The sequence below is a fragment of the Nonomuraea sp. PA05 genome, assembly GCF_008086045.1.
Classification (GTDB): domain Bacteria; phylum Actinomycetota; class Actinomycetes; order Streptosporangiales; family Streptosporangiaceae; genus Nonomuraea; species Nonomuraea monospora.
On record NZ_VSEY01000033.1, the window covers coordinates 114,392 to 162,978 of the forward strand.

The 48,587-nt window shown below is 70.2% G+C and carries 46 protein-coding genes, 1 tRNA gene and 1 pseudogene (1 of these 48 cut by a window edge); 18 read left to right on the forward strand and 30 right to left on the reverse strand.

The genetic code is table 11. The annotated features are described in order from the left end of the window. A protein-coding gene (locus FXF51_RS41150; RefSeq protein ID WP_187414851.1) for a serine hydrolase domain-containing protein crosses the window boundary here: on the reverse strand, positions 1–202 show its beginning. The gene continues 875 nt to the left of window position 1, outside the view; 202 of the gene's 1,077 nt are visible here — the first part of the coding sequence; the start codon lies at positions 200–202; its stop codon lies beyond the left edge, outside the window. A 156-nt stretch (positions 203–358) separates the two neighbouring features. Here FXF51_RS41150 and FXF51_RS41155 point away from each other — a divergent pair, with 156 nt between their 5' ends. Next, entirely contained in the window at positions 359–883 is a 525-nt protein-coding gene (locus FXF51_RS41155; protein ID WP_148440187.1) for a hypothetical protein, read from the forward strand. A 249-nt stretch (positions 884–1,132) separates the two neighbouring features. Continuing rightward, the gene (locus FXF51_RS41160) at positions 1,133–1,441 is read left to right on the forward strand and encodes a hypothetical protein (protein WP_148440188.1); all 309 of its coding nucleotides are present in this window, start codon (positions 1,133–1,135) and stop codon (positions 1,439–1,441) included. 53 nt (positions 1,442–1,494) lie between these two features. On the opposite strand, the gene FXF51_RS41165 is transcribed toward FXF51_RS41160, so the two are convergent. Then, positions 1,495–2,100, reverse strand: a complete 606-nt coding sequence (locus FXF51_RS41165) for a DUF6461 domain-containing protein (RefSeq protein ID WP_148440189.1) — start codon at positions 2,098–2,100, stop codon at positions 1,495–1,497. 1,124 nt (positions 2,101–3,224) lie between these two features. On the opposite strand from FXF51_RS41165, the gene FXF51_RS41175 reads away from it, so the two are divergent. Beyond that, positions 3,225–3,722, forward strand: a complete 498-nt coding sequence (locus FXF51_RS41175) for a hypothetical protein (protein WP_148440190.1) — start codon at positions 3,225–3,227, stop codon at positions 3,720–3,722. A gap of 53 nt (positions 3,723–3,775) precedes the next feature. Here the strand turns inward: FXF51_RS41175 and cydC (FXF51_RS41180) are convergent, their stop codons facing one another. The 8 genes from cydC (FXF51_RS41180) to FXF51_RS41215 all read right to left on the reverse strand — a co-directional run bounded on the left by cydC (FXF51_RS41180) (position 3,776) and on the right by FXF51_RS41215 (position 12,496). Next, a complete protein-coding gene (gene cydC / locus FXF51_RS41180) occupies positions 3,776–5,560 on the reverse strand; it encodes a thiol reductant ABC exporter subunit CydC (RefSeq protein WP_148440191.1) in 1,785 nt (594 codons plus the stop codon). Then, positions 5,557–7,275 carry an ABC transporter ATP-binding protein gene (locus FXF51_RS41185; RefSeq protein WP_148440192.1) on the reverse strand — a complete coding sequence of 573 codons (1,719 nt, stop codon included), beginning with the start codon at positions 7,273–7,275 and terminating at the stop codon, positions 5,557–5,559. Before FXF51_RS41185 ends, cydC (FXF51_RS41180) begins: the two co-directional genes overlap by 4 nt. After that, on the reverse strand, positions 7,272–7,403 hold the full coding sequence (locus tag FXF51_RS63085; RefSeq protein WP_262380155.1) for a hypothetical protein: 132 nt from the start codon (positions 7,401–7,403) through the stop codon (positions 7,272–7,274). Before FXF51_RS63085 ends, FXF51_RS41185 begins: the two co-directional genes overlap by 4 nt. Continuing rightward, positions 7,403–7,816 (reverse strand): iron chelate uptake ABC transporter family permease subunit, encoded by a 414-nt coding sequence (locus tag FXF51_RS63090; protein WP_148440193.1) that lies wholly within the window; start codon positions 7,814–7,816, stop codon positions 7,403–7,405. The genes FXF51_RS63085 and FXF51_RS63090 overlap by 1 nt, the downstream gene beginning before the upstream one ends. A gap of 126 nt (positions 7,817–7,942) precedes the next feature. Next, positions 7,943–8,962: an LLM class F420-dependent oxidoreductase gene (locus FXF51_RS41200; protein ID WP_148440194.1), complete on the reverse strand. Its 1,020-nt coding sequence runs from the start codon at positions 8,960–8,962 to the stop codon at positions 7,943–7,945. Between the two features lie 13 nt (positions 8,963–8,975). Further along, on the reverse strand, positions 8,976–10,991 hold the full coding sequence (locus FXF51_RS41205; RefSeq protein WP_148440195.1) for a YcaO-like family protein: 2,016 nt from the start codon (positions 10,989–10,991) through the stop codon (positions 8,976–8,978). Between the two features lie 327 nt (positions 10,992–11,318). After that, positions 11,319–11,882, reverse strand: a complete 564-nt coding sequence (locus FXF51_RS41210; RefSeq protein WP_148440196.1) for a GNAT family N-acetyltransferase — start codon at positions 11,880–11,882, stop codon at positions 11,319–11,321. An 11-nt stretch (positions 11,883–11,893) separates the two neighbouring features. Continuing rightward, positions 11,894–12,496 (reverse strand): superoxide dismutase, encoded by a 603-nt coding sequence (locus tag FXF51_RS41215; RefSeq protein ID WP_148440197.1) that lies wholly within the window; start codon positions 12,494–12,496, stop codon positions 11,894–11,896. A gap of 209 nt (positions 12,497–12,705) precedes the next feature. Between FXF51_RS41215 and FXF51_RS62160 the strand changes: the two genes are divergently transcribed. Next, positions 12,706–12,972: a hypothetical protein gene (locus FXF51_RS62160; RefSeq protein ID WP_222871682.1), complete on the forward strand. Its 267-nt coding sequence runs from the start codon at positions 12,706–12,708 to the stop codon at positions 12,970–12,972. A gap of 54 nt (positions 12,973–13,026) precedes the next feature. Here FXF51_RS62160 and FXF51_RS41225 read toward each other — a convergent pair whose 3' ends face one another. Genes FXF51_RS41225 through FXF51_RS41235 form a run of 3 tightly spaced genes read right to left on the reverse strand, consistent with a single transcriptional unit; the run spans position 13,027 to position 15,717 of the window. Continuing rightward, positions 13,027–13,617 carry a DUF47 domain-containing protein gene (locus FXF51_RS41225; protein WP_262380156.1) on the reverse strand — a complete coding sequence of 197 codons (591 nt, stop codon included), beginning with the start codon at positions 13,615–13,617 and terminating at the stop codon, positions 13,027–13,029. A 38-nt stretch (positions 13,618–13,655) separates the two neighbouring features. Further along, positions 13,656–14,591 (reverse strand): inorganic phosphate transporter, encoded by a 936-nt coding sequence (locus FXF51_RS41230; RefSeq protein ID WP_262380157.1) that lies wholly within the window; start codon positions 14,589–14,591, stop codon positions 13,656–13,658. Between the two features lie 22 nt (positions 14,592–14,613). Continuing rightward, entirely contained in the window at positions 14,614–15,717 is a 1,104-nt protein-coding gene (locus tag FXF51_RS41235; protein WP_187414853.1) for an ROK family transcriptional regulator, read from the reverse strand. A gap of 71 nt (positions 15,718–15,788) precedes the next feature. Between FXF51_RS41235 and FXF51_RS41240 the strand changes: the two genes are divergently transcribed. Genes FXF51_RS41240 through FXF51_RS41265 form a run of 6 tightly spaced genes read left to right on the forward strand, consistent with a single transcriptional unit; the run spans position 15,789 to position 22,027 of the window. After that, on the forward strand, positions 15,789–17,021 hold the full coding sequence (locus FXF51_RS41240) for a Gfo/Idh/MocA family protein (RefSeq protein WP_148440200.1): 1,233 nt from the start codon (positions 15,789–15,791) through the stop codon (positions 17,019–17,021). After that, complete coding sequence (locus FXF51_RS41245) at positions 17,018–18,259, forward strand: ABC transporter substrate-binding protein (RefSeq protein WP_148440201.1); 1,242 nt, start codon at positions 17,018–17,020, stop codon at positions 18,257–18,259. The genes FXF51_RS41240 and FXF51_RS41245 overlap by 4 nt, the downstream gene beginning before the upstream one ends. 29 nt (positions 18,260–18,288) lie before the next feature. Next, a complete protein-coding gene (locus FXF51_RS41250) occupies positions 18,289–19,149 on the forward strand; it encodes a carbohydrate ABC transporter permease (protein ID WP_222871683.1) in 861 nt (286 codons plus the stop codon). After that, complete coding sequence (locus FXF51_RS41255; protein ID WP_148440203.1) at positions 19,146–19,952, forward strand: carbohydrate ABC transporter permease; 807 nt, start codon at positions 19,146–19,148, stop codon at positions 19,950–19,952. Before FXF51_RS41250 ends, FXF51_RS41255 begins: the two co-directional genes overlap by 4 nt. A 51-nt stretch (positions 19,953–20,003) precedes the next feature. Next, the gene (locus FXF51_RS41260) at positions 20,004–20,831 is read left to right on the forward strand and encodes an endonuclease/exonuclease/phosphatase family protein (RefSeq protein WP_148440204.1); all 828 of its coding nucleotides are present in this window, start codon (positions 20,004–20,006) and stop codon (positions 20,829–20,831) included. Continuing rightward, positions 20,828–22,027: an SGNH/GDSL hydrolase family protein gene (locus tag FXF51_RS41265; RefSeq protein WP_148440205.1), complete on the forward strand. Its 1,200-nt coding sequence runs from the start codon at positions 20,828–20,830 to the stop codon at positions 22,025–22,027. The genes FXF51_RS41260 and FXF51_RS41265 overlap by 4 nt, the downstream gene beginning before the upstream one ends. A 21-nt stretch (positions 22,028–22,048) precedes the next feature. Here FXF51_RS41265 and FXF51_RS41270 read toward each other — a convergent pair whose 3' ends face one another. Beyond that, entirely contained in the window at positions 22,049–22,291 is a 243-nt protein-coding gene (locus FXF51_RS41270; RefSeq protein ID WP_148440206.1) for a hypothetical protein, read from the reverse strand. Positions 22,292–22,526: 235 nt separating this feature from the next. Here FXF51_RS41270 and FXF51_RS63095 point away from each other — a divergent pair. Then, positions 22,527–22,847: pseudogene (locus FXF51_RS63095) on the forward strand (CocE/NonD family hydrolase); the annotation flags it as partial. A 282-nt stretch (positions 22,848–23,129) separates the two neighbouring features. Here FXF51_RS63095 and FXF51_RS41280 read toward each other — a convergent pair. After that, a complete protein-coding gene (locus FXF51_RS41280) occupies positions 23,130–24,176 on the reverse strand; it encodes a LacI family DNA-binding transcriptional regulator (protein WP_148440207.1) in 1,047 nt (348 codons plus the stop codon). Here FXF51_RS41280 and FXF51_RS41285 point away from each other — a divergent pair. Next, positions 24,166–26,328, forward strand: a complete 2,163-nt coding sequence (locus FXF51_RS41285) for a class I SAM-dependent methyltransferase (protein WP_148440208.1) — start codon at positions 24,166–24,168, stop codon at positions 26,326–26,328. The genes FXF51_RS41280 and FXF51_RS41285 overlap by 11 nt on opposite strands. A 28-nt stretch (positions 26,329–26,356) precedes the next feature. Here FXF51_RS41285 and FXF51_RS41290 read toward each other — a convergent pair whose 3' ends face one another. From FXF51_RS41290 to FXF51_RS41310, 5 genes are all read right to left on the reverse strand, one after another. Next, positions 26,357–27,283: an NAD(P)/FAD-dependent oxidoreductase gene (locus tag FXF51_RS41290; protein WP_262380158.1), complete on the reverse strand. Its 927-nt coding sequence runs from the start codon at positions 27,281–27,283 to the stop codon at positions 26,357–26,359. Next, complete coding sequence (locus FXF51_RS41295; protein WP_222871684.1) at positions 27,280–28,008, reverse strand: class I SAM-dependent methyltransferase; 729 nt, start codon at positions 28,006–28,008, stop codon at positions 27,280–27,282. The genes FXF51_RS41290 and FXF51_RS41295 overlap by 4 nt, the downstream gene beginning before the upstream one ends. 86 nt (positions 28,009–28,094) lie before the next feature. Further along, complete coding sequence (locus tag FXF51_RS41300; RefSeq protein WP_148440209.1) at positions 28,095–28,889, reverse strand: class I SAM-dependent methyltransferase; 795 nt, start codon at positions 28,887–28,889, stop codon at positions 28,095–28,097. Beyond that, positions 28,886–30,649 carry an ABC transporter ATP-binding protein gene (locus FXF51_RS41305; RefSeq protein WP_148440210.1) on the reverse strand — a complete coding sequence of 588 codons (1,764 nt, stop codon included), beginning with the start codon at positions 30,647–30,649 and terminating at the stop codon, positions 28,886–28,888. The genes FXF51_RS41300 and FXF51_RS41305 overlap by 4 nt, the downstream gene beginning before the upstream one ends. Further along, the gene (locus tag FXF51_RS41310) at positions 30,649–32,415 is read right to left on the reverse strand and encodes an ABC transporter ATP-binding protein (RefSeq protein WP_222871685.1); all 1,767 of its coding nucleotides are present in this window, start codon (positions 32,413–32,415) and stop codon (positions 30,649–30,651) included. Before FXF51_RS41310 ends, FXF51_RS41305 begins: the two co-directional genes overlap by 1 nt. Positions 32,416–32,674: 259 nt before the next feature. Here FXF51_RS41310 and FXF51_RS63555 point away from each other — a divergent pair, with 259 nt between their 5' ends. Continuing rightward, positions 32,675–32,893 (forward strand): hypothetical protein, encoded by a 219-nt coding sequence (locus tag FXF51_RS63555; protein ID WP_316247661.1) that lies wholly within the window; start codon positions 32,675–32,677, stop codon positions 32,891–32,893. Between the two features lie 27 nt (positions 32,894–32,920). Here FXF51_RS63555 and FXF51_RS41320 read toward each other — a convergent pair whose 3' ends face one another. The 5 genes from FXF51_RS41320 to FXF51_RS41340 form a co-directional block, all read right to left on the reverse strand. After that, complete coding sequence (locus FXF51_RS41320; protein WP_148440212.1) at positions 32,921–33,631, reverse strand: methyltransferase domain-containing protein; 711 nt, start codon at positions 33,629–33,631, stop codon at positions 32,921–32,923. 6 nt (positions 33,632–33,637) lie between these two features. After that, on the reverse strand, positions 33,638–34,381 hold the full coding sequence (locus FXF51_RS41325) for a class I SAM-dependent DNA methyltransferase (RefSeq protein WP_187414854.1): 744 nt from the start codon (positions 34,379–34,381) through the stop codon (positions 33,638–33,640). Between the two features lie 14 nt (positions 34,382–34,395). Next, entirely contained in the window at positions 34,396–36,492 is a 2,097-nt protein-coding gene (locus FXF51_RS41330; protein ID WP_148440214.1) for a YcaO-like family protein, read from the reverse strand. A 184-nt stretch (positions 36,493–36,676) separates the two neighbouring features. Then, a complete protein-coding gene (gene cydC / locus FXF51_RS41335) occupies positions 36,677–38,410 on the reverse strand; it encodes a thiol reductant ABC exporter subunit CydC (protein ID WP_148440215.1) in 1,734 nt (577 codons plus the stop codon). After that, the gene (locus FXF51_RS41340; RefSeq protein ID WP_187414855.1) at positions 38,407–40,110 is read right to left on the reverse strand and encodes an ABC transporter ATP-binding protein/permease; all 1,704 of its coding nucleotides are present in this window, start codon (positions 40,108–40,110) and stop codon (positions 38,407–38,409) included. The genes cydC (FXF51_RS41335) and FXF51_RS41340 overlap by 4 nt, the downstream gene beginning before the upstream one ends. Before the next feature lie 115 nt (positions 40,111–40,225). On the opposite strand from FXF51_RS41340, the gene FXF51_RS41345 reads away from it, so the two are divergent. Genes FXF51_RS41345 through FXF51_RS41355 form a run of 3 tightly spaced genes read left to right on the forward strand, consistent with a single transcriptional unit; the run spans position 40,226 to position 43,470 of the window. Beyond that, on the forward strand, positions 40,226–41,446 hold the full coding sequence (locus FXF51_RS41345; RefSeq protein WP_187414856.1) for an ABC transporter substrate-binding protein: 1,221 nt from the start codon (positions 40,226–40,228) through the stop codon (positions 41,444–41,446). Continuing rightward, positions 41,430–42,494, forward strand: coding sequence for a FecCD family ABC transporter permease (locus tag FXF51_RS41350; RefSeq protein ID WP_222871687.1), 1,065 nt, complete (start codon positions 41,430–41,432; stop codon positions 42,492–42,494). The genes FXF51_RS41345 and FXF51_RS41350 overlap by 17 nt, the downstream gene beginning before the upstream one ends. Beyond that, the gene (locus FXF51_RS41355) at positions 42,487–43,470 is read left to right on the forward strand and encodes an ABC transporter ATP-binding protein (protein ID WP_187414857.1); all 984 of its coding nucleotides are present in this window, start codon (positions 42,487–42,489) and stop codon (positions 43,468–43,470) included. Before FXF51_RS41350 ends, FXF51_RS41355 begins: the two co-directional genes overlap by 8 nt. Before the next feature lie 617 nt (positions 43,471–44,087). Here FXF51_RS41355 and FXF51_RS41360 read toward each other — a convergent pair. The 4 genes from FXF51_RS41360 to FXF51_RS41375 form a co-directional block, all read right to left on the reverse strand. After that, on the reverse strand, positions 44,088–44,372 hold the full coding sequence (locus FXF51_RS41360; RefSeq protein ID WP_148440220.1) for a hypothetical protein: 285 nt from the start codon (positions 44,370–44,372) through the stop codon (positions 44,088–44,090). A gap of 217 nt (positions 44,373–44,589) precedes the next feature. Beyond that, positions 44,590–44,663: transfer RNA gene (locus tag FXF51_RS41365), tRNA-Ile, on the reverse strand. Positions 44,664–44,890: 227 nt separating this feature from the next. Then, on the reverse strand, positions 44,891–46,336 hold the full coding sequence (locus FXF51_RS41370; protein WP_148440221.1) for a S1 family peptidase: 1,446 nt from the start codon (positions 46,334–46,336) through the stop codon (positions 44,891–44,893). 84 nt (positions 46,337–46,420) lie between these two features. Beyond that, the gene (locus FXF51_RS41375; protein ID WP_148440222.1) at positions 46,421–47,353 is read right to left on the reverse strand and encodes a LysR family transcriptional regulator; all 933 of its coding nucleotides are present in this window, start codon (positions 47,351–47,353) and stop codon (positions 46,421–46,423) included. Positions 47,354–47,449: 96 nt separating this feature from the next. Between FXF51_RS41375 and FXF51_RS41380 the strand changes: the two genes are divergently transcribed. Then, positions 47,450–47,677: a DUF6158 family protein gene (locus tag FXF51_RS41380; protein ID WP_148440223.1), complete on the forward strand. Its 228-nt coding sequence runs from the start codon at positions 47,450–47,452 to the stop codon at positions 47,675–47,677. After that, the gene (locus FXF51_RS41385) at positions 47,674–47,916 is read left to right on the forward strand and encodes a hypothetical protein (protein WP_148440224.1); all 243 of its coding nucleotides are present in this window, start codon (positions 47,674–47,676) and stop codon (positions 47,914–47,916) included. The genes FXF51_RS41380 and FXF51_RS41385 overlap by 4 nt, the downstream gene beginning before the upstream one ends. A gap of 7 nt (positions 47,917–47,923) precedes the next feature. Here FXF51_RS41385 and FXF51_RS41390 read toward each other — a convergent pair. Further along, the coding region (locus FXF51_RS41390) for a hypothetical protein (RefSeq protein WP_222871688.1) at positions 47,924–48,587 on the reverse strand (664 nt) is incomplete at its 5' end.

Sequence of the window (48,587 nt, forward strand, 5' to 3'; positions counted from 1 at the left end):
CGGCCGTTCCCCGGTCCACCCGCTTGCCGTCGACGAACATCTCGCCGATGGCCCCCACCACGCCGTCGGTCTTGGCCAAGGTGGTGATCGCCTGCTGGACGTCTCCCAGCTCGGCCTGCTCGGCGGCCGCGAGTGCCGGGGCCTCGAACGACAGCACCGCGCATGCCAGCCCGGCCATGACCAGTGTTCTTCCACGCCTCATCGATGTGATCCTCTCGCTACGGAACTTCGAGGGTGACCACATCTACCGACCGGCACCTATCGACGGCCGATCGGCGGACCATATCTCTTCCATATGCCGGCGTCGCCATATTGATCCCTGCTCGAACGGGCGCTCATTCGATGGAGGAGATGTCTCATGCGACGACGGGTATCCAGCGCGCTGGTCACGGCACCGTTCGCGCTCACCCTGCTCCTGACCGGCTGCGGTTCCGGTGAGGGGGGAGGGGCTGACGTGGCCTCGGTGTCCGGCGGTGCCGGCGACAAGGCCGTGGCAAGCGCTCAGCCGAGCGCGGACTCGCAGGACAAGGCGCTCAAGTTCGCCCAGTGCATGCGCGAGAACGGCATCGACATGCCGGACCCCGACTCCAGCGGCAAGATGGCGATGACGTTCGACGCGCCGCAGGAGAAGGTCCAGGCCGCCGAGGAGGCGTGCCGGCAGTACGCCCCCAGCGGCGGGCAGCAGATCCGCGACGACCCTCAGATGGCCGAGAACCTGCGCAAGCTCGCCCGGTGCATGCGCGACAACGGCGTCGAGGCCTACCCCGACCCCGAGGGCAGCATGATGCGCATCACCAAGGAGGCCGGTGAGGACCCGGACTTGAAGGCCGCCGAGGAGAAGTGCCAGCAGCAGGCGGCTGACGCCGGCCCGGGTGATTCTTGATGCGCATGCCCGCCATCGACGGCGAGGCGGAGCCGGAGGCCACGCCTTCCGCGGCGACGCCGCCGCCGCGGAAACCAGCTCGGCCGCCGGCCACTACGACGGTGTCCAGGCAGACGTTGAACGACACCAGGGACGCCGACGGCGAGCTCTGTTACGGCCCGGTGACCTCGGCCCTGGCCCGGCAGGCTGGCACGACTACCTGGCTGTCCCGCAGCGGCGACGGTGACGCGGGGCAGGTCGCTGTACCGGGTGGACAACAAGCAGGTCATGCTCATGTACGGAAGGTCGGCGTGGAGGGCAAGGATGTCGAGAAACTGCGAGGTCGAGTTGGGCCGGGTGGTCTTCGCGCCCGGCAAGGTGCGGGTGGAGAGCCTGGAGACCGAGGAGAGCCAGGCGGCTCAGCGCGGTCAGAAGGTGCAGACGTACACGGGCACGACCAAGGTGATCATGGTGCGGTTGGGAGGCCGTACACAGTCCGCGCGCAAGGGCGACAATGAGATCCGAGATCGGCGAAATCGACGGTTGAGCCCTCTCGCCAATAACGCAAGATTGATGTGATCGCACTGCGGATTATGGAGCAGGCTCGCGAACCGCACTCTGCATTGAGCTGATCAATTTGATTGGAGTGAGTAATTGCTGTGGACGGCGCTTAACCATTTCGTGTCAAGTCTGCGTCCGGTGATCCGACCCGCCAACTCCAGAGCGGAGGTGACGCTGACCTCGATGGTCACTGGGTTCTCGGTCGCATCGTCATCTGGGTCATCCAGTTGGAAGGCTAGATCCTCCATGAGTGCGTCGAGGGAGTGCGGGTCTGTACCTCCTCGCGCATCAGGCCAGTTGATGGCGAAGCAGGTGACGAGGATCCCGTCGACCGCCCAGTCCAGGCGGTAGTTGTCGTAGCCGCATTTGATGCTGAGCGCTCGTGTGCCGCGTGACACTCTCGTCAAGAAGGATAGTGGGGAGGTTGGAAGATTGAAAAGCAGGGCCTGTGTCCAGTCCTTTGTCGAGCCAGCCCACATGGCAGGCCCTTTCTGCGCTTCAGGCCGCTTTAGGTTGTCGATGTCGCACCGGAACGCACTAGATGGATCACCCCCTAAACGCCGACACAGCTCGTTGGCGCCTATTCCCTCCGCCCATATCAGATGGAAGCCGGAGTATTCTTCGCTGTCGAAGCCGAACGCGACTAGCAGGTCGTACAGATCGGTGGGGTGGGGCACGAGGAGGCCTCCTGGAGGGGTGAAGCAGGTGTCCTGTCATGCTATCGGGCACCTGCTCCGCGGGCGGCTACTTGACGCTAACCCAGAATTTGCTGCTGTTGGCGACGCGGTAGCGGACGTAGAAGAGCCAGAGGTTATGTCCAGCCGTCTGGTTGTGATCTGCTCTCACTGTACGGGCTGACGCGTTTTCGTAGAGAACTCATTTGCCGTCGAGTCCCACGAAGCCATACCCCATCCCTTGTTTTATTGAGGCGAACGGGAACTCATCACACTCCTTGCCTTGATTAACCCAGTTCGGGTAGTAGGTTTGACAAACCACCGTGGTTCGATAACGGCCACCTTTTCCATCCGGCGCCAGTTCATCTTTCCCAACGTAGGTGAGGGCCTTTTCTGACGGATTTCGACGCCGCCAGGGAGGAAGCGGGGCGCGTCATAATGCCCTGGCACGTCCTTCTTTACTGTGCCAAAGTCGTTCCGCTTAGGCGGAGGGCTCCTTGTAGGGGCCCATTGGCTCGCTGTCGCATCGGACGGTGGGAACGAGAGGGTCTTTTCTGCTCGGAACGCGCTCGATTTCGGCTTTGCCCACAAGGGCACCTTGGCGTTGGCTGCAAATATCCAGTTCGGGTGGTAGAGCCAGATTGTCGGCTTGATGGTGCAGGTTGCGTAGTATCGCCGTTCGATCTGAAGAGGAACTCGTCGTAGCCGTCCGAGATCCACTTGCTCAGGGTGTCGAGGCGCCGTTCTCCAACGATCCAGTCGCAGGTAGAGCCATCTGGCCCGATCGAGCCCGTTCTTGATCACCTTGATGTTCTTCGCTGCAGTGGAGACGGAGATGTCCCGAGGGTGAAGTCCTGAGCCGCCAACGGATCCCGTGCCCAGTACTACTCCGCTGCCATCCTGGTTCCCAAGGTACGTGTTCCTTACGAGCGACGTCCCCATCATGACGCCGTTCTTGATGGGCTCTGCAGGCAAGCCGGTCAGGGGGGCTACATCGTGAACACCCCATCCCTTCCATCATCCGTTCGCTGATGCATGGAAGAAGTACTTGCGATAGATGTGCACTAAACTGTGGATCTCCGGATGCCCATGGCGGACAGTCGATTCGACGAGGACGGAACGTGCCGGTGACTGATCAGATCGACGTCAAGCTCGCGCCGGTCTCGGTGGAAACGTTCATGCTCCGGGTCGGGTCCGGCGGACGCTGGTTCTACCGACGGCTCACCGCAGTGCCCGGCCAGGGCGAGAGCCCGGACGACGTCGCCCGCCGGCTCGGCGGGCTGCCCAGCGACGAGCCGTCCACGGTCGTGCACTCGACGAGCTGGCGTCACCGGCCGGAGGGGCAGGTGGTGCTGACCTATGCCGTATGCCCCGACCCGGCGCCGCACCTCCCCGCAGAGGAGCTGCCCTTTCTGGACATCGCGCAGGGCAGCGCTCCGGCTGCACCCACGCCGGAGCGCATCAGCATCACCAACGTGGCCAGCCACGCGATCCGCCACCTGGCCTTCCTGCTGGCCACCGATGCCATGGTGCGCCGGGTGTTGCTGGACCATCCGCCCGTCGCCGGGGCGCTGGAAGAACTCGCCCCGCTGACCATGACACGGCTGGACGACATCTCCGCGTAGAGCGGGAAGGTGGTGGCGCTCCCGCGTGGGAAGATCGCTGATGAGGTGGGACCTCAGAGGACTGGCGCACCACCGTCACTGACCTCAAGCTGCCCGGCCAGCAGCCGGGTGTAGGCGCCGTCGTGGTCGAGGAGCTCGGCGTGGGTGCCGGTCTCGGCGACCTGTCCGGCGTCGAGGACGATGATGCGGTCGGCGGTGCGGATGGTGGACAGGCGGTGGGCGATCACCAAGGTGGTGCGGTCGTGGCGGGCGGCGGTCATGGCGGCGGAGACCTCCTGCTCGCTCTCGGCGTCGAGGTTGGAGACGGCCTCGTCCATGATGAGGATGGGGGCGTCCTTGAGCAGGGCGCGGGCGATGGCGATGCGCTGGCGCTGGCCGCCGGACAGGCGGGCGCCGAGCTCGCCGGGCAGGGTGTCGTAGCCGTCGGGCAGGCCGGTGATGAAGTCGTGGGCGTGCGCGGCCCGCGCGGCGGCCTCGATCTCGTCGTCGGTGGCGTCGGGGCGGCCGAGGCGGATGTTGTCGCGCAGCGGGATGTTGAACAGGTAGACGTCCTGCGGGACGAGGGTGATCAGGCGGCGCAGGTCTTCCTGCGGGAAGTCCCGGACGTCGTGTCCGCCGATGGTGATGGACCCGGCGGTGACATCCCAGAAGCGCATGAGGAGGCTGGCGCAGGTGGACTTGCCCGCGCCGGAGTGGCCGACGAGGGCCACGGTCTCGCCGGGGGCGATGGCGAAGGTGGCGTCGGCGACGGCCTCGGGCAGGCCGGGGGCGTAGCGGAAGCGGGCGTCGGCGAAGCGGACGCGCGGCTCGATCGGGCCGGGGGGTGGTTCCTGCACCCGGTCGGTGACGGAGGCCGGGGTGTCGAGGATGGTCATGATGCGGTCGCCGGCGGCGAGGACCAGATTGAGGTCGCGGGCCACGTCGGTGACGGCGATGACCGGGGCGAACGTGGTGGCGGCCAGGACGACGGCCACGGGGAACAGCGCCGGCTGCAGGCCGTCCGCCGCCACGAGCAGCGCGGCGGTGACGAGGACGGCGAGCAGCCCGAGCGTGGTCGCGGCGTTGGTGACGGCGTGTTCGAGGCCGGAGCGGCGGCCGTGGGCGAGCTTGGCCTTGAGCAGCTTGTCGTCCTGTTCGCGCAGGCGGTCGAGCTGGCGTTCGCCGGCGCCGGAGGTGAGGAGCTCGCGCAGCCCTTGCAGGGTGTCCACGGCTTCGGCGTTGAGTTCGCCGAGCTGGGCGCGCAGGCGAGTGCCCTGGTCGGCGGCGCGTTTGCGCAGCCAGGCGGGCAGCAGGGCGAGCAGGATCAGCGCGGGTGCCAGGGCCAGGGCGAGGGCGGGGTCGAAGAAGGCCAGCGCGGTGAGCGCGGCGACGGGGACGGTGACCGCGCTGATCAGCGGGCTGAGGGTGTGAGCGAACCACAGTTCGAGCTGCTCGACGTCGGAGATCGCGGCGCTGCCGAGGTCGCCGGAGCGGCGCTGGAGCAGGTAGCCGGGCGCGAGGCGTTCGAAGGCGGCGTAGACGCGGCCGCGCACGTCGGCCAGCACGCGGAAGGCGGCCACGTGCGCGAGGTAGGACTCCAGCCACGGCGTGAGGGCCAGGAAGGGAAGGAGCACGCCGAGCGTGATCAGGCCGCCGCGCAGGTCTTCGGCGGTGGCGCCGGTGATGGCGCGGCTGACCGCCCACGCGCCGACGCCGGCCGAGGCGAGGACGACCAGGTGGTGGGCGATGCCGCTGGCGATCGCGACCAGCAGCAGCGGCCGGTGCGGGCCGAGCAGGGCCAGGATCGGGCGGAACCGGGAGCCGCCGGTACGGGCGAGTGTGACGGTGGCGGCGGTCATCGGGCGGCTCCGTTCTGGGCGGCGACCAGCCGGGCGTAGGCGCCTTGACCGGCGAGGAGTTCGCCGGGCGGCCCGGCCTCGGTGATGCGGCCGTCGGCCATGACGATGACCCGGTCGGCGGTCTGGACGGTGGACAGCCGGTGGGCGATCATCAGCGTGGTCCGGCCGCCGGACAGGGTGTCGAGGGCGTGCTGGATGGCCGATTCGTTGGCGGCGTCAACGCTGGAGGTGGCCTCGTCGAGGACGAGGATGGGGGCGTCCTTGAGCAGGGCGCGGGCGATGGCGATGCGCTGGCGTTCACCGCCGGAGAGCTTGAGCCCGCGCTCACCGACGACGGTGTCGTAGCCGTCGGGCAGGGCGGTGATGAAGTCGTGGGCTTGGGCGGCGCGGGCGGCGGCTTCGACCTGCTCGTCGGTGGCGCCGGGGCGGGCGAGGGCGAGGTTGCGGCGGACGGTGCCGTGGAAGAGGTAGGTGTCCTGGGAGACGACGGCGACCAGGGCGCGCAGCCGGTCGAGGGGCAGGTCGCGCACGTCGATGCCGTTGATCGCGACCCGGCCGGAGGGGGTGTCGAAGAAGCGCAGCAGGAGCGAGGCGACGGTGGTCTTGCCTGCGCCGGAGCGGCCCACCAGGGCGACGCGTTCGCCTGGCGCGATGTCGAGCGAGAAGCCGTCCAGGGCGGCCCGGTCACGGCCCGAGTAGGTGTACGTCACGTTCTCGAAGGTCACGGAGGGCGGGCCGGTCAGCCCGAGCGGAGTGGTGCCCTGTTCGGGTTCGGGGGTGTCGAGGATCTCGAAGACGGCCTTGAGGGAAGGGATGGCGTTGTAGCTGGAGTGGTAGGCGGACTCCAGCTCCTTCAGCGGCCGGAAGCTCTCGGCGGTGAGCAGCAGGATGAGGAGCAGCTCGGTGACGGTCAGCTCGCCGGCGGCCAGCCGCAGCGCGCCGGTTCCGAGCGCCACGGCGGTGCCCAGTCCGGTGATGAGCGCAACGCCGCCGACGTAGCCGATGACGACGGCCATGAGGCGGATGGAGTCGCGGCAGAACCGGTCGGCCAGGCGGCCCAGCTCGGCGCCGCGCCGGCCGCTGGCGTTGAACGCCTTGAGCGTGGCCATGCCCTGCAGCGCGTCGAGGTTCTCGGCGTACAGGCCCTTGTAGCCGCGGAACCAGGCGGCGTTGCGGTCGCGCAGCACCCGGTCCGACACCAGCGGCAGCACGGGCAGCAGCAGCGCGCACGCCAGCACCACGCCGCCGACCAGGGGGTCCAGGGTGAACAGGTACGCGGTCACGGCGATCGCGCCGAGGACGGAGGCGATGACCTGGGGCAGGAACCTGCCGATGTAGGCGTCCGCCGTCTCGATGCCGTCCACCAGCGTGGTCTGTGACGAGCCGGTGCGCCCGCGCTGGGCGTAGGCGGGGCCGAGCCGCAGCAGTTTGCCGGTCAGACGGCGGCGCAGCTCGGCCTTGACCGCGCCCGAGGTGCGCAGCGCGACGGACTCGCGCACGGCCAGCGCGGCGCTGCGGACGAGCTGCAGGGCGACGATGGCGGCGACCGGCCAGAGAATGGAGTCGGCGCCCTGGCCGGCGAAGATCCGGGCCAGGGCCTGGGCGATGAGCACGCCCTGGCCGACGTAGGTGGCCGTGATGGACAGCAACAGCAGGACGAGCCCTGCCAGGCGCCATCGGATGGACGGTGACAGCGCTAACAGCCGGGGGATCACTGTTCCTCCTTGAGCCGTTCGAAGACGAGCTGGGTGCGTTGCAGGGCGCGCACCCCGTACACCTCGGAGATCAGTGCGGTGAGGACGTCCGCGGGCGGCCCGCCGGCCACGATGCGGCCGGCGCTCATCACGTACAGTCCTGCAGCACCGCGCCGACGACCGACAGCCCGGCCCCGACGAGCAGCGCGAGCAGGGCGCGCGGCAGCCGGAACTCCCGCACGATCTGCGGGATCTTGTCGTAGGTCTCCTTCTGGCCGGGCAGGAAGGCGCTCTCGCCGAAGAAGGTGCGCCCCGCGATCCGGTCGCCCAGCCCGAGCGCGAGCAGCGTCTCCAGGGACGGGTGGTAGCCGGTCACCACCTTGGACGGCGGCTGGTCGAAGGTGAGCTCGCGCCCGCAGTTCTCGATCGTGACAGGGAACCCGGTTCGCGGGGCCGCCGCTTGTGGCTGCGGGGCGGGGGCCTGACCGCACGCGGCCAGGGTGAGTGCCGCCGTCACGAGGGCTGGCAGCCTGAGCGGGACGGGGCGGGGCGGGCGGCTCATGCGGTGAGTCTCCGGAAGTGAGCGGTCGAATGATCGTGAAGCGGAAAACACCACATTCTGCTCATATGACGCAAATGCAAGCAAGTTGCAATAGACGACCACACGCCACCACGGTGAGTAGACGTCTCATGCCGTGACCACCGCCTCCAGCAACGCCTGGTCGCGGGTGATGAGCGCGAGGGTGCCGACCCGCGACTCCTTCCACGCCGCGAGCCTGTCGATGATGCGGGGCAGCGGCCCCAGCAGGGCGACCTCGTCCAGCAACGCATCCGGCACGGCGGCGATGGCCTCGGCGCGGTGCCCCTCGCGGTGGTGGGCGCGGACGGTCTCGGCCTCGGCCTCGAAGCCGATCGCGCGGGCCAGATCGAAGTAGGTGTTGCGGACACCGGGCACGTCCGGGCCGAGGTAGGCGGCGTACAGGGGACGTAACTCGTCGCGGGCCCTGTCGAGATCGCGCGTGCGAGCCGCGTGCGTGATCACAACGATGTCCACCTCGCCGGGATCCCGGCCCGCGCGCTTGAGACCCTCGTCCAGAGGCGCGGTGATGACCTTTTCGCGTTCGGGGGAGTAGAAGCCGGGCAACCAGCCGTCGGCGATCTCCCCGGCGAGCCGGACCATGCCGGGCCCGATGCCGGCCAGATACGTCGGGATCGTGGTGCGCACCGGGTTGAGCAGGACCTTGACCGGGCGGGCGCGGCCGGTCGAGCCGGGGCCGTGATAGGGCAGCCGGTAGTGCTCGCCGTCGTGGGTGACGCGCTCGTCCGCTCTGATCGCCTTGCGCAGGATCTCGACGTATTCGCGGGTACGGGCCAGCGGCTTGCCGTACGGGACGCCGTGCCAGCCCTCCACGATCCACGGCACCGACACCCCGAGCCCGAGCAGCAGCCGCCCTTCGGACAGGATGTCCAGGGTCAGCGCGGTCATCGCGGTGTTGGCGGGGGTACGGCCGGCCAGTTGCAGGATGCCGGTGCCGAGCTTGATCCGCTCGGTCCTGGCAGCAAGGTAGGCCAGCACGCTCACGCCGTCGGCGCCGTACTCCTCCACGCTCCACACCGAGTCCACACCGATCCGGTCGGCGTGCTCGACCAGCGGGAGGATCTCCGTCATCGGCTCCCCGTGGTAACCGAGGGCCAGTCCGATCCGCATCTCGGGGTGCTCCTTAGGCGAAGGGCAGGGGGTCGAGGACCGGCTCGGCCGTGGCGAGCCGGTCTCCGCCGAGGAAGGGGAAGGCCGCGGGCGCGTTGCCGTACAGGCCGGGCACCACGACGCGCACCACGCGCAGTCCGGTGGCGCGCACGTCGGGGGTGGTCAGATCGACCGAGACCGCGCGGAGGCCGGCCTCCGACAGTCGCGCGAGGTAGTCGTCGGGGTCCACGGCGGCGGGACGCGGGCCCGCGACCGGGTGGCGCAGCCGGTCCAGCAGCGGGCCCTGCATGCGCGGGTCAAGGAAGAGCTGCAGGTTGAGTTCCAGGTCGGTCAGGTCGTGCCAGTCGGGACGGAACGCGTCCCGGTAGGTCCTGTCGACCCGGAACGGCCGGTAGGGGTGGTCGGACGTGCGCCACACGGGAGCGTCACCGTCCAGCAGGCCGAGGCTCATGGTGTACGACACCACCGCCTCGGTGAAGGCCTTGGCCGCCGCCGTCTCCGGGGCGGAGCGGCAGGCGGTGCCGAAGGCCACGACCTGCCGGGCGTGATCCTCCAGGAAGACGCCGATGACCGGCACGCCGAACGCCGAGGGGATCGCCAGGAAGGTCACCGACAAACCGCGCCGCTCCGCCTCCGCGACCGGCCGGGCCAGCTCGTCAGGGATGAAGCGGACGGCCTGCTCCCCGCGCAGCCACCACAGCGTGACGGCATCACGTTCGAACAGCTCCTCCAGCGCCGACCGCTCGGCCCGCTGCCGGTTGGAGCCGGCGGCGATGCCGGCGTTGGCGTGCATGCTGATGTGCGGCGGGCGCGTGTAGTTGAGGTAGACCAGCGTGGCTGGCACGAGGACGTCCTTGCCGCTCACCAGGTCGCGGCCGGTCGCCCACTCGATGGGCAGCTCACGGGTCAAGGGAGTGAAAGGGAAGCCGGGCGCCGCGTACTGGTGCGGGGCGTACAGGGCGAGACCGGCCGGATCGATCGCCTCGGCGTCCAGACCGGAGTACGCGGTACGGGGCAGGCCATCGGGGACGGCGTTGCCGCAGTAACGTTCCACCGCCTCGCCGATCGCGGCCTTCCTGGCCTGGTTCTTGTCGAACGCGGCGCCGCCTGCCACCCGGTCGGCCTTCCACGAGGCGAAGCGATCGGTGGCCGAGACGTAGGCCCGGTAGATGACGCAGGAGTCGAGCGCGCTCGTCGCCCGCACCACCCGCGTGATCAGGCCGAACTCCGAGTCGACGAGTTGCTCCGGCGTGGCGGTCCAGTTCCAGCCCGGCCGTGGCAGGGGCAGGACGGGGCGGCGGGTCAGCGACCTCCCGAGGATGGTCTGATGGCCCTCGTCAGGGAGAGGCCGTCCGGACAGGACGCAGAGCACGTCGTCGGCCAGCATCCCGGCCACGAGCCCGTTCGCGACCCGCTCCGGTCCGCCTGTCAGAGCGTCATCGCGGTCGAGGTGTTCCCACAAGGTCAGCAGCTCGTCCGGGAGGCGGGCGGCGGCGAGCCGGCGGGCACGGGTGTCCGCGTAGGTGGCGGTGCGGCCGGGGATGGTGCACGGCCCGATCCGGATCGCCGGGCCGTCGGTATGGCAGCGGTGCCACGGGATGCCGGCGTCGGCGCAGAGCCGGTCGATGCGCCGCCATTCGGCATCGGGCAGCCGGTCGGCGCAGGCGACGACCATGTCCACCCCGTCGGTGGAGTCCAGCGGACCGCGGACCACTTTGACGTGCTCTTGCAGGAGAGCGGTGGTCAGGTCGGCGAGGAGGGACTCCCCGGTCAGGTGGACGACGTGCCCGGTCAGGGGGCGAGCGGTCTCCAGGGGGACGAGAACGCCGCGCCGCTCCAGGGCCTGCAGCAGCTCGGCCAGGTCATCCTGGATCGGGATGGTCCCTGCCAGGGCTTCGGGAAGGAGCCGCATCAGCGTGTCGGGAGTGAGGATCCGGGTCACGCGGCCGTCGGGCTCATGGCAGCGCCAGACGCCGTCGGCGCCCGGAGTGAGCTGGTGTCCGGGGGCGACGCGGAGCGATCGGGTCATCCGGCTGGCCTCCGGAATCGGGCGGGGAACGGGGCTGGGGTGCGGGAGACCGAGGCGCGGCCTCCCGCGGTCGATCACTTGTCGTCGTCCTCGTTCCAGGCGAACGCGGTGTCGACTGCCGGCGTGTGAGCCCTCACGCAGACGGTGGAGTCCTCGATCTCCTCGAATGCGACGTGTGCCATGGCCATCCTCCTTGTGGATAGCTTGCAGGTTCCTCGCAATTGCGAGTTATTCGCAATAGGCACGTTAGGTGGCGCTTCCAGAGGGGTCAACAGCCAATCGCCGCCCAGAACGGCGGACCAATCCCTTGACGCCGGAATCCGGGCGCTACCGGCCGCCGTCTCTACCGGTGAGTGGCTGCTTCAGCATGATCAGCCTGACCCTGTCCCCGGCGTTGAGCAGCGCTGCCACGCGCCAGCCCCTGCGGCGGTACAGCCCGAGCGCCGCGCCCGCGCGCGGATGCGTGGTCAGCCACCACGACGCTCCCGGAGCGGCCGACACCAGCGCGTCGTGCAGCCGCGCCCCGAGCCCATGTCCCTGCATCGTGGGCAGGACCGCCAGCTCCCGGAGGGTGAGGTCCTCTCGCGGCAGCCGGGAGGCCAGCAGGGCGAGCCGGGAGCAGCGCACACCATAGGCGAACCCGTGCACCTGATCGCCGTGAAACGCCGCCGCGAACGTCAACCCTGGCCTGTGCAGGTCGGCGGCGAGCCGTTCGGCGACCGACTCCCTCGGCTCGGACCAGGGCGGAAGGGCGAAGACCTGGCCCGCCACCTCCGCGACAGCGGCCAGCATGCCGGTCACCTCCGCCGCCGGGACGAGCCGGATCTCGATGATGGCGGCGCCCGCCTGGCCCTGCGGACCAAGCTGTGGCCAGGCGGGCGTCGCCGGCATGGGGGTGCGCGTCAGACGCCGCGGGCGGCGTCGTAGCGGGCGATGACGTCATTCCAGTTGATCAGGCCCCACAGCTTCTCCACGTAGTCCGGGCGGACGTTGCGGTACTGCAGGTAGTAGGCGTGCTCCCAGGCGTCGAACACGAGCAGCGGGGTGGTGTTCATGCCGACGTTGCCGTGGTGGTCGTAGACCTGCTCGACCACCAGCCGGCGACCCAGCGGCTCCCAGGCCAGCACGCCCCAGCCCGAACCCTGCACGGTGGCGGTGGCCGTGGTGAGCTGCTTCTTGAAGGCGTCGAACGAGCCGAAGTGCTCGGTGATGGCGTCGCCGAGCTCGCCGTCGGGGCGGTCGCCGCCGTCGGGGGACAGGTTCTGCCAGAAGATCGTGTGCAGCACGTGGCCCGACAGGTTGAACGCGTAGGTCTTCTCCAGCCCGACCAGGCCGCCGAACTCGCTCTTGTCGCGGGCTTCGGCCAGCTTCTCCAGGGTGTCGTTGGCGCCCTTGACGTAGGCGGCGTGGTGCTTGGCGTGGTGCAGCTCAAGGATCTCGCCGGTGATCGCGGGCTCCAGTGCCGCGTAGTCGTACGGCATGTCCGGAAGGGTGTACTGCCCCATGAGCTATCTCTCCTCAAAATCTCGTACTTGCATATATCTCGCAATTACCATAGCTCTGCAACAAGCTTGTGTCCCGGAGGCGTGCCGACAGCGGCGGCAACATCCGCTCAGCACCTGGCCGTCAGTGGTCCATCTCGAAGTCGCTGCGCGCCATCACCGTGGAGAACCCGACATGGGGGCGCGGAAGAATCCAAGGCGAGTCGGCGCGCTTGGGCTACCCGATCGAGGCCGCCGCCGTGTGGGAGATCCTGCACGCCGCCGGTATCGATCCGGCACCCCGTCGGACCGGGCCGACCTGGCGGCAGTTCCTGACCGCACAAGCCCACGCGATCATCGCGTGCGACTTCCTGGTGGTCGAAACGATGATGGGCAGATGCTGGATCGCCATGGGCGACTCGTCGCCGATGCCGCCGCACCGGCCGCGCCGGTGTGAATCGGTGCTTGCGCTCGACGTCGAACAGCGATTCGGCGGCTGACCGGCTGAACCGGGCGCCGCCCGTCTGAGCGCGATCGCCTCCGCCCGCGCCGCGTCATCGCTTCATCGCACCGTCGGCTGCGGCGTCGGCCGCGTTGGCGATCGCCATACCCGCGATCTCCAATCGGCGTACGAGCTCGCGTTCCTTCATCGCCTCGGCCGACAGTTCGCCGGAGAAGATACGGGCGATCTCGTACTGATACATCCGGCGTACCGCGCCGCCGGCCTTCTTGGCCTCCAGGGCGTCGTGTGCCACCGCCGGAGCGCGCGCGGCCAGGGCGCGTACCGCGCCCTCCAGCGCCTCGACGCCGACGAGCAGCTGGTCGAGCAGCGGAACGAACTGCACCTGCCGCGACACTCGATACAGACACGATTCCCGGACGAAGTCCCGCAGCGCGTCGAGCACGTCGTCGATGGCCCGCGACAACCGGAACAGGTCCTCGCGGTCGATCGGGGTGATCAGGGCGTGTTCCAGCTGCGCCACCACCCGGGCTCGCTCGGTGTCGCCCAGGTGCTCGATGGAGCGCATCCGTTCGTGCGCCCGGGCTCTGTCCACCTCTCCGCCGGTCATCGCCAGGGCCAGCCAGACGCCCTCCTTGGTGGCTTGAAGCTGGTTGAGCAGCGCTTGCGTCAGTGCGCTGTCCATCCGTCCGGCCAGCAGATCCCGTACCCGGGTCAGTCGCCTCACAGGCTTGTCAGCTCCCTCAGCGCGAATGCGGCGACGGCGGCCAGCGCGGTGCTCGCGGGCAGGGTCAGCACCCAGGCCAGCGCGATCCTGGTCGCCGTGTGCCAGCGGACCCTGCCGCCACCGCGCGCGGCGCCCAGGCCGATCAGGCCGCCTGCGATGGACTGGGTCATGCTCACCGGCAGGCCGGTCGCCGCGCAGCCGATCACGGTGACGGCCGACCCCGTCTCGGCCGCGACGCCGTCCAGGGGGCGGGAGGCGATGATCTCGCGGCTGAGGGTGCGGCCCGCCCGGGGAATGCCGCGTAGAGCGCCGATGCCGAACAGAACGGCCACCACGCAGGTGACGGGCAGTGGCGCACCCGTCATGCCCAGCGCGAGGGTGAAGACGGCCAGCATCTTCTGGCCGTCGTTGGCGGCGTAGGCGACACACAGCAGCGCGAGCCCAGCCCAGTGCCAGCGCCGCAGCCCGATGGCGGTGGTCAGCGCGGCCAGCAGGCGGGACATCAGCGGCGCGGCCAGCGCGCCGATGAACGGAGCCGCGAGCCCGACGGCGAGCACGAGCGCCACCGAACCGCCGTTGACCGGGAGTCCCCAGCCGAGTCCGGCTCCGGTCAGTCCTCCGACGATGGCCAGGGTCAGGCTGGTCGGCCGGCCGTAGTGGCTGAGCGTCAGGACGACTGCCAGCGCCGCGATCACGGCGACGGTCATCGCGCTCCTGCCTTCCGGCCCATGGAGTACGGCCAGCCGCCGGGTGAACGTCTGCGCCACCTCGTGCGTCGCCAGCGGTACCAGCGCGACCGCCGCCACCAGCACGGCGAGGCCGGCGAGAGGCCGTGCGGTGGGCAGTTTGTGCCCGGTGGCGAGCAACGCACCACCGTCGTTCATGCCGGTGACGAGGGCGAAGACACCCGCGAGCAGTAACTCCGAGGTCACGCGCGCCGCCTGTCCGGCGGGGTCACAGATCGAGCCGTTCGCGATCCACGTGGTCCAGGGCGAGGCGCACCGCGCCGAGGGCGATGCTCTCCTCTCCGAACGTGGACAGGGCGACCTCGGGCGGGTTCAGGCACATCGCCGCCAGGTGGGCGCGCATGGGTTCGAGCAGCAACTCGCCCGCGCGGGAGAATCCGCCACCGACCACGACCAGTTCGGGATCCACCACGAGGACGAGCGCGGAAGCGCCGCGGGCCAGGCCGTGGGCGATCCTGTCGAGCACGCCGAGCGCCCGCTCCTCACCCGCGCGCGCCGCCTCGAAGATCTCCTCCGCGCCGCGCCCTTCCCTGCCGAGCACGACGGACGGGTCCTCCCAGCCGGTGAGGGGCAATCTGCCGAGCTCGCCCGCGCTGCCCGTCCGCCCGGTGCGCAACCGTCCGTCAAGCAGCAGGCCGTGACCGGCCCGGTAGCCGGACAGGACGTAGACCACGTCGTCCACGTGGCGGGCGCTGCCCCGCCAGTGCTCGGCGACGGCCGCGAGGTTGGCGTCGTTGGCCGCGAATCCCTGGCAGCCGAACCACCGGCCCACCTGGCCCCCGAGATCGAGCCCCGTCCAGCCGGGGATCAGGTGGGAGACCGTCACCATGCCCGAGCGGTCGACCACGCCCGAGGTGCCCGCCGTGGCCGCCCATACCCCGCCGCGTGCGACCGCGGCGGCATCGGCACAGGCGGTGGCGGCTCGTTCGGCGAGCGCGAGACGCTCGGCGGCGGGCAGGCGCTCGTCTATGTCGAGCCGCTGCTCGGCGAGCACGTCGCCGTTGAGGTCGGCGAGCATCGCCAGGATTCTGCGAGGGCCGACGTCGACGCCGACGACATGGCCCGCGTCCGCCCGGAACCTGAACCGCCTGGCCGGCCTGCCCGCACCGCCTTCGGTCGGCGCGGCCTCCTCCGCCAGGCCGCGCTCGACCAGGTCGGCGAGGGCCACCTCGGCGGTCTGCCGCGACAGGCCGGCGGCGCGGGCGAGCTGGGTCAGTGTCTGGGCGCCGCCCTGGCGGAGAGCGTGCAGTGTGGCGCGGGTGTTGAGGCGGCGAAGCAGGGCGGTGTCATGAGTTATGTCGGATGTTCTCATAATCCCCCTTGACGGTTTTAGTGGTCGAACCCTAGCTTTACGTCGCATCTTCTCATAATTGGAGTCGGAACATGTCGCAAGTTGGCCTCGCCCTCGTGGGCGCAGGCGATCGGGGGACCAGGTACACCAGGTATGCGACGATGGGCGGCCGGGCCAGGCTGGCCGCGGTGGCCGAGCCAGACGCCCGGCGTCGCGACGCCATGCTCACCGAGCACCCGGGCGCGCTCGGCTTCGACAGCTGGCAGGAACTGGCCGCCCGCCCGCGGATCGCCGACGCGGTGGTCATCGCCACGCTGGACGCCCAGCACGTGGAGCCCGCGGTGCGCTTCGCCGAGCTCGGCTACCACATTCTGCTGGAGAAGCCGATGGCCATCCGGCTGGAGGACTGCCTGCGGATCGTCGAGGCCGCCGAGAAGGCGGGGGTGCTCTTCGCCGTCTGTCACGTGCTGCGTTACACCCCCTACACACGGGCGATGAAGGCGGTGCTCGACAGCGGGCGGATCGGCGAGATCGTCACCATCGAACACCTGGAGCCGGTCGGCTGGTGGCACCACGCCCACTCGTATGTGCGGGGCAACTGGCGGCGTACGGACCAGGCGACGTTCATGCTGCTCGCCAAATCGTGCCACGACCTGGACTGGCTCGCGTACGTGACCGGCCGCAGGGTCTCCCGGGTGTCGTCCTTCGGCGGGCTCAAGCACTTCACGGCCGCCAATCAGCCCGCCGGTGCCGCGGACCGCTGCCTCGACTGCGCTGTGGCGGCTGACTGCCCGTACGCCGCCCAGCGTATCTATCTGCCCTTCGTGGGCGGCGGTGAGCGCTGGCCGCTGTCGGTCCTGAGCGAGGACACCAGCGAGGAAGGCGTCCTGCGGGCGCTGCGCGAGGGCCCCTACGGCCGCTGCGTCTACACCTGCGACAACGACGTGGTCGATCACCAGGTGGTGGACCTGGAGTTCGACGGCGGGGCGACCGCCTCGTTCACCATGACGGCGTTCTCCCCGAAGGCGCCGCGCAAGACCCGGATCTTCGGCACCCGCGGCTCGATCGACGGGGACGGCGACCTGCTCACCGTGACCGATTTCGTGACCGGAGCCACCGAGGTCATCGACCCGCAGACACCGAAGGACGGGCACAGCGGCGGTGACGAGGGCCTGGTCACGGCCTTCCTTGATGCGATCACCGGCGACAACCCGTCCGCCATCCTTTCCCATCCCCGCGAGAGCCTGCACAGCCACGAGATCGCGTGGGCGGCCGAGGAGGCCCGCCTCACCGGAACCGTCGTCACCCTGAAGGAGCAGCAATGACCAGAGCGCTCGCGCTCACCTGCGCACTGGCGCTCGCCGCCACGGCGGCATGTGGCACCAGCGAGGAGCCGGGAGGCGCCGACGGGCGCGGTCCCATCACGCTCACCGACACCCAGAGCCACGAAGAGGCCACCAGGAAGGTCATCGACGCCTGGAACGCCGCGCACCCCGACGAGAAGGTGACCCTCGACATCCAGCCAAAGGACGCCGACAGCCAGCGGCAGCGCCTCATCAACAACGCGCAGACCAAGTCCGACGCGATGGACGTCATGATGCTGGACGCGGTGTGGACGGCCGAATTCGCCGCCAACCGGTGGATCGACCCGGTCCCTGACGGCACGCTCAAGACCGAGGAGTTTCTCGCGCCCACCCTGGAGACGGCCCGCTACCGCGGCAAACTGTACGCCACCCCCTGGCTGACCGGCACCGGGCTGCTCTACTACCGCAAGGATCTGCTCAGCGAGGCTCCCAAGACCTGGGCGGAGCTGAAGAAGAGCTGCGACCAGGTGCTCCCCAAGCAGCAGGGCATGTCGTGTTACGCCGGGCTGCTGGACAAGTACGAGGGCCTGACGGTCTCCTTCTCCGAAGCCGTGCAGTCCGCCGGCGGCACCGTGGTCGACGCCTCCGGCAATCCCACGCTGAACACCGACGCCGCCAAGGCGGGCCTGAGCTTCCTCGTCGACGGATTCAAGAGCGGCCTCATCCCCAAGGAGGGCATCACGTTCAAGGAGGAAGAGGTCAAGAACGCCCTGCAATCGGGCAAGGTGCTGTTCGCGCGGAGCTGGGCCTCCCTCTACGGCACCGCGAACGCCCCCGACAGCCCGCTCGCCGGCAAGGTCGACGTTGCCCCCATCCCCGGTCTCGACGGTCTGGGCAGCGGCACTCTGGGCGGCGCCAACCTGGCGATCTCCGCCTTCTCCAAGAACAAGGCGACCGCCAAGGACTTCCTCGCATTCTTCACCTCGGCCGAGCAGATGAAGATCTGGGCCACGATCAACAGCACCCCGGTCTCGCGTACGGCTCTCTACGACGACCAGGAACTCGTCGCGAAGTACCCCTACCTCCCTTCCCTGAAGGAGGGCGTGCTCGCTGCCAAGCCCCGGCCGGTCGCGGTGAAGTACGGCGACGTGACGGCCGCGATTCAGAACGCCGTCTACCCGGCGCTGTCCGGCGAGGTGGCCGTCGACCAGGCACTGGCCGGGCTGCAGCAGCAACTGTCGGGGCTGCTCAAGCAATGAGGCGCGGCGCGCGGTGGTTCACCGCACTGATGATCTCTCCCACCCTCCTCGTGCTGGCCCTGGTGGTGTTCTACCCCCTGCTCGCCGTGGTCCGCGAGTCGATGTACGTCAGCGGGGAGGGCCTGGACGCCGACGGCTTCGTCGTCGAGGGCGAGCGGTTCGTCGGCCTGGCACACTACGCCGGGCTGCTCGGCGAGCGCTTCGTCAACGCCCTGGCCAACACGACGGTGTTCACCCTCACCACCGTCGTGCTCGAGACCTTGCTCGGCGTCGCCATGGCGCTGGTCATGCACAGTGTCCTGCGTGGCAAGGGCCTGATACGGGCCAGCATCCTGATCCCCTGGGCGGTGCCCACGGCCATCTCCGGACTGATGTGGCGGTGGGTGTTCCAGGCCGACGGCGTGGCCAACGCCATCATCGGCGAGAAGATCCTGTGGACGACCGAAGGCGTGCAGGCCAAGCTCGCCGTCATCATCGCCGACGTCTGGAAGACCGCGCCGTTCGTCGGGCTGCTGGTGCTGGCTGGGCTGCAGATCATCCCGGCCATGGTCTACGAGGCCGCGAAGGTGGACGGGGCCTCGGCCTGGCAGACGTTCTGGCGGATCACTCTGCCACTGGTCAAGCCCGCGCTGGTGGTGGCGGTGCTATTCCGCGTCCTGGACGCGCTGGCCATGTTCGACCTGCCGTTCGTGATGATCGGCCGCGGCAAGCTCTCGGTGGAGACCCTGCCGGCCCTGGTCTGGGACGAGGCCACCCAGCTTAGATACGGGCCCGCGGCCGCGTACGGGATCGTGCTCATCACCTACGTGTCCGTCATCGTGCTGATCTTCGTCCGGTTGCTCGGCGCCGACCTGCTCGCCGACGCGCGATCAAGGAAGCGAGCGGCATGAAGAAAGCCCTGGCCGCCGGAGTCATCGTGGTGTACTGCCTGGCGCCGTTCTACTGGATGATCGTCTCCAGCCTGCGCCGCACCGGGGACATCTTCAGCACCACGCCCTGGCCGTCGCCACCGTCACTGGAGAACTACGCCGCGGTCTTCTCCGGGCACAGCGACTTCGGCCGAGCGCTGCTCAACAGCCTCGTCGTGTCGGCCGCCACCACCGTGCTGACGCTGCTGTTCGGCATCTGCTGCGCCTACGCACTGGCCAGGCTCAGCTTCCGCGGCAAGAACCTGGTGCTCGGGCTGATCATCGGCACGTCGATGTTCCCCGGAGCGCTACTGATCGTTCCCCTGCTCAAGCTCTTCACCGAGCTGGGCTGGATCAACACTTATCACGCCATGATCATCCCGAGCATGTCGTTCGCTCTGCCGCTGGCCGTCTGGACGCTCACCGCGTTCTTCCGCCAGATGCCGCACGAGCTGGAGCAGGCCGCCACCATCGACGGCTGCACCCGCTTCGGGGCCTTCCGCCGGGTGATCCTGCCCGTCGCCGCCCCCGGCGTGTTCACCACCGCGATCCTGGCGTTCTTCGCCACCTGGAACGAATTCATGATCGCCCTCACCATGATCAGCAAGGCGGACATGCAGACGGCCACCGTACGCGTGGCCCAGTTCGGCGGCGCCTCGGACTTCGACACGCCCTTCGGCACCCAGATGGCCGCCGGCGTCATCGTCACGATCCCCCTCGTCATCCTCGTACTGGTCTTTCAGAAGCGGATCGTCGCTGGGCTCACGTCCGGCGCGCTCAAGTAGTCACGTCTCCCGGTCATCGGCTTACCGTGAACAGGAAGGAACCCCCCCACCATGAGCATCAGCAGAAGAGGTCTGCTCGGCGCGAGCGCGGTCGCGGCGGCCGGAGTCGGCCTGGCCGCCGTCCCGGCCGCCGCGACCGTGGACAAGCGCCGCATCAAGCGCGGAGTCCTCCGCGTGGCCAGCTTCAACATCCACTACGGCGCGGGACCGGACAACGTCTTCGACCTCGAGCACACTGCCGAGATCATCGAGGCGATCGATCCCGACGTCGTCGGGCTGCAGGAGGTCGACAAGCACTTCCGCGTGCGCAGCAACTGGCTCGACACCGCGAGCGAGCTGGCCAAGATGCTCGGCATGCACCAGACGTACGGTCCCAACATCGACCTCGACCCGCTGGAGGCGGGCCAGCCCCGACGGCAGTACGGCACGGCGTTCCTGTCCCGCTGGCCCATTCTCGAATCGCGCAACACCCGCCTTCCGCAGTACTCCGGCAGTGAGCCGCGCGGGCTGCTGGAGGCCGTCGTCAACATTCAGGGCAAGAGGGTCCGGCTGGGCAACTCCCACATGCAGCACACCAGCGACGCCGAATGGCAGGAACAGGCCGACGCCATCGTGAACCTGCTCGGCCAGTCCGCGGAACCGGTCATCTTCCTGGGCGACACCAACGCCGTGCCCGCCTTCCCCGGCATGACGACCTTCACGGACCGCTATGACGACGTGTGGGCCCGAATCGGAGTCGGCGAAGGACTGTCGGCGGCCAACACGTGGCGCTTCGACTACATCTTCGTGCCCAAGGGCTCCGATGTGCGCTCGGCCTGGCTGGTGAGCACTGACGTCTCCGACCATCTGCCGCTCGTCACCGACGTCCTGCTGCCGTGAGACCGGTCATCAGGTTCCGAGCCCTCCTCGCCGCCGTCCTCGGCCTGGCGCTGACCACCGCCCCCGCACACGCGGATCCCGGCGGCCACTGGGTGGACGCCTGGGCCACCGCGCTGCACCGCTCGTCGGCCGCCGCCATCCCCCCGCTCTACGAGAACCAGACCATCCGCATGGTCGTGCCCATGCGCGGCAGTGGCAACGCCGTCCGGGTCCAGCTCTCCAACGCCCATGGCGATCAGCCCGTCACGTTCGGCGCCGTCACGGTCGCGCTCAGCGAAAGCGGCGCGAGCTTGGCGGAGGGGACGCTGAGCCCGGTCACGTTCTCCGGCGCCTCCTCGGTGACCGCCCCGGCGGGGCAGACGGTACGTAGCGACCCGATCCGTCTGCACGTCAGAACGGGCCGGCACCTGGCGGTCAGCGTCTACCTGCCCACCGCCACCGGTCCGGCGACCTGGCACCGTTCGGCCGTACAGACCAACTACGTCTCCGAACCCGGCGACCACACCGGCGACCTGGACGGCGGCTCCTTCCCCGCCACGATGCGAAGCTGGATCTTCCTGGACGCCGTCGCCGTGAACCACGGCCCCACCCCTGGCACACTGGTGGCCGTCGGCGACTCCATCACCGACGGCTCGGGCACCAAGGTCGACGGCTTCGAACGCTGGCCCGACCGGCTGGCGGCCAGACTCGCGGCCGGGCCGGGCCGCCACCCCGCGGTGGTGAACACCGGCATCGGCGGCAACCGAGTCCTCACCGACACAGCCCAGGATGGCCAGAGCCTGCTCAACCGCCTCGAACGCGACGTGCTCTCCCGGGCGGGGCTGACGCACGTCATCCTGCTGGAAGGTGGCAACGACCTGCGCAACGGCGCCACCGCCGACCAGCTCATCACCGCCTACAAGGAGATCATCACCAAGGTGCGCGCCCGGGGTGCGATGATCTACGGCGGCACCATCACCCCGCGCAAGGGCGGCTCCGGCTACACCGAGACCGCCGAAGCCCACCGTCAGACCGTCAACACGTGGATCGCCACCAGCGGCGAGTTCGACGGCGTCATCGACTTCGCCACCGCCGTCGCCGACCCCTTCGATCCACAGTCCCTGGCACCCGCCTACGACAGGGGCGACCACATCCACCCCAACGCCGCCGGCTTCGCCGCGATGGCGGACGCCGTGGATCTCTCCCTGCTCCGGTAACGCCCGCCCTGCCCCGCGCCGTCACAGGTGCGGGGCGTCGCGCACATGCCGAGCCGGCTGCGGCGTTGAAGGAGGAGGCCGGGAGATCGCCATCACCAGCCCCTCGACGAGCAGGGCGAACGGCTGGTACGGCCGGTGCCCGGCGGCCTTCCGCAGCTGCTGGGCGATGTCACTCGGCTGGGCCGGGACGAGGCTGACGACATCGTGCATGACCACGTCACGGCCCGGGCGCGACGGTCGGTAGGAGATCGCTCCGCGTGCCATGCGCACGACGTTGCCGAGGGGGCCATCTCCGCCCGAAAACCCGGGGCCACCAAGCCCTGGATCAAGCGGCGCCGCTGCGTACCGTCCCCGATCCGATCACAGATCCAGAGCGAATCACCGACCTGAAGATACGCCGACGAGCCCGGCTCGGCGGTGTCCTCCACGAATACTCACATGCCGCTTGACCTGCATGGATCGAATTCTCGGCAGGCGCACTGCCCTCGGCGGCGTGCGCATGGCCTTCGGTGAGAAGGCCGGCCCCGTCGACAACGCCGCCCTCGAGGCTCGGCCCGACGTCCTCATTTACACCACGTCCGTGCTCAAGGAGGACGTGGAGGTTATCGGTGAGGTGAGCGCCGATATCGACTTCCGCTCCAGCCTGCCGTACGCCGACGTCTTCGTCCGGCTGTGTGACGTCGATCCCGGCGGTCGCTCCGTCAACGTCTGCGACGGGCTCGTCAGCTTGCACGATGCGGACGCGACCACGGCAGCGCAGGTGCGGCTGTGGCCCACGGCGTACCGGTTCCGGCGCGGCCACCGCATCCGTGTCCAGGTCTCCAGTGGTGCCTTCCCTCGCCACAACCGCAACCCCGGCACCGGCGAACCCGCGCCACCGCCACCATACTGCGCGCCGCCGACCAGCAGGTCTTCCACGATCCCAGACACCCGTCCGCCGTCGTCCTCCCGATCGGCCAGCACTCACCGCTCGGCGAAGGCCAGGTTCGAGCAGCCGTCACTCCTGCTCCGGTCACCAGCCCTCCAGCGGTGGCACAGCAGTTCCCTCGAGGCGTGCACGAGCAGAAAGCGGCACCCGTCAGCCGAGGCCCGCGCCCTCGTTTCAGCTTGGCGGGGCCGTACTCTCCCGGACGGTCAGGGTGGTCGCGATCTCCAACCCCACCTGCGTGATCTCCTCGCCGCGCCCGAGGGCCAGCGCCAGCTCGGTCGCGGCGATCGCCATCTCACTCAACGGCTGGTGCACCGTGGTCAGCGGCGGGTCGACCCACGCCACGACCGGCAGGTCGTCGAAGCCGACCACACTCAGCTCCCGGGGAATGGACAATCCCAGCTCGCGGGCCGCCCGGTAGACGCCGAGCGCTTGCAGGTCGTTCGCGGTGAAGATGGCGCTCGGCCGGTCGGGCCGGGCGAGCAGATCACGTGCCGCGGCGTAGCCGTCCTCACGGGTGAGCAGGGTGCGCACGACGAGGCCATGGTCGGCGGGCAGGCCGGCCTCGGTCAGCGCGGAGAAGTAGCCGGCCAGCCGGGCACGGCAGAACGGGTGATCCGGGCCGCTGATCATGGCGATGCGGCGGTGCCCCAGCTCGATCAGGTGCCGCGTGGCCGCCTGGCCACCCCTCCAGTTGGTGGCACCGACGAACGGCACGTCGTCCGGCAGCTCATCGATCGGGTCGAAGACGACGAACGGGATGCCCTTCGCCTTCAGCTGGTCGCGCTCCGCCGGTGAGAGCTGCGCCACCGACAGGACGCAGCGCGGACGACGCCCGACCGTGTCGTCGATGGACATGCCTGAGGAGTCGTGCAGGCCGAACTCCGAGACCATGACCCCGGCGCGTTCCCGGCGGGCCACCCGCTCCACCCCGCGGATGATCTCCACCGCCCACATGCTCTCAAGCTCGCGGAACACCAGCTCCACGATGTTGTTGCGGCTGCTCGATGTGGGCTTGCGGTAGCCGTACTGATTGACCAGCTCTTCGATGCGGGCACGGGTCTGTGCCGACACTCCCGACCGTCCGTTGATCACCTTCGAGACGGTGGGGATGGAGACCCCGGCGGACTCGGCGATGTAGGCGATGGTGACCGATCCCGGCCCGCCGTCCTGCGAGCTCTGCTCGTCGGCCGCGGGTTCGTCCGACCGGTTGTCCGTCACGTTCGCCCTTTCTTCCGGCGGCGAGCTGCTGCACCGCCTGCACTCCCACCTCAAGGGCTACGTGGGGACCGACATCGCCGAGCCGGTCGTGGCCCGCCTCGGCACGCTCGGGCTGCCCGGCGTCGAGGTGGTGCGGGCCGCCGCGCACGAGATCAACGGCGACGCGGTCCGCGTCGCTCTGGCCGACCTCGGCGAACGGCCCGACTGCGTGCTGCTCAACTCCGTCACCCAGTGCTTCCCGAGTGTGGAGTACCTGGCGGCAGTGCTTCGCGACGCGATCGACGCTGTAGCTCCTGGAGGAGTCGTGATCGTCGGCGACGTACGTCACTCCGGGCTGCTCTTGGAGCACTGCCGCAGCCTGGAAGCGACGGATGCCGCGGCGGAGTCGCGTGCCGCAGCCGACACCGAGTTGCTGTTCGACCCGATGACGCTGGCAGCCGTCGCCGCGCGGTCGAACCGGAGTGTCGCCGTCAGCCTCTACGCCAAGACCCTGACGGCCGACACCGAGCTGACCCGGTACCGGTTCGACGCCGTACTGCACGTGGACGCGCCGGCCGGCCCCGCCGCCACCGTGCACGCCTGGGACGAACTGGGACCTGATCGGGCGGGCGCGCTTGCCGCACTGGTGGCCGGGGACGATCCCGTCCGGGTGACCGGCATCCCCAACGGACTCCTCCGGTCCGTTCCGGGAGCGGAGTCCGGGGCGAGCCTGCGCGCGGTGGTGGAGGGCACCGACAGCGCGGTGTTCCTTGATCCCGCCGACCCGGCGCTCCTGCAGGTCGCGTCGCCTGCGGAGGCCGCCGCCCTGCCCGTCGACGCGCTGGCCGGGGTGGGCAGGCCGCACGAGCCGCTGGGCGCGTTCGCCCGCGCGAGGCTCGTCGAGGTGGTCAGGCGAGAGCTCCGTCGCGCGGGACTGCCGATCCCCGGGCAACTGACCACACGGGTCCCGGACGGCGCGGGCCGGGACGCGATCAGCCTGGCCGGGAGTGCCGCGGAAGCCGACCGCGCCGGACGCCTCGCGCTTGCGCGGACCGGCAGAACGGGAGCGCGACTGCCCGCCGATCGGGCTGCTCAACCGGTGCCCGACACTGCACTCGCCCACCTCCCGGCTGCTATCCGGACCTTCGACGAGATCGCCCTGCGGGCGCTGGTCGCCCTGATGAGCGGTGTCCTGCCCCAGGGGGGCTCGCGGACGGCCGAGGAGCTCGTCGCAGCACTCGGTACGGCGCCACGGCATGCATGGATCGTCCGACGCTGGCTGGAGGTCCTCAGCGCGGAAGGGCTCGTACGACGCGACCCCGGCGGCCGGTACGAGGCCACGGCCGAACCGGAGCGAGCCGGGGACGACGGGGACGACCTCGAACGCGCCTGCGCCGCGCTCGGTTACCCGGACGAGATGGCGGTCTTCTTCCGCACCGCCCTGGCCCATCTGCCCGAGCTGCTGCGGGACGAGATCATGGCCCAGGCGCTGCTCTTTCCCGACGGTGACCTGCTCACCTCGCTCAGCAAGGACCAGCACAACGTCAGCAACACCTATCTGAACGCCGCTCTTGGGCACGTCCTCGCTCGCGCCGCGGCCACCCGTGCGAGGCCACTACGTGTCGTCGAACTCGGCGGGGGAGCGGGAGGGAGCACCGCAGCCGCGCTGGACGGGCTCGGAGACGCGGAGGTGGATTACCTGTTCTCCGACGTGTCTCGATTTTTCACCATGGCGGCCGAGGACCGGTTCGGCGACCGGCTCCGCTACGCGCTGCTCGACATCAACGCCGATCTCGTCGCCCAGGGTGCGGAACGCGGCGGCGCCGATGTGGTGATCGCCGCCAACGTCCTGCATTGTGCCCGGAATGCGGGACGGTCGCTGCGCTGGCTCGGGGAGCTGCTGGCGCCCGGTGGCCTGGTGGTGGTGACCGAGGCGATCCGCGAGCACTACCTGGTGCTCGCCACGATGCAGTTCCTGATGTCCCCGCGCGAGGGTCAGCCGGATCTCGGCGTGGGCGACCGGCGAGGTGGCACGGGCCGCGTCTTCTTCACCGGAAGGGAGTTGCCTGCCGAACTGGCGGAGGCAGGGCTGCGTCCGATCTTGGAACTGCCGGGGGCCGCCTCGCCGCTGGCTGCCCCGGCTCAGCACCTGTTCGTCGCGGCGAAGCTCTGAACGGAGGGGCGGTTTCCCGCCCCTCCGTTCAAGCCAGCGTCACCGGCAGCCCCGCGCGGAACAGTTCCTGCTCCAGCCACACGGCCGCCCGTACGCCGTCGGCGGCGCTCGGGCTCACCAGCGTCACCGGATCCGGCACGGCCTTCAGGTGGGCGGCGTCGCCGGCCGCGTAGACACCGGCGACGCTGGTCCGGCCGTACTCGTCCACCTCGACGCAGCCGTCCGGCAGCAGCTCGCAGCCGAGTCGCACGGCCAGCTCGGTGTTGGGCCGGGTGGGGGCACGGTGGTAGACGGCCTCGCGTGTCAGTGTCGTCCCGTCGGCGAACCGCAGGGTCAGCGCGTCCAGGTCACCTTCGATGCCCGTGAGAGGCGTCTCCTTCACCGGGATGCCGCGAGCCTTGATGACTTCGGCGACGGGCTCCGGCATGGCGGCAGGGCCGTTCGTGCACAGGATCACGTCGTCGCTGTAGCGGTCGGCGACATAGGCGGCCAGCATCGCGTCGGCGCCGTTGCCGATGACGGCGAGTACCTTGCCGTTCGTCTCGTAACCGTGGCAGAAGGGGCAGTGGTAGACGCTCTTGCCCCACCGCTCAGCCAGTCCGGGAACATCGGCGGGCTGGTCGGTCAGTCCGCTCGTCAGCATCAGCCGGGACGTCTCGGCGCGTTCTCCGTCCGCCAGGGTCACCGTGAAGCGGCCCGACTCACCTTCCACTGAGGTGACGCGTCCCTGCCGGAACTCCACCGTCGGATACGTCGCGAGCTCGGCGCGCCCGTCGGACAGCAGGAGTGCGGGGGAGCCGCCGTCCCTGCCGAGGTACATGTGCATCTCCGCGGCGGGCGCGTTGCGGGGCTGTCCGGCGTCCACCACCAGGACGCGGCGGCGCTGGCGGCCCAGCACCAGCGCCGCGCTGAGCCCTGCCGGTCCGCCGCCGATCACGATCACTTCGTACATCATGCGTCTCCTCTGCTGATGAGGTACATGCCAAGTTCGGCCGGGCCGGTGGGCGTGGGGCTCAGGCCGTGTCCGGCGAGTTCCGCCTTGAGCTGCGGCTCGTCGAGGACCCACCAGTCGTAGGTGGCGGTCACCTCGCCGACGAGCCGGTCGTCGTGGTGGGTGCGGTAGGTCATGTGCCAGGTGACGCGGTCGGAGCCGGTGGGTTCCGCGCGGGCCCAGCCCTCGTAGCGTCGCCGTCCCAGGCGTACGTCGGCGGACCGGGCTTGCGGCACCGCCGCCGGTTCGGTGGGGGGTTGCAGGTTGAGCACCGCCCGGCCCCCTGGGACGAGGCGCTCGGCGAGCAGGGCCCAGATGCGCTGCCGGTCGGCGGGAGAGAAGTGTCCGAGGACGTTCATGGCGACGACGGCGCCGAGCCGGGGCGGCAGGTCGACGTCCAGCAGGCCCTCCGGCAGCACGGTCACCCGGTCACGCAGCTCGGCGGCCTCGTTCACCCGGGCCAGCAGGACGGACCGCAGCCCAGGCGACGGCTCGACCGCCACGATCTCACCGCCGCACGCCCCGGCGATCACCCGGGTGCCGTGCCCGCCACCTGCCCCCACGTCCACCACCGGATCGGTGACCCCGCGCAGCGCCTCTTCCAGGGGCGGCCCCAGGACCGCCCAGTGCGACGCGATCATCACATCGATGAATTCCGCTGATTGCTCGTACTCGTCGGCCACACGCATCCTCTCGTAATGAAGTGATAACCATAATCATTTCGAGAGATTACGGACACGGGGAAGCGGCCGTCAAGAGTCGGCGCTGCCGCCGGTCATGGGCGCAGGCCCGCCCCGATGAGGGAGGTGGCGTCCAATTCGCGCGTATCCCGCTCGGCCAGCAGGTGATCGAACGTGACGCGTACCCGGTCGACGGCGGCGTCCGGAAGGCCGGTGAGCATGCCGCGGAAGCCGCTGCCGAGCACGACCTGCCAGGCGAGTGCGTCGTCCAGGGGGATGCGCAGCGGGGCGCGGGTCACGGTGGCCCGCGTCAGGCCGAGGCCGGTCAGCCAGGCGGCCAGCCCTTCCTCCGTGGCGAGCCGGGACGCCGCCTCGCTGCCGGCGGGCGGGGCGGTCGGGGTCTCGCGCACCCGCGCGACCGCCTCGGCGAACAGGCGGCCGAAAGCCTCCATCGCGCCCTGCGCCCACGTGGTGACGACCAGCCGTCCACCGGGCCGGAGCAGTCCGGCCAGGCGGGTGACGGAGGCGTCCATGTCCGGCAGGAAGAAGACGCCGTGCACGCACTGCACCACGTCGTACGGGAGGCCGTCCTGAGCCTCCCACGTGGTGACGTCGGCCTGGACGAAACGGACGTTCCGCAGGCCGTCGGCGCGGCGGCGGCCGTGGGCGAGGAGTGCGCCGGCGAGGTCGACGGCGTCCACGTGCCCCTGCGCCCCGGCCGCCTCCGCAGCCGGGACGGCTGAGGCGCCCGCGCCGCAGCACACGTCCAGGACGCGCTCGCCGGGCCGGATGCCGGCGGCGGCGACGGTCGCTTCGCCGATGGGGCCCCACAGCAGCGGCGAGACCTCGGCGTAGTGGGCGGCGGCGCTGTCGAAGACGGTCTCGATCATGCGGGTTCCTTTCGGGGTCTGCGGAGTTGCCAGCCGCGGGCGCGGACGCGTTCGTCCCAGAAGCGCGCGTACGTGCCCCCGGTGGCGAGGAGGCTGTCGTGGTCGCCGTGCTCGGTGATGCGGCCCCGGTCGAGGACGAGGATGCGGTCGGCGGCGACCACGGTGGACAGGCGGTGGGCGACGACGATGACGGTGCGGTCGTGAGCCAGTTCGGCGAGGGCGTCGGCGACGGCGGCCTCGTTGGCCGGGTCGAGGGCGGCCGTGGCCTCGTCCAGCAGCACGATGGGGGCGTCCTTGAGCAGGGCGCGGGCGATGGAGACGCGCTGCTTCTCGCCGCCGGACAGGGTGGAGCCGGCCTCGCCGACGCGGGTGTGCCAGCCGTCGGGCAGGCGCTCGACGACCTCGTCGAGACGGGCGACGCGCGCCACCCGGTCGAGGTCGGCCTGGGTGGCGTCGGGCGCGGCCATGCGCAGGTTGTCGGCGATCGTGCCCTCGAACAGGTAGACGTCCTGGAACACCTGCGCGGTCAGCCGCGAGACCCCCGCGCTGCCCAGGTCGCGCACGTCCCGGCCGCCGATGAGGATCGCGCCCTCGGTGGCGTCGAAGAACCGGCCGAGCAGCTTGAGCAGCGTGCTCTTGCCCGCGCCGGACGGGCCCACGACGGCGGTGAAGCTGCCTGCGGGGATCGTGGCGTCGATGCCGTCGAGGACGAGGGGGCCGTCGTCGTAGCCGAAGCGCACGCCGCGCAGCTCGATGCCGGTGCCGGCGGGTTCGGCGGGCTCGGCCGGTTCGGGCAGCGGCGGCACCGCGAGCAGGGCCCTGACCCTGCCGATGGCGTCCGCGTTGACCTGGACGGTGCCGGCCAGCTCGCCGAGCTGGGAGATCGGGTCGAGCATGCGCAGCGTGACGATCATCAGGCCGATCATGACCGCGACGGTCATCGTGCCCTGCAGGGTGAAGACGACCGTGAGCGCGATGACGGTCGTGACCACCAGTTGCAGCGCGCCGAAGAACGCCACGAGTCCCCACGCCCCGCGGATGGTGAGGCGCGACTGGGAGCCCTGCTGGCTGACCAGGGACTCCTCCAAGGTGCCGAGCTCGGGCCGGTCGAGAACCCCGTAGGCGCGCAGGGTGGGCTGCTGGCGGGCATACTCGACGATGCGGGAGGCGCTGACGCCGATGTCGTGCTCGTAGTCGTCGTCGTTGCGCCGCACGATCGTCATGAGCAGCCGCAGCGCGAGCGCGCACAACAGCGCACCGGCGGTGAACGCCAGGCCGATCCGCCAATCGAGCACGAAACTGCCGATGACCATGGTGGCGGGCGCGGTGACGCCGACGACGACGTGGCGTAGCAGGTGGGCGGGGATGTTGGCGACGTCCATCGTGCCCTTGCCGAGCATCCGCCCGATCGGCCCGGTGCGGTCGCCGCGGAACCAGCCGATCGGCAGCGTCGCCAGATGGTTGCCGAGGCGCTCGTGGAAACCGGTCAGCACGTCGGTGCCGACCACGTACCCCAGAGACGTGCTCCAGGCCAGCAGGACGTGATGGACGGCGACCGAGGCGGCGATCGCGCCCGCCCACAGCCAGAAGCGGCCCCAGTCGACCGGCGGGCTGGTGAGGGCGCCCACGAGGGGGGCGACGAACAGGTACGCCAGCCCTTGGAGGACCCCCTGCCCGGCCTGGGCGGCGAGCATGACGCGCAGGTGGCGCCGGCCGCGTGCGTCGAGCAGCTCGGACAGGTAGCGGATCATGGCGATCATCAGCGGGCCTCCAGCCTCTGCGCGGCGTCCTGGCGGGCGCGCTGGTCGTGCTCCCACAGCTCGGCGTACAGGCCCTGGCGGGCGAGCAGGTCCTCGTGCCGTCCCTGTTCGGTGATGCGGCCTTCGTCGAGGACGACGATCCGGTCGGCGCCGCGGATCGTGCTCAGCCGGTGTGCGATGACCAGGACGGTACGGTCGCGGGCGACCTCGCTGAGCGCGTCCTGGATGCGGGCCTCGTTCTCGGGGTCGGCGCTCGCGGTCGCCTCGTCGAGGACGAGGATCGGCCGGTCGGCCAGGATGGCGCGGGCGACGCACACCCGTTGCCGTTCGCCCCCCGACAGCTCCGCGTCCTCGCCGGCCACCGAGTCCAGGCCACGTGGCAGTTCGTCGAGCCGGTCGAGAATCCGGGCCTTGGCCGCCGCCGCGCGCACCGCCTCGTCGCCGGCGTCGGGGCAGGCCAGGCGGATGTTGTCGCGGATGCTCATGCGCAGCAGCGCCGAGTCCTGGAAGACGAAGGCCACATGCCGGTACAACTCGGCGGGATCGATGTCGCGCAGGTCGACCCCGTGCAGTTCCACGGAGCCTTCCTGCGGGTCGTCGAAGCGGGGCAGCAGCTTGGCCAGCGTGGACTTGCCGGACCCCGACGGGCCGACCAGGGCGGTGACCGTGCCCGGTTCCAGATCGAGATCGACGCCGTCGAGCGCGACCGTGTCGCCGTAGGCGAACCGGACGCCGCGCAGGCGCACCACCGGACCGGGAGCGCCCGGCTCGGGAACGACGGGGTCGGCCGGGATGGGCAGTTCGGGCATGGAGAGCACGTCGCGGATGCCGCGCGCCACGCCGAGCGCCGTGACCAGCGGATGGACGGACATCATGACCGTCATCAGGCCCGACGTGGTGACGGTCCCGAAGACCAGGAACGCGATGAAGCTGACCGGCGGCAACTGGCCGACGGCGGTGAGGAGACCGCCCGCCGCCGCCATGACGGCCAGGACGCTCGGCGGCGACAGCAGGATCTCCGAGATGACCGAGGCCGTCGTCGTCGCCTTCGCCCAGTCGAGGAAGAAGCGGGCGAAGTTCCGTGACACCTCCTGGAAACGCCGGCCGGCCATGCCGGGCGTGCCGAACGCCTTGACCACCCCGATGCCGTTGACGAACTCGACCGCGGCTCCGCTCAGCCTGGTCAGCCACGCCATGAACTCGGGGTACTTCGTTCCCGCGCCGGCCATCGCGCGCTGGTACATGACCAGCCCCGCGACGAGCGGGACGAGGCTGACCAGCGCCATCCGCCAGTCCACGACGAACAGGTAGCCGATCGCGACGACCATCGGGACCGCGGCGGCCGTCACCTCCACTACCGAGTGGGCGATGAGCTGGTGCAACGCGGCGACGTCGTCCTCCACCGTCTTCTTCACGACGCCCGAGTTGCGGTCGGTGAACCAGCCGAGAGGCAGCCTGCGCAGCTTGCCCAGCAGCTTCCGGCGGATCCGGAAAGACACCCGGATGTCCGCCAGATGCGTCAGCACGCCCGCGCCGAAGGTGCCCAGCTGTTTGACGGCCAGGGCCACCAGCGCGACGACGATGATCGGCCACACGTCCGTGTCGCCATTGAGCAGGCGCCGGCTGATCTCGACGACGGCGATCAGGGGCGCCATCCCCGCCAGGGCGCTGATCCCGGTCACGACGGCGCTGCCGATCAGGGTGGCACGGGCGGGGGCCAGTACTGACGGTGTCTCTCGGGCCGAGGAGGTCGTGGTAGCGGACATGGGGCCATCCCTTGCAGCGGAAGCCGACGGCGATCGCAGTAAATGATAATCATTGTCATGTAATTTCGTAACCCATCACTCTGTCGTGCTCAACTACCCGGTCATCCTGAGCGGGTGGCGCCGTCACCGCCGCAGGTCTCGGTATCGTGCTGGTCACCCGGACCGTCGGCTTCCTCGCCCGCCGCCGCAGCCATGGTTTCCAGCAGGCGCGGCTTCCACCCGGACGGGGCGGCGCGTCGTCCGCCGCACCGAGGGGGCCGTGCCGCTGCACCGTGACCCGGACGCCGAGCGCATCCGGGAGCTGATCGGCCGGTTCGCCGCGGCCGCGCAGGAGGTGGAGCCCACGCTGCCCAGGTTCGCCTTGGACGAGGGCGAGATTCTGGTACTGGACAACTACCGCTGCTGGCACGGCCGTGACGGGCACAGCGGGGAGCGTCTCGTCCGGATCCTGACCGTGCGTAGCGCCGATGCCCGCTGACGTGCGCCTCGGCTCGCGTGCCCGCAGCTACTTGATCGCGATGAATCCCTCGAAGGCGAGATATTTCAGGATCGTTCCGTAGCTGGCGAAGCCGGCCTCCCTGAGGCCGGAGAGGTTGTCGTTGGTGGAGCCCGGCTGCAGCACGCCGAGCAGGCTCTCCTTCTTGTTGAGGATCTCTTCCGGGGTCAGTCCGGCGTTGCGCTTGAAGCGGTAGTGCAGCGTCGTGATCAGGTCCTCAAGCTGGGCGCCAGGCGCCAGGACCTTGTCGAACATGAAGAAGGCCCCGCCGGGACGGAGCGCCTGGCAAATCCGGTGCAGCACCTGCCGCCGATGCCCCGGCGGCAGGAAGTGCATGGTCAGGTACGCCACCACGAAGTCGCACTGCTGAAAGCCGATTGCGGTGAGGTCGCCCTCTACGACCTCGACGTTGTCGAGATCGGCGCAGCGCTCGCGGGCGGCCTTGACCATTGCGGCCTCACGGTCGACCCCGATCCAGTGAGTGGCGCTGTTGGCCGGGCCGTGGGAGGCCAGGCGGTGCAGGAGTTGGCCGGTGGCCGAGCCGAGTTCATAGCCGACGCGCGGCTGGTCGCGGCCGAGGAAGCAGGTGGACAGGTCGCAGACGAGGTCGTGCCCGGCGTCGTAGAGCGGCACGGAGTGGCGGGCGTGATCGACGAACACCGCGGGGACGTCGCCGGAGAAGACCCACGATCCGGGTGAGGTGACGGGAAGGGAGGCCACGGCGGATCACGCTTTCCGGTACGCCGAGATGTTGCGGGTCGAGGAGGCCGTGAAAGGCGCCTTGTCCCAGCTCGACCAGCGTTCGTGCAACCGCATGCCGGCGACGCGGGCCATCAGGTCGAGCTCGGACGGCCAGACGTAGCGGACCGCGCCGGGACGCAGCTGGATGCCCTCCCTCTCGCTCAGCCTGATGTGGCAGGTGCGCATCTCCTGGGTCACGTGGTCGGCGGTCGAGACGAACAGCGAGACCGCGTCGGGCTTGACGTTGGAGGCCCAGGCCCTGCCGTTCTCCAGGACGCCGCTGGCCGGCGCCATCAGCTCGACGACGAAGAAGCCGCCAGGTGCCAGGTGCGCGGCGACGTTCTCGAAGCACTGCACCTGCGCCTCCTGCGTGGTGAGCGCCGACAGCGCGAAACGGGAGATGAAGGCCAGGCCGAACTCGCCGTCGACCTTCACGTCGGCGAAGTCGCCTTCCACGACCTGGATCTCGTCGCCACGCGGTTTGGCGCGCAGCTGTTCGAGCATCCAGGGGGAGTTGTCCACGCCGGTCACGGCCAGCTCGCGGTCGAGCAGCGGGAGGGCGAGCCGGCCGGTGCCGATGCCGAGCTCCAGCACGGCCCGCCCGGCGGCCAGCCCGGCCAGGTAGTCGGCCGCGTCCTGGGTGTCGGGCTGGTCGCCGAACTCCGCCTCCCAGCGGGCCGACCATTCCGGTCCGTAGGCGACGGCATTGAGGGCGTCGGCGTCTTTCATCGTCGGCATTCCTTTCACGCGTGGGGGAGAGGGAAGACGTTCAGCTCTGTCCTGGCGGGCCAGCCGAGCTTGACCGCGGCGTTACGCAGCCGGTCCGCGCCGAGGTAGGGGAAGGCGGCGGCGAAGTTGCCGGCCAGCCCGGGAACGAGCGTTCTGGTGACGTGTAGCCCGGTCGCGGCGACGTCCGGGGTGGTGAGGTCGACGGCGATTACCTCGTAGCCGGCCTGCTCGACCCGCTGCCGGTAAGTGCTCAGGGAGCGGTCGGGCATCGTGGACACGGACGAAGCCGGGATGGTGATTCCGGAGTCCAGCCAGCTTCGCACCCGCTCGACGGCGCGGGGGTCGAGGTTGACCTGCATCTGGCATTCCAGGTCGCCGACGTCCCTGAAATCGGGGCGGAAGCTGTCGAGGTAGGCGCGGTCGGCCCGCCACTCGTGCATGAAGTGCCGCGTCTTGCGTCCGGCCCGGACGGCCTCCCAGTACAGGCCGTCCGGATTCTGCAGGTCGCGTGCGATCTCCTGGAGTGTCAATGCTTCGGCCCAGGCCTTTTCCGCCGCGAGCTCGACGGTGTCGCGGCAGCCGAAGCCGATCGTCAGGATCTGGTCGCTGGTGTGCTCGACGACACCGGCGACCACGGGGACGTCGAACTCGTTGGCCAGCTGAATCAGCCACGCGCGCTGACAGGGGGTGCCGTCGAAGAGCGCGGCCAGGCGCGGCGTCGGTTCCAGGGACGGCAGGGCGGGCAGATGGGCCCACCAGACCATGGTGGCGTCCCGCTCGATCACCTCTTCGAGCCCGGACCGTACAGCGTCGTCGAAGGATTCCCCAGCCGCCACACCCGAGTAGTACAGGGGGTTCGTGACGGGCTCATGGTAGTAGGGCCCGACGTAGTAGTTGCAGTAGGCCAGGCTGGCGGGCACCCAGACCGGCCGGTCATGGGTAAGGGAACGGCCCGCGATCCAATGCACCGGCAGGTCGCCGTCGAAGCGAACGAAGGGGAACCCGTCCGCCGCGTACTGAGCTTCGGAGAACAGGACGATCGACTCGGGTGCGAGGGCGTTCTCGCCGGCCTGCCGCAGCTTGGCGTAGGACGCCTTGCGTAACAGCTCCGGCTGGATCCAGTTGGCGCAATAGCGTTCCACGCTCTCCCCGATCGCCGCCGCCCGCGCCCCGGCCACGTCGCCGAAGGTGCTGGCCCCGCACAGGACGTTGGTGGCCCAGGGGAAACGCCGGTTCATATCGGCGACGTCGGCCTGCACGGTGGTCAGGGCTCGCGGGATCGACGCGTCGTGCTCGATGGCCCTGGTGGCCGCCACGATGCCGATGCGGTCGTCGAGTAGCAGGTCCGCACCCGTGATCCGGTGGTTGATCACCTCCGGGTACGAGCTTCGCGGCAGAGGGAGGAACGGATGGAGCCGGATGCCCGGACCCGCGGGGTCCACCTCGACCTCGTTGCCGGCCAGGGCGCAGGGCTCGCCGGCCAGCCAGCGGCGCAGCTCGACCAGGAACATCGACACGAGATAGGTCAGCACGTCCGGGGGAGGCGGGCGCAGGCCGCCGGTCAGCGAGGGATGGAGGAGCGCGTCGGCGAGGTCCGGCCGCTGCGTCACGCAGGCCCGGCGGGTCAGCAGGTCCCGGTACGGGGCGGTTCGGCCGGGCTCGATGGCGGGGCCGAAGTAGCACTTGCCCTGGTCCAGGAAGAAGCAGGTCCACGGTCCGGTGTGCTGGTCGTCCACGCGTAACAGCAGCTCGGGGTCGAATCGCGTGGTCAGCAGCGCCAGGGGCCGGTCGAGCGGCACATCGCCGCCGATGGGGTGCGTCTGCTCAGCAGGCGCGGCGAGCCTCGTGACGATGGGATGTAAGTCAGCATCGGCGAGGAGCACGGGCGCCTGCGGGGTTTCGACGAGGGAGCCGGTCGAGACGAGCAGGCCGGTCAGTTCCGGCCACGGCGGCGACGCGCCGGGTGGCGTCGCGGCGAGGTCTTCCAGGGCGCGGACGACGTCCGCCGCAGGCCGCTCGATCTCGAACATCCGGCCGTCCGGTGTGATGAGCACTGTTGCGTCCTCGCCCAGAGGACGTACGTCCACGTTGACTCTCGGAATGTGCTTCAAGATCGCATCCTTGTCGCGTCGGGGGCCGTGGGGCCGGATGTGTGCCGGCCCCACGGGTTTCACCTCGATCAGCTCCAGCGGAAGGCGCGGAAGCCCGTGCTGTGGTTGTGCGGCGCGACGGTGTCGCGGCGCCGTTCGGTGCTGATTTCGCGGATCATGCGCTGACCTCCTTTCCTGTGGGTGGTTACTGCAGCTGGTGGCGGACCAGCCGGGCGTAGGTGCCACCGGCTGCCACCAGCTCCGCGTGCGTGCCGATCTCGGCGACCCTGCCGTGATCGAGCACGATCAAGCGGTCGGCGGTGCGGATCGTGGAGAGCCGGTGGGCCACCAGCAGGGTGGTCCGGCCGGCGCGGACCCGGGCCATGGCCAGACCCAGCAGCCGCTCGCTCTCCGCGTCCACGTTGGAGACGGGCTCGTCGAGGATGAGGATGGGCGCGTCGCGCAGCAGCGCGCGGGCGATGGCGATGCGCTGCCGCTGGCCCCCCGAGACCCGTGCGCCCCATTCGCCGACGACGGTGTCGTAGCCGTCGGGCAGCTCCTCGACGATGAAGTCGTGGGCCAGCGCGGCCTTGGCGGCAGTCTCGATCTCCTCCTGGCTCGCGCCGGGCCTGCCCAGCGCGATGTTCTCGGCGGCCGTCCGGTTGAGCAGGTAGATCTCCTGCGGCACTACGGAGATCAGCCTGCGCAACTCCTGGTCGGACAGGTCGCGCGGGTCGTGACCGGCGATTCGCACCGAGCCCGATTCGGGGTCCCAGAAGCGCAGCAGCAGGTTGGTGATCGTCGACTTGCCCGCGCCGGAGTGTCCCACGAGCGCCACCGTCTCTCCCGCGGAGATGTCGAAGGTGACGCCGGAAACGGCCGGCGGCAGGCTGGGGCCGTACCGGAAGGAGACGTCGCGGAAGGAGACATCGAGCGCCTGCGGCAGGGCGGGCAGCGGCGGCGGAGCGGCCGGCTCGGGGGCCATGGCGGGCGCGTCGACGACCGCGAAGATCCGCTCGCCCGCTGCGGCGACAACGCCGAGCTCACGGGCGGCGTCGCTGAGCTTGGTGACGGGTGCCAGCGCGGCGGCGGCCAGCACGACTGCGGTCGGGAAGAGCACCACCGGCATGCCCCCGGTGGCGACCATGACGGCCGAGCCGGCGAGCACGCCGACGACTCCCAGCCCGATCAGCAGGTCGGTCACGGCGCGTTCGACGCCGACCCGGCTGCCGTGGGCCAGCTGCGCCTCGTGCAGGTCTTGGCCGTGCTCGCCGAGCCGGGTCAGGAAACGCTCCTCCTGGCCGAACGTGGCGATCTCGCGCAGCCCCTGCACGCCGTCCACGGCGGTGGCGTTGAGCCTGCCGAGGTGCAGCCGCCACGCGCGGCCCTGGACGGTCGCCCGCTTGCGCAGCCAGGCGGGAACGAACGCCACCAGGACGGCGATCGGCAGGATGACGAGGGCGAGCACCGGATGGATGAACCACAGGGCCGCCACCGACCCGGTCGGCACCACGACCGCCACGCACAGCGGGCTCAGCGTGTGCGCGAAGAACACCTCCAGCCGTTCGACGTCGTCCATGACCGTGGAGGCCAGGTCGCCGGAGCGGTGCCCCTTGGGGTGCGCGGGCGCGATCCGCTCGAAGCCCGCGTAGAGCCGCTCCCGGATGTCGACCAGGATCCGGAAGGCCATGTCGTGGGCGATGTGCGACTCCACGAAGGCCAGCACCGCGCGGGGGATCACCAGGCAGGCCAGCACGATCAGCCCGGGGCGCAGCTCGGCCACGCCCGCGCCGGTGATCGCGGTGCCGGCCACCCAGGCGCCGACCGCGGCGATCGCCACGGTGAGGGCCTGGTCGAGCACGCCGCTGCCGATGGCGCCGGTCAGGTGCAACCGGTAGGGCCGCACGACGGCCAGCAGGGGGCGGAGACCGGAGATCATCGGCTCACCGCCTGCGCCGCCACGAGCTGCTGGTAACCCGCAGACCGCTCGAGCAGCTCGGCGTGGGTGCCGGCGTCTGCGACCTGGCCGTGGTCGAGCAGCAGGATGCGGTCGGCGTCCCGTACGGTTGACAGCCGGTGGGCGATGACCAGCGTCGTACGGCCGGCGGCCAGCCGGTCGAGAGCCTGCTGGATCTCTGCCTCGTTGGCCGAGTCGATGCTGGAGGTCGCCTCGTCGAGGACGAGGATCGGCGCGTCTTTGAGCAGGGCGCGGGCGATGGCGATGCGCTGCCGCTCCCCGCCGGACAGGGTGGCGCCGCGCTCGCCGACCACGGTGTCGTACCCGTCGGGCAGCCTGGTGATGAAGCCGTGGGCGCCGGCGGCGATCGCGGCCGCCTCCACCCGCTCGGGACCGGCGTCCGGCCGGCCGAGCAGCAGGTTGTCGCGGACCGTGCCGTGGAAGAGGTAGGTGTCCTGGGCCACCACGGAGATCAGGCCGCGTAACCGCGCCAGGGACAGTTCCCGGATGTCCTGCCCGCCGACCAGGATGCGGCCGGACCTTGGGTCGAAGAAGCGCAGCAGCAGCGCGACGAGAGTGCTCTTGCCCGCGCCGGATCGGCCGACGATCGCGACCGTCCGGCCTTCCTCCACCGCGAACGACAGCCCGGCGATGACGTCCTGCCCGTCCCTGTAGCCGAAGGACACGCGATCGAACGAGATGGACGAAGACGCCGGCGGCGGCTGCGGATGCCGCGTCTCGACGACGGCCGGCGAGGCGTCGAGCAACTCGAGGATCCCACCAGCGGCGGAGATGGCCGGGTAGGCGGAGTGGTAGGCCTTCTGCAGCTCCTCCAGGGGCCGGAACGCCTCACGGGCCAGGAGCAGGACCAGCAGCAGCCCCAGCACGTCGAGCTGCCCGGTGGCCAGTCGCACGGCTCCCAGACCGATCGCGAGGGAGACACCCGCGACCGACAGCAGCCCCATCGCGCCGGTCCGCAGGTTGGCCACCGCCACGAAACCGATCGAGGCCCGGTAGAACTCGTGGGATTCGCGCGCCAGCTCACGTCCGCGCTCGCGGCTGACGCCGAAGGCCTTCAGCGTCGTCATGCCCTGCAGCACGTCGAGATAGTCGGCGCCGAGCCGGCGCCACAGCCCCCAGAACCAGCCGGCCCGCTCGGCCTGCAGGCGCCGGGCCAGCAGGGGAGTAGCGGTGATCGCGAGCGCACCGGCGAACAGGACGCCGCCGACGAGCGGATCGACGAGGACGAGCCCGATCAGGATCGCCAGCGCGCCGAGGGCGGCGCCCAGCAGCTGGGACAGGAAGCGGCTGACGTACACGTCGATCTTCTCCACGCCGTCGACCACCGTCGCCTGGGTGGCGCCCGTCCGGTTGGCCGCGGTGTAACCGGGCCCAAGCTCGAAGAGCTTGGCGTACAGGCGCCCGCGCAGGGAGTTCTTCACGGCCCGCCCGGTGGTCACGGTGACCAGCTCGCGTGCCCACAGCAGGACCGCCCTGGTCACCAGCATGCTCCCGACGACGGCCAAGGGAACGAGCACGCCCTGCCACGGATGTCCGGCGAACACGACGGCCAGGGCCTGGGCGATCGCGATGCCCTGCCCCACGTGGGTCGCGGTGATGGCGAGCGTCACCGCCGTACCGAGCGCCAGCCACCCGCGCGCGCCGGCGGCCAGACGTAACAACCGTGGAGTCAAGGGGGCAACCCGTTGCCGAGTCGACGCAGGTTTGATAACCGTTGTCATGTTCAAGGACGCTAACCCGGCACCCGCGGGTGTGCAACAGCAGAGGAGAAAATGGATGAAACGCTTATTCTGCGCACTCCTGGCCGCCGGGCTCACCGCGTGCGGAGCCGCCGGCCCTCCGCCCCGGGCGGCGCCCGGGCGGCCCGGCTGCGTGACGGAGTTCTCGGCCGAGAAGAACTACTTCCCCCACCAGGTGAAGGCCGAGTACGCCAAGGGCTGGCAGGTCCGCTACGAGCGCTCGTACAAGGTGCTCAAGACGACGGTGCAGGCGGCGGGCGGGCACGCGAAGGCCGGAAGCCGCGAGATCGACAGCACCTACGTGCTGCTGCAGTGCGGCGCCCCGCGACCCGAGCTGACCGGCGAGCTGGCGGGCGCCACCGTCATCGAGGTCCCCGTCAGGACGATGGCCGACGGCGGCAGCGTCCTGTACGCGTCGCTGGAGAAGCTCGGCAAGGCCGACGCGCTCGTCGGCTACGCCGAACCGTTCATCGGGGACGTCGAGGCGCCCTACCTGCCGAAGATCGCCGAGCGGATCAAGGCGGGCAAGGTCGCCGAGATCGGGTACGAGGTCAACTACGAGGCGCTGGCCGACGCCGATCCCGACTTCTACACCAACTACGCCGGGGACGACCAGACCTTCAGCAAGATCGAAGAGCTCGGCATCCCGATCGTCTTCTACTTCCCCTACTCCGAGACGCCGCTCGGCGCGGCCGAGCAGATCAAGTTCCTGTCGCTCTTCTTCAACGCCGAGCAGCGGGCCCAGCAGGTGTTCGACCCGATCGAAGAGCGCTACCTGAAGCTGCGCGCCCAGATCGACGCGCACGTCGCCGGCCAGAAGAAACCCAAGGTACTGATCGGCACCGTCGGCGAGTCGGGGTCGGTGACCACCAGGCAGCGCGAGCGGTTCGAGCCCCAGCTCATCCGCGAGGCCGGCGCGGAGCCGGTGCCTGACCTGCCCGGCGGCGGCATCGCGACCCTGTCACTGGAGAAGTTCCTCGACGCAGGAGCCGACACCGACTACTGGATGGATCTGGTCTTCTTCCCCAAGCACAAGACGGGAGCCGACTACATCGCCGGCGACGACCGGCTCGCCCGCCTGCCCGCCCTGGAGAACGGCAGAACGTTCCATCGCGTGGGAGCCCGAGGGGCCGACTACTTCCTCAACGGCGCGCTGGAGGCCGACCTGATCCTGCGCGACATGGTGAACCTCCTGCACCCGGAACTCCTGAAGAGCGGCGATGAGCTCCAGTTCGTCAAGCATGTTCCGGCCGAGTAGCCTGCGCCGCGCCGTCGTCCTCGCCGTGCTCGCCGCCGGTGTGCTGGCCGCATTCCTGGCCACGCTGGCCTGGGGGTCGGTCAGCGTGCCGCTGGACGAGGTCATCGCCATCCTGCGCGGGCAGGACCCGGCCCGCAGGACCTGGCGGGCGATCGTCCTCGGACTGCGCCTGCCCCGCGCGACGACCGCGGTCCTCGCCGGGACGGCGATGGGCCTGGCCGGGCTCGCCATGCAGACGCTGTTCCGCAACGCCCTGGCCGAGCCGTACGTGCTCGGCGTCACCTCGGGAGCGGGCCTGGGCGTGGGTTTGCTCCTGCTGCCGCAGGGCGCGACCGCAGGCGTGGGCGCCTCGCTGCTGGCGGGACTCGCCCCGCTGCACGGGCTCGGCGTCGTCGGCGCGGCCGCCCTGGGCGCGTTCGCCGTCCTGCTGGTCATGCTGGCCATCGCCGGACGAGTGCGGAACATGGTCATCGTCCTGGTGGCGGGCATCATGGTCGGAGCCTTCCTCGGCGCGATCACCAACGTGCTGGTGTTCTTCGCCCGGCCCGAGGCCGTGGTGGCCTTCACCCAGTGGCAGTTCGGCAGCTTCGAGGGCGTGAAATCCGCCCAGCTTCCCGTCCTCGCCGCCGTCGTGGCCGCGGGCACACTCCTGCTGACCCTCTTCGTCAAACAGCTGAACGTGTCGCTGCTGGGGGAGCGGTACGCCCAGAGCATGGGCCTGTCCCCGCGGCGGGTACGGATCGTCGCCATCGCCGCCACGGCCCTGCTGTCCGGCGCGGTCACCGCCTACACCGGGCCGATCGCCTTCCTCGGCATCGCCGCACCGCACCTGGCACGGGGCCTGCTCGGCACGGCCGACCACCGGCTGCTGATCCCCGGCTCGGCGCTGCTCGGCGCGATGATCGCCCTGGCCGCCGCGATCTTCGCTCAGCTTCCTGGAACCGGGCTCATGCTGCCACTCAACGCCGCCCTGGCCCTGCTCGGCGCGCCCGTCGTGCTCCACGTTCTCCTGCGGATCAACCGCACCGGCGGAGGCTTCAGTGTCTGACGTACGGCTGGCCACCACGGACCTGACGGTGGGTTACCGCCGCCGCGCCGTGCTCTCGGACGTCAACGTCACCTTGCATGCCGGGGAGCTGGCCTGCCTGATCGGCGCGAACGGCATCGGCAAGTCCACCCTGATGCGCACCCTCGCCCGTGCCCAGCCACGGCTCGCCGGGCGCATCGACCTGCGCGGGCGGCCCATCACCGACCTCTCCCCTCGCGAGCTCGCCGCCGAGCTGGCCATCGTCCTCACCGACCGGGTCGCCGCCGGACAACTGCGCGGCTACGACCTCGTCGCACTCGGACGCGCCCCGCACACCGGATGGTTCGGCCGGCTCGACGACACCGACCGGCGCGTGATCGAGCAGGCCCTGGACACCACCGACGCCGGGCACCTGGCCGGCCGGCCGGTGTCGGAGCTCAGCGACGGCGAGCGGCAGCGCCTGATGATCGCGCGGGCACTCGCCCAGCAACCGTCCGTCCTGCTGCTGGACGAGCCCACCGCGTTCCTCGACGTGGCCGCCCGGCTGCAGCTCATCAAACTGCTGCTCTCCTTGACGCACGAGCACGGCCTGGCCGTCCTGATGTCCACCCACGATGTCGAGCACATGCTGCGGCACGCCGACTCGGTTTGGCTGATCACTCCCGAGCACGAGCTGGCCAGCGGCGCACCGGAAGAGATCGGGCTGGCCGGACACCTGGAGCACATGCTCAACGATGCCGCCGCCTTCGACCCACGAACCGGCACCTTCACCTGGGACACCCGCCACTTGGCCACCGCACGCATCACGGCACCGCACGACTGCCCGGCCGACCTGCTGGCCTGGACTTCCCGTGCGGTGGAGCGCGCCGGATACCGCATCAGAGAGCATCACGCCGACATCACAGTCGAGGTGCGTTCGCCCGGCCGCTGGCTGGTCGGTCCCCACGAGTTAGGCTCGGTGGCGACACTGGTCTCCTATCTGCGAGACGGCCGATGACCGTGGGTAGGTCCAGCGGCCGCAGGCGCGTCGTCCCACCCATGCCCGCTGTCAGGCGATCGGAGGATGATCCTTCCCACTCCGGCCGTGATGTCCCGGACTCGTGCTTTGGCGCGGCCGTGGTGGTTGCTCGTGGCCGAGGCGAGGATGCATCGCGAGCCTGGGCTCATGCAGGCGGGCCGATGGCGCGGGCCGCCTCTGGTGTTGCTCGTTCGCCGACGGCCGTCCTGCGTGTGCCGGGGTGGGCCTGCCCCGAGCATCGACGTGGTGGAGAAGGGATGTGCCGCCGTTGCGGCATGGGCTCGGCACGATGCACGGCCAGCATGACGGTGGAGAACTCGTCAGCTCGGGACCTGTCAATTTGATCAACTGCGCCATGAGGCGCTGTGAGTTCGAGTGGGGGGTGAGACCCCCACCATCGTCCTGTCGCAGCAGGGTGGTGAAGCCGAGGGCAGCCTGATCCAGGTGATGCTGGGGAGGGTGGGAGCAGCCCTGACAAAGCCGGGGTGCGCCAGCACTGCCAGATGGCGTAGGCCCGGCGAGCGTGGCGGAAAGGAGTACGCGAGGAACCGGCGCTATTACGTCCTTGATATTGACACCGGCTCGAACCTGGCGGATTAGGGCCGGACGCGGTGCGTCCCGACGGATTTGATCACGTGTCGGGAAGGGGAGGCGCCGAGGCGGGTGGCGTAGTTGTGGCGGGCGTACTGCTCGAAGCTCGGCATCTCAAGGTCCTGCATAGGGTCGTAGTTCGGGTCTTCGATGCCGTGGCAGCCCTTGGGGTAGCCGTGCGGCCGGTTCTCGCCGCCGAGCGTGACCAGCGAGGCGAAGTCATCGGCGACCTGGCGGTCGTAGCAGGTCTCGAAGTCTTCCTTGCTGTTCCTGCCCCGCCGATGCGCCATTTGACCAGCCAGGACTTCGCGCCGTTCTTGGCCGTGCGTTCTATGACTCTGGCCACCCGCGCCCCCTTTGACGTACTGGTGGCATGGTGACGGACGCCGGGACTGGTGGGCGACGGGGACGCGCGGAGATGATCGAACGCCGACTGCAGCATGGCGAGATGCGGGAACATCGGGGAAAATCGACCAAAACAGGCCCTTTGACCTGCGGTGATATCGGTAGGGCGGGTGGGACTTGAACCCACGACCCACGGATTATGAGTCCGATGCTCTGACCGGCTGAGCTACCGCCCCTAGATGAAGTTATGCACCACACAGCAGGCCCCAGAAGGATCACACCAAGCCCACCGCAAGCTAAGGCTAGAGCATCAACCCCGTCCATGGCGCCCACCCGACCGGACAAAGAGGCCCTCTACCAACATCATCCCACGCCCCCACCCCCAACCAGAGACGGACGAGCAACGAAGCGCAGGCAGTCAGGACCCGCGTCTCGCCGCTCGTCCGCCAAGAACGACCGATCCCTACGGACGGTTCAGGCCAAGCGTGTAAGAGCCGGACCCGCTGTAAGCGTGCACGCGGTACCGGTAGTACCCGGCAGCCCCGTTGTAGGTGATGGTCTCGTCAGGGTTGGGGCTGGTGCCGCTGGCCACCACGGCCCACGAAGCCCCGTTCCACCTCTGCAGGTAGACGTCGAAGTCAACCCCGGCGGGCCCATCGAGGCAGGCCGCGTGCGTACCGGAGACGGTCGCCTGGTAGTAGGAGCCGTTCGGCTGGTAGGCGTTCTGGTTGGAGGTCAGTGATCCGCTGTACGTCTCCTCGTATCCCTGGCATCCGGGAGGCGGCGGGTCGGTGCCGCCGGAGGTGACGAGGGTGAGGCCGCCCACGGAGAGGATCTCGCCGATGGGCTGGAAGTAGGTGGTTCCGCCGACGGAGCAGTTGCCGGAGCCGCCGGACGTCATGCCCTGGGCCTGGTCGCCGGAGATGAACGATCCACCGGAGTCGCCGCCTTCCGCGCACACGTTGGTGCGGGTCAGGCCGGAGACGGTGCCTTCCGGGTAGTTGACGGTGGAGTTGAGTGCCTGGACGGTGCCGCAGTGCCACTGTGTGGTGGAGCCGGAGCGGCAGATGGAGCCCTGGGGCTGGGTGACGGCGGAGCCGCGGACGGGCAGGATGCCGGCGCTGTAGCCGTTGACGACGCCGGGGGCGGTCCAGTTGGTGTTGGTGGCGACCCAGGCGTAGTCGTTGCCCGGGAACGACGAGATCTGGAACGTGCCCTGCGCCACCCGGTTGAAGCCGGTCGTGGTGATCCCGTTGGCGCCGCAGTGGCCGGCGGTGGTGAAGCCGAGCTGGGTGCCGCGCCTGGCGGCGAAGCCGATGGAGCAGCGGTAGCCGTCCGAGGTGTAGTAGGCGTCCCCGCCGCGGATGTCGTAGAACAGGCGCGGGCGTTCGGCCGAGGCCTCGTACGTCACGGCCGCGGGGTCGGAGAGGCCGCTGGCCGCGACCCAGGTGCGGGCGGCCTGCTCGTCGCTGGTCAGGACGACGACGGAGTTGCTCTGCGGGGAGACGGCCCAGCTGTGCACGGAGGCCGGCGGGGCGGTGCGGTCGAGGCTTTCCTTGGCCGCGGTGAGCTGCGCGTACGAGCGCGGCACGACGCGGGCGGTGGCGCCGGCGCGAGTGATCGCGGCCGTGTCGGCGGCGGACGTGCTGGCCACGACGAGCGCGCTTTCTGCGCCTTCGTACCAGATTCCGGCATAGCGGTCGCCGAGCTTCTTGCTCAGGCCCGGTGCGGCGGCGTTCCCGCGGGCCTCGTTGGACAGGCGGTTGATCGCCTGTTCCTTGCTGATGCCGAGGTCGCGCTGCAGGGCGTCGACCACGCCTGACGGTGGTTTCGCGGTGGCGACGGCCGGTGCCGTCGTCACGAGTAACGCGCCGATCGCGACCGCGATCAGCGCCGGGGTGCGGAGCATGGGTGTCTCCTCGCTGCTGGGGGTGCCGTCACGGTAACGGCGGTCCCAGACGCGGAGGAGTATTACTTTGCCCCTATCGCCGTGTTATGGAGCGGTGCCGTAACCCGGATTTCGTACCAGCCAGTCGTAGTAGACCGGGCTCCTGCGTACGGCGTCCATGTGGGCCTGTTTGGCCTGACCGACGACCCAGGCGGCCTCGGGCGCGGTGGGGTGGCGGCCGAGGAGCTGCCGCCAGCGCAGTGGCGCGCCCGCGAGCGGCACCATGATCAGCCCCTGGGCGGCCTGGTGGGTGGCCTGGCAGAGCACGACGGCCCGTCCGACCTGCGCGAGGTGGGCGCAGGTGGGCACGTCGGTCTCGTAGATCGTGCCAGGCGTGAACCCGGCTCGCGCGCAGGCCATCGCGAAGCAGTCCGCGAAACAGCCGTCGCCCGGCGTCACCGCCCACTGCTCTCCGGCGAGGTCGGCCAGCTCCACCTCCTTCTCCTTGGCCACCGGATGTTCCTCTCCGACCAGGCAGAAGACGGGATCGAGGCTGATCGTCTCCCATAACAGCGTGCCGGTGGGGGTGCCGGAGTCGCCGCAGGCCCCGGTCAGCACGTAGTCGAGGCGGCCGAGCTCGACCATGCTGTTCAGCTCGTGCGTCGACCATGACGTGTACGTGCTGACCTTCCGTTCCGCGGCGAGCCGGTCGACCAGCCCGCCGAGTATCGGCCCGTTCGTGGCGCCGATGCGGAAGCCGGGGGAGGGGGTGTGAGCGAAACGTACGGCTTCGTCCTGCAGTTCTTTGGCAGCGGGAAGAAGGACGCGTGCTCTGGCGAGCACGAGTTCGCCGAGGCGGGTGGGCCTGGCGCCGTGGCGGTCACGCTCGAAGAGGGCGCCGCCGAGCACCCTCTCGATGCGCTTGAGCTGTGCGGTCAGGGCCGGTTGTGCCAGCCCGAGCAGGGACGCGGCCTTGCTCACACTTCCCGCGTCCGCGACCGCGCGGACGATCCTGAGGTGCCTGAGCTCGAGGTCCATAACGGGAAGGTAAGGCGACGATCTCTTACAAACAATGCCTTTATGTCAGGAATTGTGACAGATATTGGTCGGGGGTTCCTGGGGTAGGGGGAGCGCATGACGACCATGGGAATCGATCCGGCCCAGCTCAGCGACGATGATCTGGTTCGCGAGCTGCGCCAGTTGCACACGACCCGGAGCGATACTTTTTTCCACGGGTCAGACGACGCGCTCGACCGCCACACCTCCCGCACCAACGAGCTGGAGGCCGAATACCTCCGCCGCTACCCCGACCGCGAGGTCGACCCGTTGCGGCTGAGGGAGGGAGCGAGGCAGCGCTCATGACAGAAGGTCACGACGTTCAGGCCCTCTCGGACCTGGACATCTACGTGTACGAGGCCGTCGCCTCCCAGGCCGTGGAGTCGGGCGGCGGCGGCGCCGAGCTCGGCGGGGTCGTGCGGGCGGCCGGCCTGACGGAGGAGGAGGTGCGGGCGAGCCTCACGCGGCTGATGGAGCAGGGGTACGTGGTGCCGTACGGCGACGGTTACGGGCTGGGGCCGCACACGTTCGAGGTCGAGTACTGAGAGTTCGTCACTGGCCGAAGGCGGACAGGGCCCGCAGGACGGACGCCTGTTCCGCCGTGACGCCCGACGCGCGCTGCCGGGCCGCCTCCCCGGGCGTCAGCCCGGCCGCGCACCACGCCGCCACCTCCTCCAGCGGGACGGCGCCCCACCAGGCGGCCATGACCTCCACCGCCGGCCGCCCGGTCGCGCGAGCCTCGGCCGCCGTGAAGCCGAGCGCCCGGAACACCCGCGCGTCCCCCTGATCCACCCGGCGCCGCGCCCACTCCGCCGCCTCGGCCCCGTCCCATCCGGCGTCGGCGTAGGCGCGGGCCACGTCGGCGGGCACGCCTGCCCGCAGCAGCCGCCGCAGCACCTCCACCACCTCGTGGGCGGGCTCGGCGGGCTCCGGCGCGGCCAGCCGCGCCCGCCAGGGGATCCGGCGCGGGCGCTCGCCCGCCAGGTGCCTGCGGGCGGCGTCGTGCGGGGCGGCGCCCAGCTCGTGCCAGCGCACCGCGTCCTGCGGCGTCATGCTGGCCCGCTGCCAGGTGACGACCGTGTCCGGGGTGGCGGCGGCGGTGCTCCAGAGGCGGGCGTCCGCTGGGGCGGGCACGCCCCCCGCCCGCCCGGCCGCCCCCTCCCCCGGGCGGGAAACCCCCCCCCGCCAGCCCCGCCCCCCCCCCCTCGGGGAGCCG

What these genes read in the sequence shown, in the direction of transcription:
- FXF51_RS41155 (WP_148440187.1), top strand. Translation starts at nt 359, where the DNA reads ATGCGACGACGGGTATCCAGCGCGCTGGTCACGGCACCGTTCGCGCTC.
- cydC (WP_148440191.1), bottom strand. Translation starts at nt 5,560, where the DNA reads ATGACCGCCGCCACCGTCACACTCGCCCGTACCGGCGGCTCCCGGTTC.
- FXF51_RS63085 (WP_262380155.1), bottom strand. Translation starts at nt 7,403, where the DNA reads ATGAGCGCCGGCCGCATCGTGGCCGGCGGGCCGCCCGCGGACGTCCTC.
- FXF51_RS63090 (WP_148440193.1), bottom strand. Translation starts at nt 7,816, where the DNA reads ATGAGCCGCCCGCCCCGCCCCGTCCCGCTCAGGCTGCCAGCCCTCGTG.
- FXF51_RS41200 (WP_148440194.1), bottom strand. Translation starts at nt 8,962, where the DNA reads ATGCGGATCGGACTGGCCCTCGGTTACCACGGGGAGCCGATGACGGAG.
- FXF51_RS41205 (WP_148440195.1), bottom strand. Translation starts at nt 10,991, where the DNA reads ATGACCCGATCGCTCCGCGTCGCCCCCGGACACCAGCTCACTCCGGGC.
- FXF51_RS41210 (WP_148440196.1), bottom strand. Translation starts at nt 11,882, where the DNA reads ATGCCGGCGACGCCCGCCTGGCCACAGCTTGGTCCGCAGGGCCAGGCG.
- FXF51_RS41215 (WP_148440197.1), bottom strand. Translation starts at nt 12,496, where the DNA reads ATGGGGCAGTACACCCTTCCGGACATGCCGTACGACTACGCGGCACTG.
- FXF51_RS41225 (WP_262380156.1), bottom strand. Translation starts at nt 13,617, where the DNA reads ATGGACAGCGCACTGACGCAAGCGCTGCTCAACCAGCTTCAAGCCACC.
- FXF51_RS41235 (WP_187414853.1), bottom strand. Translation starts at nt 15,717, where the DNA reads ATGAGAACATCCGACATAACTCATGACACCGCCCTGCTTCGCCGCCTC.
- FXF51_RS41240 (WP_148440200.1), top strand. Translation starts at nt 15,789, where the DNA reads ATGTCGCAAGTTGGCCTCGCCCTCGTGGGCGCAGGCGATCGGGGGACC.
- FXF51_RS41245 (WP_148440201.1), top strand. Translation starts at nt 17,018, where the DNA reads ATGACCAGAGCGCTCGCGCTCACCTGCGCACTGGCGCTCGCCGCCACG.
- FXF51_RS41250 (WP_222871683.1), top strand. Translation starts at nt 18,289, where the DNA reads ATGATCTCTCCCACCCTCCTCGTGCTGGCCCTGGTGGTGTTCTACCCC.
- FXF51_RS41255 (WP_148440203.1), top strand. Translation starts at nt 19,146, where the DNA reads ATGAAGAAAGCCCTGGCCGCCGGAGTCATCGTGGTGTACTGCCTGGCG.
- FXF51_RS41260 (WP_148440204.1), top strand. Translation starts at nt 20,004, where the DNA reads ATGAGCATCAGCAGAAGAGGTCTGCTCGGCGCGAGCGCGGTCGCGGCG.
- FXF51_RS41270 (WP_148440206.1), bottom strand. Translation starts at nt 22,291, where the DNA reads ATGGCACGCGGAGCGATCTCCTACCGACCGTCGCGCCCGGGCCGTGAC.
- FXF51_RS41290 (WP_262380158.1), bottom strand. Translation starts at nt 27,283, where the DNA reads ATGATGTACGAAGTGATCGTGATCGGCGGCGGACCGGCAGGGCTCAGC.
- FXF51_RS41295 (WP_222871684.1), bottom strand. Translation starts at nt 28,008, where the DNA reads ATGCGTGTGGCCGACGAGTACGAGCAATCAGCGGAATTCATCGATGTG.
- FXF51_RS41300 (WP_148440209.1), bottom strand. Translation starts at nt 28,889, where the DNA reads ATGATCGAGACCGTCTTCGACAGCGCCGCCGCCCACTACGCCGAGGTC.
- FXF51_RS41305 (WP_148440210.1), bottom strand. Translation starts at nt 30,649, where the DNA reads ATGATCGCCATGATCCGCTACCTGTCCGAGCTGCTCGACGCACGCGGC.
- FXF51_RS41310 (WP_222871685.1), bottom strand. Translation starts at nt 32,415, where the DNA reads ATGTCCGCTACCACGACCTCCTCGGCCCGAGAGACACCGTCAGTACTG.
- FXF51_RS41325 (WP_187414854.1), bottom strand. Translation starts at nt 34,381, where the DNA reads ATGAAAGACGCCGACGCCCTCAATGCCGTCGCCTACGGACCGGAATGG.
- cydC (WP_148440215.1), bottom strand. Translation starts at nt 38,410, where the DNA reads ATGATCTCCGGTCTCCGCCCCCTGCTGGCCGTCGTGCGGCCCTACCGG.
- FXF51_RS41345 (WP_187414856.1), top strand. Translation starts at nt 40,226, where the DNA reads ATGAAACGCTTATTCTGCGCACTCCTGGCCGCCGGGCTCACCGCGTGC.
- FXF51_RS41350 (WP_222871687.1), top strand. Translation starts at nt 41,430, where the DNA reads ATGTTCCGGCCGAGTAGCCTGCGCCGCGCCGTCGTCCTCGCCGTGCTC.
- FXF51_RS41360 (WP_148440220.1), bottom strand. Translation starts at nt 44,372, where the DNA reads ATGGCGCATCGGCGGGGCAGGAACAGCAAGGAAGACTTCGAGACCTGC.
- FXF51_RS41370 (WP_148440221.1), bottom strand. Translation starts at nt 46,336, where the DNA reads ATGCTCCGCACCCCGGCGCTGATCGCGGTCGCGATCGGCGCGTTACTC.
- FXF51_RS41375 (WP_148440222.1), bottom strand. Translation starts at nt 47,353, where the DNA reads ATGGACCTCGAGCTCAGGCACCTCAGGATCGTCCGCGCGGTCGCGGAC.
- FXF51_RS41380 (WP_148440223.1), top strand. Translation starts at nt 47,450, where the DNA reads ATGACGACCATGGGAATCGATCCGGCCCAGCTCAGCGACGATGATCTG.
- FXF51_RS41385 (WP_148440224.1), top strand. Translation starts at nt 47,674, where the DNA reads ATGACAGAAGGTCACGACGTTCAGGCCCTCTCGGACCTGGACATCTAC.